The following is a 52,303-nucleotide window of genomic DNA, read 5'->3' on the forward strand; positions in this document are numbered from 1 at the left end:
AGCTCCTGGAGCGTGGCCTTCTCCAGCGTGAGGCCCGTTTCCTCGGCGACCACCTGGCCGCCCGTGAGGATCGCGATGTCTTCGAGCAGCGCCTTGCGGCGGTCGCCGAAACCCGGCGCCTTCACGGCCACCGTCTTCAGCACGCCGCGAATGTTGTTGACGACGAGCGTGGCGAGCGCCTCGCCCTCGATATCCTCGGCGATCAGCAGCAGCGGGCGCCCGGCCTTCGCCACCTGTTCGAGCAGCGGCAGCAGGTCGCGAATGTTCGAGATCTTCTTGTCGTGCAGGAGGATGAACGGATTGTCGAGTTCGGCGACCTGCTTGTCCGGGTTGTTGATGAAGTACGGCGAGAGATAGCCGCGATCGAACTGCAAGCCCTCCACGACGTCGAGTTCGTCGGCGAGCGACTTGCCGTCTTCCACCGTGATCACGCCTTCCTTGCCCACGCGATCGATCGCCTCGGCAATGCGCTGGCCAATCGACTCCTCGCCGTTGGCCGAAATCGTCGCGACCTGCGCAATCTCCTTGCTCGTCGTGGTGGGCTTGCTGATCTTCCTGAGTTCTTCAACGGCGGCCACCACCGCCTTGTCGATGCCGCGCTTCAGGTCGAGCGGGTTGAGCCCCGCCGCCACGTACTTCTGCCCTTCGCGCACGATCGCCTGCGCAAGCACGGTGGCGGTCGTGGTGCCGTCGCCCGCTGCGTCGCTCGTTTTCGAGGCGACTTCCTTGACGACCTGCGCGCCGATGTTCTGGAGCTTGTCGGCCAGTTCGATTTCCCTGGCGACCGAAACGCCGTCCTTGGTCACGACGGGCGCACCGAAGCTGCGTTCGAGCACGACGTTGCGGCCCTTCGGGCCGAGCGTGACCTTGACGGCGTCGGCGAGCAGGTTCACGCCTTCGATGAGTTTGGTGCGGGCGATGTCGCCGAATACGATGTCTTTGGCTGCCATGATGACGTGCTCTCTCAGGTTCTCGCTTATTGATTGACGACTGCGACGATGTCTTCTTCGCGCAGCACGAGGAGTTCGTTGCCGTCGACCTTCACGGTCTGGCCCGCGTATTTGCCGAACAGCACGCGGTCTCCCGCGTTCAGGTCCGGCGCAATGCGGCGGCCGTCGTTGTCGCGGCGGCCCGGTCCCACGGCCAGCACTTCGCCCTGGTCGGGCTTTTCGGCGGCGCTATCGGGAATGACGATGCCCGAAGCGGTGCGGGTTTCCTGGTCGAGTCGTTTGACGATCACGCGATCGTGCAGTGGGCGCAGGCTCATGGGTGGCTTCCTTGCGGTTATCTCTCGGTTATTCGCGGTGAAAATGGCACTCGCCTCGTGCGAGTGCTGATGGAAAACCGAGTATAGAAAGCCGGCGCGCGCCGCTCCAATAACGGATTGGCAGATCGATATCTCACGAACGGGCTTATCGATATCGCGCGGAAGTGGAAAACGGAAAGGAGAGAGGAAAAGAGGAAGCGGAGCGGCGTCAGGCAACGCCGCTCCGGAGTCGTGTTACTGCCGCGGCGCCAGACCGCGAACGACCGACACGAGCGCATCGACCTCTTCGCACGTGTTGTAGAACGCGAGCGAGGGCCGCACGGTGGCTTCCAGACCGAAACGGCGCAGAATGGGCTGGGCGCAATGATGCCCCGCGCGCACTGCAATGCCTTCGCGGCTCAGCGCCTGCCCCACCTCTTCGGTGCTGTAGCCCTTCAGCACGAACGACAGCACGCTGGCCTTGTCGCGAGCCGTGCCCACGAGGCGCACGCCCGGCACCGGCGCGAGCACGCTCGTTGCGTAGGCAAGCAGATCGTGCTCGTAACGCGCGATGTTTTCGATGCCGACGCGGCTCACATAGTCCAGCGCGGCGCCCAGCCCCACCGCATCGGCGATATTGCCGGTGCCCGCTTCGAAGCGCGACGGCGGCGGCTGGAACACCGTCCGCTCGAACGTCACGTCCTGAATCATGTTGCCGCCGCCCTGCCATGGCGGCATGTTTTCCAGCACCTCGCGCTTGCCGTACACCACGCCGATGCCGGTCGGCCCATAGATCTTGTGGCCCGAGAACACGAAGAAGTCCGCATCGAGCGCCTGCACGTCCACCCGCATGTGCGAAATCGACTGCGCGCCGTCGACCAGCGCCTTCGCGCCCGCACGATGCGCAAGCTCCACGATCTCGTCCACCGGCACGACCGTGCCCAGCGCGTTCGACACCTGCGTGACCGAGACGATCTTCGTGCGGTCGTTGAGCAGTTTGCGGTACTCGTCCAGCAGCACCTGGCCCGAATCGTCGACCGGAATGACGCGCAGCCTGGCGCCCTTGAGCGCGGCGAGCTGCTGCCACGGGACGATGTTCGCGTGGTGCTCGAGATGCGAGACGATGATCTCGTCGCCCTCGCCCACGTTCTGCACGCCCCAGGTCTTCGCGATCAGGTTGATCGCCTCGGTCGTGCCGCGCACGAACACGATCTCTTCGGGCGACGATGCATTGATGAAGCGCTGCACCGTCTTGCGCGCATGCTCGTACGCGTCGGTCGCTCTCGCCGCGAGCGTGTGCGCCGCGCGGTGAATGTTCGAGTTCTCGTGCGCGTAGAAGTACGCGAGGCGATCGATCACGGCCTGCGGCTTGTGCGTCGTCGCGGCGTTGTCGAACCACACCAACGGCTTACCGTTCACGCGCTCCTGGAGGATCGGGAAGTCGCGGCGCACCGCATTGACATCGAAAGGCGGATGCGCGCCGCGCAACGGCACCCCCTGGCTCACGCCTGGCGCCGCTGCCCGTTCGTCGAGAAAGTATCGCGCGGGGCCGCCGCTTGAATCGTAGTCCCGATGATCGAGGGTCAGCAGGCCACGCAGTGCATCGTCGCCCGGCAAGCCGAACGCCTCCGGCGTAGGGAGCCCGTGCACCGGCACCTCGATATCGCGCGCCGTATCGCGCCAGCCGTTGCCCGCCGTTTCCGTGAAGTAGAACGGCGAACGCTCGCTCGTCGTGGCTCGCACGGGCTCGGGCGGCTCGGACACGGCGTACGCTTGCGGCACGCCAAGCAGCGCACCGCCCGCGCGCGGCTCCAGCGCCGGTGCGACCGTCACCGCGTTGTCGGGCAGTCCGTTCGCCGCCGCCGCGTGCGGCGCGAGCGCGGGTACGCGATTGCCGAGCGAAAGCACGTGCGTGGGCGCGGAAGGCGCGAGATTCAACCCCGGTGCCTTGCCTTGCGGCGGCGCGAAGCCCGGCACGCCCGTGCCGGTGCCGCCCGGACCCGCGAGCGGTGAGCCCGCCGGCGCCGGATTGCTGACCGAGGCAAGTATCGGCGCGGCCGCGGGCAAGGCGGACGGCACGCCGCCTACCGCGCCGCTACCTGCCGCGACGCCGGGCGCGCCTGCGCCGCCCGGCAACGTGCTGAAGAACTCGTTGGCGAGCCGCGCGAGCGTGGCGGGATCCGGCAGTCCGCCCGGCAACGGCGGATGCGCGATCTCCGTTGGGTTAGCGGTAGGTGTCAGGGTAGTCATGGTACTTGCCGATTTCCACGTCATCGAGCACAGCCAGCGCATCCGGCGAATGAACCGCCAGCGAGCAGTACAGCGAGATCAGATACGACGCGATCGCCTGGTTGTTGATGCCCATGAAGCGCACCGAGAGCCCCGGCCCCTGCTCGCCCGCCACGCCCGGTTGATACAGGCCCACCACGCCCTGGCGCTTGTCGCCCACGCGCAGCAACAGGATCTTGGTCTTGCCGTCGGCAACCGGCACCTTGTCCGAAGGAATCAGCGGAACGCCGCGCCACGTGAGGAACTGCGAACCGAACAGGCTGACCGTAGGCGGCGGCACGCCTCGCCGCGTGCACTCGCGGCCGAATGCGGCAATCGCGAGCGGATGGGTAAGGAAGAACGCGGGTTCTTTCCAGACCTTCGCGAGCAGTTCGTCGAGGTCGTCGGGCGTGGGCGCGCCGGTCAGCGGGAAAATGCGCTGGTCTTCCTCGACGTTCGCCAGCAGGCCGTAGTCGGGATTGTTGATGAGCTGGCTTTCCTGCAACTCCTTGATCGTTTCGATCGTGAGGCGCAGTTGCTCCTTGATCTGGTCGTGCGGGCTGCTGTAGAGGTCGGAAATCCGCGTGTGTACGTCGAGCACCGTGCTCACCGCGTTGAGGAAGTACTCGCGCGGCTGCTCTTCGTAAGGCACGAATGTCGTGGGCAGCGTGCCTTCGTCCTCGCGCGCCGTGCAGGCGGCACGCACTGCTTCGGGATCCTTAACGCGGTTCAGACGATAAATACCGGCTTCGACCGGCACCCATTGCAGCAGGTGCGTAAGCCAGCGCGGCGTGATCGTGGAAAGCTGCGGGACGGTTTTGGTGGCATTCGCCAGTTGCCGCGCGGCGTTATCGCCAAGCGCGGTCTGGCCGCTCTGAATCGAGGACATGAACGAGGGCTCCGGTGACTTATAACGAAAACTGCTTTGCTTATGAAGACGGCTGATTATGAGGAGCCAATGGAGCCGGATCAACCGGCTATAGACGGCAGCGTGCGGGAAGCCTCAGGGCGACAACGGGCTGCCGGGAAGCGAGATCGCGGTCGGCGCGCCCGCGGCCCCACCCGCAAGCAGCTCCGCGATACCCAAGCCGAAAGCCAATGCAAGCTTTTCGACGGTGACGATCGAAGCGATGGCCGTGCCGCGCTCGATTTCGCCGACGTAGGTGCGGTTGAGTCCCGCATGTTCGGCGAGCCGCTCCTGCGACCAGGCCTGCGCCTCGCGCAGGCGGCGCACTGTGGCGCCGAAGTCATGGACAATGGCGCTCATCATGCCGCGCCCGTTGCGATGGCATCCGGCGCGGCGGTGCCGGGGCGTTCATGCGCCGGCGCGCGCACTTCGTGCCGGGAAATCGCCTGGGTGATATGCGCCCCCGCCGGCACGCTTTCGGTCAGCCAGACATTGCCGCCAATCACCGCGCCGCGCCCGAGCGTGACACGCCCGAGTATCGTCGCGCCCGCATAAATGACGACCTCGTCCTCGACAATGGGATGACGTGGCAGCCCTTTCTCGAGATTGCCGGCCGCGTCGCGGGGAAAGCGTTTTGCGCCGAGCGTCACGGCCTGGTACACACGCACGCGCTCGCCAATGATCGCGGTTTCGCCGATCACGACGCCCGTGCCGTGATCGATGAAGAACGCACTGCCGATCTGCGCGCCCGGATGAATGTCGATGCCGGTGGCCGCATGCGCCAGTTCTGAAATGATGCGCGCGAGCAGCGGCAAACCGAGCCGGTAGAGTTCGTGCGCGAGCCGGTGGTGAATCATCGCCAGCACGCCCGGATAGCAGAGCAGCACCTCGTCGACGCTGCCCGCGGCCGGATCGCCGTTGAACGCCGCGAGCACATCGCTGTCGAGCAATCCACGGATGACTGGCAGGCGCTGCGAGAACGCACGCACGGCGGCCAATGCGCGTGCATCGATTTCGCCGTGATCGGTTTCGGCGTGGCGCGCCTTGTAGCGCAGTTCGAGCCTCGCCTGCGCCAGCAGTGCGTGCAGCGCGGCGTCGAGCGCATGGCCGACGTAGAAGTTCTCGCTTTCCTGGCGCAGGTCGGGCGGCCCGAGCCGCATCGGGAACAGCACGCCCTTGAGCGTTTCGACGACCTCGGCCAGCGCTTCGCGCGCGGGCAGGTCGCGCCCGCCCGGCTCCAGGGCGCGGCGCTGCAATTCCCGCCATTGCTGACGCACGCCCTGCAGCGCATCGACGATTTCCGACACATGAAATACGGTCACGCCAGTTCTCTCTTCGTTATTCGTTGGGGGCGTCGGGAACAGGCTCTAATCCTGCACCCACGGTAAGTCATGAAAACGCCAGCCATTACGGCGCCCGCGCCGGCCGGCTTCGTCCAGGTCGCCTTCAAAGCCTTCGGCGACGTTGAACACATGGGTAAAACCCGCCTTGGCCGCCGCTTCGGCGGCCTGTGCCGACCGGTTGCCGCTGCGGCACAGCAGGACAATCGCCGCGCTCTTGCCTGTCTTTGCCTCGAGCTCGCGCACGAAGCGCGGATTGCGTGTGAAGCTCGTGCCCGTGGCCCACGCCACATGCAACGTGTCGGGCACGTGGCCAACGAACTTGCGCTCTTCGGCCGTGCGCACGTCCACGAGCACCGTTTCGCCCGCCTGATGGAGCGCCCAGGCTTGCCGCGGCGTCACGCTGCCCGCGTAGGGCAGGCCGGCCGCCTGCGCGGCGCCGCGCGCCGCTTCCAGATCCGCGTGCAGCGGCGTTTCATGCAGTTCCACTGTCATCAGTGTCTCCTTAATGTGGACGGCAGCGCCCCGACCCTCGGAGCGCTGCCGCCTATAGCCATCAGGATTCCACTATGCGAGTGCGCCGCCGCCGTTCCAACCAATAAAAACTGATATGCAAATGGGCACACGTATGAGATGCAATCGTGCGAATTGGATCGCGTGCGCCCTCGTCAACATGACGCCGGCCTGCCGCGCTGGTCGATCCACAGTCGCGCCCAGCGCGAGGCGTACGCAATGGCGTGATCGGCCTCGAAGAAGTAATCGAGTGCGTCGAAAGTGAACGACGAACCGGGCGGCGACGACCAGTTTTCGATGGTCAGGTTCGCCGCGTAGAGTCCGCTCGGCAATGCGTGTGCGGACGCTTCGACTTCGTAGCCCTTATATCGCATGAAGGCTCCCGTAATGACAAACGCGGACACAAGCGCCCGCGGCACTTCATCCTGGTGCAAGAAGCGCACGACGGCAAAGAAGGCTTTGGCGTTAGCAAATCAGCACGGGCATCACTTCGTCATCACGATGCACTTTGCCTGCATGGGCGGGAATATTCACGCTGGAACGTCCGATGACAAACGACAGCATATGGTTTGCGCAATTCATTATTTCGCGGCAAACCAGATTCGGCATTACGCTGACATTCGACGTCGCTTTCCAATACTTACGCCATTTAATTAGGTTTACATACGATTCGATTCATGGCGACGCGCGCGCACGTATGCAGACCGCACTCACCTCAAGCGCCTCTTCACTTCGATCCGCACGGAGACCGATTCATGGCCGCATTGCACGGTTCCAGCCTCACCCCGCCCGCCCCGAACGGGCAACGCCGCAAATGGCTGCGCGCCGCCGGCGCGACCGCGCTGAGCGCGCCGGTTCTGACACTCGGCCGCAAGGCATGGTCGGCGCCGGCGCTCAAGCCGTTCACCTTCGCGTGGGCGCCGAACGGCTTTTGCCTCACGCCCGTCGCCGTCGCGCAGGAGCAGGGGTTCTTCGAAAAGAACGGACTGAAGGTCAATCTGGTGAGCTACGCCGGCTCGAACGACCAGTTGCTGCAAACGCTTTCCACCGGCAAGGCCGACGCTGCGGTCGGCATGATCCACCGCTGGCTCAAACCGTTGGAGGCAGGGTTCGATGTGAAGATCATCAGCAGCGTGCACGGCGGATGCGTGCGCCTGATCGGCTCGAGCGCGGCCGGCGTGACGTCGCTCGCCGCGCTCAAAGGCAAAACCGTGGGGGTGAGCGACCTCGCCTCTCCGGGCAAGAACTTCTTCGCCATCATGCTGCTCAAGCACGGCATCGACCCGGACCGCGACGTGAGCTGGCGCCAGTATCCCGCGGACCTGCTCGATGTCGCCGTGCAAAAGGGCGAGATCCAGGCCATCGCCGACGGCGACCCGAATCTCTATCTGCTGGAACGGCAACGTCCGGGCGCATACACGCATCTCGCCAGCAATCTTTCCGACGAATACGCGCACAAGGTCTGCTGCGTGATCGCCGCACGGGGCTCGCTGCTGCGCAGCGATCGCCCGACCGCTGCGGCGCTTGCGCGTGCGCTGATCCAGGCCACCGACTTCTCGCGCGAGAACCCGCGGGAAGCGGCGAAATCGTTCGCGAAGTACACGCCGAAATTCGCCGAGGATGACCTTGTAAAGCTCTATTCGTCGCTCACCTACGATCACCATCCGACCAACGTCGATCTCCAGCAGGAGATCGCGTACTTCGCCGAGGACTTCAAGCGCGCCGGCGTGCTCAAGCCCACCACCGACCCGCAGCGCTTCGCCGCGGCCGTCTACACCAACGTACTGGGGTGACGCGATGACGACGCTCGAACAGCCTGCGCTGGCGCGCGCCGGCGCCAGCGACGCACTGGAGGCCAGCGAAGGCGCAGGCCAGCCTTTCGCGAATGTCGACCTGCGGGGCCGGCGTTCTTCCGGGCAGCCAACCGCGTGGTACACCGGGCTCGGGGTCGCGGCGGCATGGGCCGTGTTTGGCGGCGTCACGCGCCTGTGGCCGAACCGCATCACCGGTTTTTCCGACTGGGCCTATACCGCCGAACTGGGCGCGGCCGCCTGGGCGATCGCGGCATGGCTCGCGCTGTTCGCGCTCGTACTGCCCGCTCTCGAACGCGGCAGCGAGCGGTTGCGGCCCGCGCTGCGCGGCTTGAGAAAAGCGGGACCATGGCTGATCGCGTTGCCCGTTGCGTTCGCGCTCTGGGAGATCCTCACGGCGAAGACCGCGCTCCTGCCTACGCCGTTCTTCGCGCCGCCGCAGGCGCTCGTCGAGGTCTATCGCGACGACTGGGCGCGGCTCGCCGATTGCGTGGCCCATTCGATCGGCCTGCTCGCCGTAGGCTTTCTCTACGGCGGCGTGGCCGGATTCCTCATCGGCGTGTCGATCGGCTGGTCGCGCGCCGTGGGCTACTGGGTGCACCCCGTCATGCGCGTGCTCGGCCCCGTGCCCGCCACGGCGCTGCTCCCGCTCGCGTTCTATATCTTCCCGTCGAGCCGTTCCGCCGCGATCTTCCTGATCGCGCTCGCCACCGCGTTCCCCGTGACCGTGCTCACGTGGTCGGGAGTCGCGAGCGTGAACAAGGCGTACTACGACGTGGCCCGCACGCTCGGGGCAAGCCAGCGGTTCCTCGTGCTGCGCGTCGCCATTCCGGCTGCGCTGCCCCAGGTCTTCGTCGGCCTCTTCATGGGCCTGAGCGCCTCGTTCACGGTGCTCGTGACAGCCGAGATGATGGGCGTGAAATCCGGCCTTGGCTGGTACCTCACATGGGCGCAGGGGTGGGCGTCGTACTCGAACATGTACGCCGCGCTGCTCGTGATGGCTGTCCTGTTCTCGGGCCTCATCACCCTGCTCTTCCTCGTGCGCGATCGCACGCTCGTCTGGCAGAAAGGAACCGTCAAATGGTAAATGCCGCCGTGGCGCACGCCACGCCCTCGATTTCGCCCGAGCCAGCGATCCGGGGCGCACATATCACTGTCGAGCAGGTGAGCCACCGCTTCGACACGCCCAAGGGCCCGCTCGCGGTGCTCGACGACGTGACGCTCTCGGTCGCGCCGGGCGAATTCGTCGCGCTGCTGGGCCCAAGCGGCTGTGGAAAGTCCACGCTGCTGCGTCTCGTCGCGGGGCTCGAACCGGCGACGCACGGCAGGGTCCTGCAAGACGGCGCGCCGATCGAGCGGCCCGATCCCTCGCGCGTCGTGGTGTTTCAGGACCCGACGCTCTATCCATGGCGGCGCGTGCGCGCGAACGTCGCGCTCGGGCTGCAGGCGCGCGGCGTGATCAAGCAGGAGCGCAAGCGTGTGGATGTCGAGCTCGAACGCGTTGGCCTCACCGAATTCGCGGATGCCTTTCCGCACCAGCTTTCGGGCGGTATGTCGCAGCGCGTGGCGCTGGCCCGCGCGCTCGTCAACGATCCGCGCCTGCTCGTGCTCGACGAGCCGCTCGGCAAGCTCGACTCGCTCACGCGTCTGGCAATGCAGAGCGAACTCGTGGATCTCTGGCAGCGCGACCGTTTCTCTGCGCTGCTCGTCACCCATGATGTGGAAGAAGCGCTCTTTCTTGCCCAGCGCGTGATCGTGTTCAGCCCGCGGCCCGCGCGCGTCGCGGCCGAACTGCATGTCGACCTGCCCTATCCGCGCCATCGCGGCGACCCGGCGTTTGCCGCGCTGCGCCGCGAAGCCTTGCAGCATCTCGGCCTCGACGCGAGCTGGTAAGGAATACGAATGATGCGGCACGCTTCATCCCACGCGCGGCGATGAGCGCGCTGCTTTCCGGCAACGCCTGGCTCAACCCGTTTCTCGGCGCGCTGCAGGCGGCGCAGGTCGAACTCGGCAGTGTGGCGCACGCGCTCGGCATCGCCGGCGACAGCCACGGCCAGCCCGCGTGGCCGTGGCCGAAACGCCTCGCCGTAGAGGTTCTGCTGATCGATGCGGGCGTCGCGCGCCAGCTCGCACTGGCGCTCGCCGCCACCGGCGGCGCACTGCTGCTCGCGGTCGCGGGTCTGGTCTGGCGCGGGCGGCGCATCGCGCTGTTCGCCGCGGCCGCACTCGCCGCCTGGTTCGCGCCGTGGCCCGACACTTCGCTGTGGCTGACCGACGCCGTGCCCACGAGCTTCCAGACCACGCCCTTCTCGGTCGAGACGATCGCGCTCGGCGCGGCACACTATGCGCGCGAGTGCGCGGCCTGCCACGGCGACACGGGCCGCGGCGACGGCCCGCGCGCCGGCACGCTCGTGCACTGGCCGCCGACCGTCGTGGGCCCGCTGCTCGGTCATCGTCTGGACGGGGAAGTGTTCTGGCGCGTGCTGCATGGCATGCACGCACGCGACGGCGCGCAAACGATGCCCGGATTCGAAGGACGCCTGTCCGATGCGCAGACGTGGGCCATTCTCGATTACCTGAAGGTGCTGGCCGCGGGCGGCGGCGCGCAGGACGGCGAAGGCTGGCCGGTGCCTGTGGCGCTGCCTGCACTAGACGTGCGCTGCGGCGACGCGCCGGCCGTGCCGCTGGCCAGTTGGCGCGCAGGGCAGCGAGTGCGGGCCGTGGCCGTCGACGGGCGCGCGCCGCCGCTCGAAGATCCGCGCTGGCAAACGCTGCTGCTGTTCCGCGACGGCGCGTTGCCCGCGCCGTCCGAAGCCGCGCGTTGGGCAGCGAATGGCGACGCCTCGTGCGTGGCCGTCTCGCCCGGAGCGTGGACTGCGTTCGCGGGCATAGCGGGCGTGAATGCGCAAGCCTTCGCGGGCTCGCAACTGATCGCTGACCGCGACGGCTGGCTGCGCGCCGAGGCGAAACCGGGCGACCCCGCATGGGCCAACGCGGCGCTGCTCTGCACAGCCGCCGGCGCGGGCGGCGAACGCGGCGGGCGCGGCGGGCGCGTGAGCCGCGGGCGGTCCGATCCGCTCACTTCGCTACTGCTGCGCATTGACGCGGAGCCAGTGCGTTACGTGAAGGGTGGCTACGTGCATTGATCGCGGCACGGAAAAACGCACCTTCATCGCACACCTTCATCGCGCACCTTCCGCCGCATCGAACGAATCGGAAAAGTAACGCATATGATTCGGCATCCCTATTATCTGCCTTCGATATGTAAATCTCGATTTGATATTGGCCACGGTTTGCATCCCAAACCATAATGGGCAACGAGCGGATTGCACCGCCCGCGCGCTCCCGCAGTCTTGAAGCGCGACCTCTCAACCGTATCTGGATCGCTGCGGGCGCGGCCACTTCCGCCACACGGTGACGTGACCCGCGCTCGCGCCCATGCAGGAGGTAACGTCTTGAGTACCGTACTGGAACATCGAGCGCCGCAATCATCACTTACCCCTCAAGCGGGGTCGCCACTGCTCACCGAATCACTGCTGGAGCGCATCGGTGGCCGCGCAGCGCAGTACGACCGCGAGAACGCGTTCTTCGCAGAGGATCTGGCTGACCTCCACGCATCAGGCTTCCTGCGTGCAAGCGTGCCGCGCCAGTTCGGCGGCCTTGGTTTCACGCTGCCGGCGCTATTGCGCGAGCAGATCAGGCTCGCCTCCCGGGCGCCCGCCACGGCGCTCGCACTCAATATGCATCTCTACTGGGCAGGCGCCGCCTTGCATCTGTGGCGGCGCGGCGATCCTTCGGCCGACTGGATTCTGCGCGAGATCGGCGCGGGCAAGGTGTTCGCCGCAGGCCATGGCGAGCCTGGCAACGATGCGGGCCTCGCGGACTCGACAGTGCGCGCGACGCCGCTACCCGGCGGCGCCTGGCGCTTCGAGGGCCACAAGATCTTCACGTCGCTCGCCCCCGCATGGGACTGGCTCGGCGTGCATGGACGCGACGACAGCGATCCGGCCAATCCGCGCATCGTGCACGCCTTCATTCGCCGGGACGCGGCGGGCCATCGCACCGAGCCCACGTGGGACGCGCTCGGATTGCGTGCGACGAGCAGTCACGACACGTGGCTCGAAGGCGTCGTTGCGCAGCCCGAGCACGTCACCCGCGTGTTGCCCGCGGGGCCGCCCGACGATCCATTCGTCGACGGCATTCTTGGCGCAGTCCTGCCCGGGCTGGGCGCGGTGTATTACGGCATCGCGAAGCGCGCTTTCGACCTGGCGCTGGATGCGGCGCGATCGCGGCGCTCTCTCGCGCTGGGCGGCCAGACGTATGCGTTCAAGCCGCTCACGCAGGCCCACGTCGCGCAAGCCGCGATCGAACTGGAGAGCATCGAGGCGCTGCTCGAGCGCACCGCACAGCGCTGGTGGGACGGCTACGCACCTGGCGAACTGTGGCTCGCGCAACTCCTTGCGGCCAAACAGCACGCCGTCGATGGCGCGCTGCGTGTGGTCAATCTCGCCTTGCAGGTGAGCGGCGCGGGTTCGCTCTCGCGCCGGCAGGAACTCGAAAGGCTTTTTCGCGACGTGCGCGCCGGCGCGTTCCATCCGCCCAACGCCGATGCAACACACGAGTTGATCGGCCAGCTATGGCTGGGCGTCCTCGGCCAGACCGTATAGCGCACGCATCTCAGCAATTCTTCGAAGATTTCCGGTTCGCACGCAAAACATAAGGAGTCCGTTTATGTCTTCTGCCGCATCCACTATCGATATCGCGTCGCGTCGGGCGGATTTCGTTGCCGGTCACGACATCGCACACGAGCCCGTCTCCCGGCTTGGCCTGCCCGAAGAATCGGGGCTGCCGCCGCATGCTGCCGAGCTCTTCGAGCGATTTCGGCGCCAATACGGCTTCGTGCCAAACTGGCTGGCCGCACTGGCCGTCAACCCCGACACGGCGTCGCGGCTCGTGGCGTTCTACGAACATCTGTTCGACCCGCATCGCAGCCGCCTGACGGCCGCCGAGCGAGAACTGATCGCAGTCGTCACTTCCGCGGCGAACACCTGCAGCTATTGCGTGTTCAACCACACCCAGTCGCTCGCGACTGCGCTCGGCGACACCGTGCGCGCACAGCGCATCGCGCAGGGATGGCATCACGTGCGGCTGGATCCGAAGGAGGCGGCGCTCGCCGGGATTGCGGAGCAGCTCACGCGCGAACCCGGCCTTGTCGACGACAGCGCTCTGCAGCGGCTCCACGACCTCGGCTTCACGCGTGAGGCGGTCGTCGAGATCCTCGAAATATCCGCTTTCTTCAATTACGCGAACCGTCTGACGATCGCGCTCAATGTCGTGCCCGACGATCAGTTTTTCTCGGGAAGAGACCGCGAGACCTCATAAGATTCGCGCCGTCGACGGGACCGTATAGCCGCTGCCGCCCGCCGCAAGCGCTACCGCCGCTCACGCCGCGCGTGCAAGCTTCGCCGACTTGAAGCTTTGCGCAACGCTTTGCGCCAGCACCGCGATAGCGGATTCCATCTTGCCAATGGCGCGTGAGCGGACGATACGCACCGCGATTTCGGGCTTGAAGTCGCTCACCTGCACGATGTCCAGCAAATCGGCGTGCGCGCTCGCCACGACGAGCGGATACGGCACGACACCGAGGCCCACGCCGTCCGCGACGAGCCCGAGTTGCAACTCGGTGCCGAGCGTTTCGAAATTCAGTTTGAGTGCGTGGCCTTGCGCAGCGAGCGCATGCTGCAGGCCGGCGCGAAAGCCGCAACCGTCCGGATTGAGCACCCAGCCGTGCGACTGGCATTCGGCGAGCGTCCAGGCGCGGCGCTTCAGCAGCCCCTTTTGCGCGACCACGGCGAGCTTGAGCGAGCTGAGCGACTCCGCCACCAGCGTTTCGGACAACGCGCGGTTCGCGGGCAACAGCACGACGGCCGCGTCGAGTTCGCCGTCCTCCACTTTTTGCAGCAGCGGTGCGCCCCACCCCGTGGATACGCGCGCCTGCAACCCGGGATGCGCGTGACGCAGCGATTGCAGCGCGTCGAGCATCGCGATGTCGGCAACGGTTTGCGCTACTCCCACACGCAGCACGCCCGCAAGCGGCGCCCCGTCGTTCACGAGTTGCCGCAGCGCGTCGATCTCTCGCACGATGGCGCGGCACTGGTCGTACACGGCGCGGCCCATCGGCGTCGTGCGCATGGGCTTGGTGTTGCGATCGAGCAGCGCCACGCCCAATGCTTCCTCGAAATTCTGGATGCGGCGAGTCACGGCGGGCTGCGTCAGTTCGAGCCGTTCGGCCGCGTGGCTCAGCGACTCGCTGCGCACCACGGCGACGAAGGCTTCGATCTCGTCGAGTGTCATGATGATCCCGGTGTATTGATCGCGTAGCTTAACGTCGTTGCAACGCTTCGTTCAAGCGCCGGCGCATTTGCGATCTGCATATTTCCTTAGAAGAACAATGCGCTTGCCTTATATGGGAGCGCTCCGTATCGTGCTCTCTTCGCTATCCGCATTACCCAGGGAATCTTCATGCGCCGCGCTTATGTCCGCTTTCTTGTCGCGATTGCTGCAACATTGCCGCTGGCTGTATCCGCCGCCACGCTCAAGGTCGGCGACCAGCAGCTCCAGACGCGCGGCATACTCGAAGCGTCGGGCCAGCTAAAGGACGTGCCCTACCAGATCGAATGGTTCAATTTTCCCGCCGCGCAGCCGCTGGGCGAAGCGCTCAACGCGGGCGCGATCGACGTGGGCGGCCTGGGCGACGCCCCGCTCATCTTCGCGTACTCGGCAGGTGCGAAAATCCGCGCCGTTTCGGCCACGCGCTCGACGCCTGTCGATCTCGCGATCGTCGTGCCCGACGCTTCGCCGATCCGCAACGCTGCCGACCTCAAGGGCAAGCGCATCGCCACCACGCGCGGCTCGATTGGCCACTATCTCGCCGTGGCCACGCTCGAACATGCGAACCTCAAGCTCACCGACGTGACCTTGTCGTACATGCAGCCCGTCGACGCCCAGGCCGCACTCGCCACCGGCAGCGTGGACGCCTGGTCCACATGGGACCCTTACGTGGCACTCACCGAAGCGCGCCAGCATACGCGCAGCATCGCGAACGGCGTGGGCGTTTCATCGGGCTTGAGCTTCGAGGCCGCCACCGATACGGCGATCCGCGACAAGCACGCCGAACTCGCCGACTTCCTGCGTCGCGTGGCGGCCGGCCAGCGTTGGGCGCTCTCGCATCCTGACGAAGTCGCGGCGATCCAGTCGCGCGTGACGGGTCTGCCCGCCGATGTGCTCAAAACCGTCTATCAGCGCGCGCAACTGCATCCCGTGCCGATCGACAACGGCGTGATCGCCGAGCAGCAGCGCACCGCCGATCTCTACCTGCGCGCGGACGTCATCAAAACACGCCTCGACGTTGCGCCGAGCTTCGACAAACAGTTCTCGTCGACCGCGCCCTGAACGGACGTCCATCGCCCGGACTTCACCGCAATTACGGAACCGCCATGGCAGACGTCACCTCCTCTTCAAACCGCTATGGACCGCCTTCGCGCGCCGGCGGCTCGCGGCTTTCGACGGGTCGCTTTTATTTCTGGCTCTCGTGGGCGATCCCCGCGCTGATCGTCGTGGTCTGGGAACTCGCGGCGCGCGTGGGCTGGATCGCGCCGCAAGTGCTGCCGGCGCCGAGCAGCGTCGCCGCGACGGCGTGGGATCTTGCACGCAACGGCGACCTGTTCGTGCACCTCGGCGTCTCGCTGCTGCGTGCCGTAACAGGACTTCTGATCGGCGGCACGATCGGCCTCGTGCTTGGCGTACTGGTGGGTTTTTCCCGGCTCGCGCAGGCGCTCATCGACCGGTCGATCCAGATGGTCCGCGCGATTCCCTTTCTCGCGATGCTGCCGCTCGTCATCGTGTGGTTCGGCGTGGGCGAAGTCGCGAAGATTTTTCTGGTCGCGCTCGCCGTGCTGTTTCCCGTCTACATCAACACGATGCTCGGCATTCGTCAGATCGATCCCAAGCTGATGGAACTGGCCAAGGTGATCGGGTTGAACTGGCCGGCCGTGGTGCGCCGGATCATCCTGCCTGGCGCCATGCCTTCGATCCTCACCGGCGTGCGTTACGCGCTGGCGCACGCGTGGCTCGCCCTCGTGATCGCCGAAACGCTCGCGACGACCAAGGGCATCGGCTTTCTCGCCATGGACGCCCGCGAATTCCTGCAAACCAACGTCATCCTGTTGACCATGATTATTTACGCGATCATCGGCGTTGCCGCGGACGCGCTGGTTCGCTCGCTCGAAGCGCGCTTCCTCTCCTGGCACGCTAACTACGCGAAGGGGGCGAAATAATGGGCTCCACCGTCGCGTTGTCCCTTCCTGCGAATGGCGCGCCTCGCGCCGCAAACGAAGCCGCCGCGGCACCGTCCGCTGTATCGGTGCGCGGCCTGCAACGCCGTTATGGCGAGCGCGTCGTCATCGACGCACTCGACCTCGATATCCGCAAGGGCGAATTCGTCGCGCTGCTCGGCGAAAGCGGTTGCGGCAAGACCACACTGCTGCGTGCGCTCGCGGGCCTCGACAAACCGGATGCCGGGCAAATTCGCGCGCCAGAGCGGCCCTCCGTGGTGTTTCAGGAGCATCGTCTGCTGCCCTGGGCCACTTTGTGGGAGAACGTCGCGCTCGGCCACGAGTCGAGCGTCGGGCGCACCGGCGCCACCCGGGCACTGGCCGAAGTCGGTTTGTCAGGCCGCGAGGACGACTGGCCGCGCAATCTGTCCGGCGGTCAGGCGCAGCGCGTGGCGCTCGCGCGGGCGCTCGTGCGCGACCCCGCGCTGCTGTTGCTCGATGAACCGTTCGCCGCGCTCGACGCGCTCACGCGCATCAAGATGCATGGACTCGTGAAGCAGCTGGTCGCGCGCCACGCGCCGGGCGTGCTGCTCGTGACCCACGACGTCGACGAGGCGCTCGCGCTCGCGGACCGGATACTCGTCATGCGCGCCGGGCGCATCGCGGCTTCGTTTCACACCAAAGACCACACGCCGCAGGCATTGCGGCTCACGCTGCTCGAGGGACTGGGCGTTCGGTCGCACTGATGCGCTCCGCTCTCTACAGAAGGAACCACCACGAATGAACGATGTTTCACTGACTCGCCGCCAGCTTCTGCTCGCGGCGGGAGGTTTGCTTGCCGGCGCCGCAGCCGCGCCTCTTCTTTCCGCGCATGCGGCCGAGCCGCCCCGCAAGCTCACGCGCAACACCGACACGGTCCGCATTGGCTGGGGTTACGGCGCCCTGCCCGACATCGCCAGGCAGCGCGGCGCGTTCGAGAAGACGCTCGCCGCGAAGAACATCAAGGTCGAATGGATCGGTCCGTTCCCGAACCATGCGCCCTCGATCCAGGCCGTGGTCGGCGGTAGCGCGGACTTCGGCTTCTGGGGCTCCACCACACCCGCGCTCGCCGCCATGCTGGCCGGCTCGCCCATCGTCTTCACCGGATTCGACGTGTATTCGCCGCGGTCCACGGCCATCATCGTGAAGAAGTCGAGCGGCATCAACTCGGTTGCCGACCTCGCCGGGCGCAAGGTCGCGGTGAACCGCTCGGGGCTCGGCGAGTTCCTGCTCATCGCGGCGCTGGAGAAGCATCATATCGACCGCGACAAGGTCGAGTTCGTCTATCTGAATCCGCCCGATGCGGCGCCTGCATTTGCGCAAGGCAGAGTCGATGCATGGTCGATGTGGTCGCCCGCCGTGGATATCGCGCGCTATTCGCATGACGCGAAGGACATTTTCAACGAGGGGCGCGATCTCGATTTCCTCATCGACTACAGCTCGCTCGTGACACGTCGTAAGTTCACCGAAGAAAATTCGGAGCTGGTGCGCGCCGTGCTCGACGCGTATTACGTGGAAGGCGCCTGGCAGTCGGCGCATGCCGCCGATTCGGAACAGCTCGTGCAGAAGGAAGCGAAGTATCCGGACCAGGTGCGCGACTATCTGACGAGCCTGAAGCGCGTGAACCAGTTTCACGAGCCGGACGACGCGGCCTTCATGGCGCAGTTCCAGCGCGCGGCGGATTGGCTCGCGCAACGCAGAATCATCAACGGGCCCATCAAGGTCGCCGATTACAGCGTCAAGGTGTGACGCGTCATGAACGGGAATGCGCATGACTGAAACCTCCGCCCTCCAGCCCGGCGGCATCGCGCTCGTCTCGCCGTTGTCCGCCGCGCTCGGCTTCTGCGCGTTGCGCGAAGGCGAATCACGCCGCCGATATGGCGCGCTCACCCGGCCAAAGCGCTCCCGGGCGAATCCTTAGCAGAATCGCTTCGTTGCCTTGTGCGCGAAGGTCATCCAGCATTTTCGATTCGTCAACTGAATCCGCTGGGTCCGCCATGTTCTCTCCCTCCCGCCGACGCCTGCTCATTCATGGATCGATTCTCGGCGTCGCGGCGACCACGGGTCTCGCTTTTGCCGCACCGGCTTCCACGCTGCGAATCGGCTATCAGAAGTCGTCTACGCTGATCACCGTGCTCAAGACGCAAGGCAAGCTCGAATCCGCGCTCGCGCCGCTCGGCGTGAGCGTGAGCTGGAGCGAGTTCGCGAGCGGGCTGCCGCTCACCGAAGCGCTCAATGCGCAAGCCGTGGATTTCAGCGCCGATGTTGCCGACACCGTGCCGATCTTCGCGCAGGCTGCACATGCGCGCTTCGTCTACGTCGCCCAGGAAGCGCCCTCGCCCGGTGCGCAGGCCATCATCGTCAAGCGCGCGGGTGCGCTGCGCACGCTCGCCGACCTGCGCGACAAGGACATCGCCGTGACGAAGGCGGCCGGCAGCCACTATCTGCTACTGGCTGCACTCGCGCAGGCGAACGTGCCCGCCGAAGCGGTGCGCATCCACTACCTCACGCCTGCAGACGGGCGCGCCGCTTTCGAGAACGGCAGCGTCGACGCGTGGGTGACGTGGGACCCCTATGTGGCCTCGGTCGACCAGCAGCCCGACGTGCGCGTGCTCGCCGACGGCAAGGGGCTCGCCACCTACCAGCGCTACTATCTCGCCTCCACGCGTTTCGCGCAGGCGCGGCCCGACGTGATCGCCGTGGTCTATGCGCAGTTGCGCGACGCCGGCCAATGGGTGCGCAGCGCGCCGCAGGACGCCGCGCGGCTGCTCGCGCCGGTCTGGGGGCTCGATGCGCCCACCATCGAGCGCGCCAACGCACGCCGAAGCTATCTCGTGCGCGAGGTCAGCGCCCCGGTTTTCGGCGAGCAGCAGAAAATCGCCGATACGTTCTTCAACGCGCATCTGCTGCCGGCCCCGGTGGAGACGGCGCACGCCGAGCGCTGGGACTTCGCGCAAAAGCGTGCGATTGCGATCGGCGTGTAAGCCGCTCCGTTATCGCGACGGTGCCGACTCGACGCGCTCTTCACTGTACACGCTGTCCACATACAGCGACGGCTCGAAATCGGCGGCCACCACGGCGCTCATCCGCGCCTCATGCGCCTCGATATCGTCGAGAAACAGATCCTCGCTGATGCGCCGGATCACGGCGGGAATATCGCGCTTCATGCTCGGCACGTCGCCAACGGGCAGCCCGCGGCTCACGAACGCGGCCGGATTGAAGACGTGAACATTGCGCAGGAACGGTGCCGTGCCCGGCGTCTTCTCCAGGTATTCGAGCGCCGCGCCGAGGTAAGGATGCGCGCCGAGCGCCTCGTCCTGCTCGTGCGGCGCCGGCGTGTAATGATCGCGCCAGAGCAGCACGTGATCGGCCAGGTCGGCAAGCTCGGGCCGCGCGTGCAGGTCGACGGCGTAACCGGTTCCGGCAATCGCGAAATCGAATGCGAACGTCGCGTCGTTCACCCGCGCCGCTACGCGCGTGCCCTCCACCGTCGCGCGCTGCCACACGGCGTCCAGATGCAGATGGAAGTTCGGGAAGCGCGTGGCGCGTGAGACGGCGTCGGCGGGCGGCGTCGATCCCGCGCGACGAAAGCGCAGTGCCAGGCGCCAGCGCAGCGCGTCGGGCAGCGCGGGATAGTTGTCGTAAGCGCCTGGATACGCACGGGCGCGCGTCACAGGAAGGCTTGGCAACAGCGCGCGACGCACGAAGAGATGCACATCGGCAGCGCCCGCTTCGAGCGCCGTCGCCGCCGCGTCGAACGCCGAGGCCGCGCCCCCGACCACCGCGACGGACTTGCCGCGCAATGCGGCGAAATCGATCGCATCGGACGTATGCGCGAGGTGCGTGCGCGGCAGCACGGCCAGCGCCACGGCGACGTTGGGCTTGCCATTGCCCGCCACGCCGTTTGCGAGTATCACCTTGCGCGCCGTTTCCACACGCCGCACGACATCGTCACCGTGACGAACGTCGAGATGTAGCCTGAAGTGCGTTCCAACCGGTTCGATGCGCGTGAGCGTCGTGCCGTAACGAACCGCGATGCCGAGGAATTCCCGATACCACGCGAGATACTCGGCCCAATCCTCGCGGCCAATGCGTTCGAATTCGGCGTACGCGGCCTCGCCGTGACGCGCTTCGTACCACGCCTGGAAGCTCAGCGCGGGCAACCCTGCTTCCGGCCCCGCCAGTGTCTTGGGCGTGCGCAAGCGCTGCATGCGAGCGCGTGTGGTCCAGACACCCGCGTGCGGCGCGCCAGGCGCGCCGTCGATCACGCTGACCTTGCCGATCCCCGCGCGCCGCAAGCCGAACGCGAAGGCCGTGCCGCTCTGGCCGCCGCCCACGACGACCACGTTGTGATCGATGCCGTCACGGTTGACGACCCAATCTTCCGGATCGGGGCCGATGAGGCGCAGTGTGGTGTGCGCATGACGGTCGTGCAGTATGGGATCGCTCATGGGAATGTCCTGCGAAGGGGCACGTGGGGCGCAACCGCGCGCCGGAAGTCCGAGTATCGGTGAGCGCTCGGCCGCCGGCAAAGAACGATTCGGACTTTCCTTTTTCGGCGCGCGGCATGTCGCTGCATGTCATGTGCAAATGGAATGTTTATCAGCATTCAATATTTAAACCTCGCATGCCCGGGTGGTAGCCTCTTTGGATCGTTCGTCCACCCAGGGAGCCCGCATGAGCATCGAATTCATCGGCATGATCCAGCAGCGCAAGGTGTCGGAGACGCATCTCGCCGAAGGTCCGGCCATCGACGTCGACTACGTTCGCGACTTTGCGCAGGCGCACGAGCACGCAGGCTTCGACCGCATTCTCGTGCCGCACAGCTCGGTCAGCCCCGACGCCACGCTGACGATCGCCTATGCGGCAAGCGTGACATCGCGCGTGCATTTCATGCTGGCGCACCGCCCCGGCTTTGTCTCGCCGACGCTCGCCGCACGCCAGCTCGCAACGCTCGATCACTTTTCCGGCGGCCGGCTCGCCGTGCACTTCATCTCGGGCGGCAGCGACGCCGACCAGCGTCGCGACGGCGACTACCTGAGCCACGACGAGCGCTACGCGCGCACCGACGAGTACCTGCAGGTGCTCAAACGTGTATGGACCGAAAGCAAACCGTTCGACCACAAAGGCCGCTTCTATCGCTTCGAACAGGCGTGGTCGGAGGTCAAGCCGCGTCAGCAGCCGCACGTGCCGATCTACTTCGGCGGCGCTTCCGAAGCCGCGCTCGCGGTGGCCGGCAAGCACGCGGATGTGTACGCGCTGTGGGGCGAATCGAAGCAAGGCGTGGCCGACCTCATTGCTCGCGTGCGTGCCGAAGCCGCGAAACACGGACGCCAGGTGCGCTTCTCCGTGTCGTTCCGGCCGATCCTCGCCGACACCGAGAAGGCGGCGTGGGAGCGCGCCGAACATATCCTCAACGAGACGCGCCGCCTGCGCGCCGAACAGGGTCTCGACACGGGCGCCCCGCTTCAGAGCGAAGGCGCGCGTCGCCTGCTCGGCGCAGCGGGCGACGGCGTGCGCGCCGACGACCGCCTGTGGACCGCCGTCGCGAAGGAAATTGGCGGGCGCTCGAACTCGACGGCGCTCGTGGGCACGCCTGGCCAGGTGGCGCAGACGCTCGCCGAATATCACGCGCTGGGCGTGACGACGTTCCTGATTCGCGGCTTCGACCCGCTCGAGGACGCCATCGATTACGGCCGCGCGCTGATTCCGGCCACGCGCGAACTGGCCTCGCGCGTACGCGCCGCCGCCTGATACGGCTGGAGAGACCGCCATGAGCCATCCCGACGCCGCAGATATCGGCACCGCTGCACCGCGCGCCGTCCTCCGGCATGCGCCCATCCGCAAGTTCTGATGGGCATTCACAAGCTTCGCCGCTTCGTCGGCACGATTGCGGAACTCGTGGACCACGCGCCGCGCGAGTCCAGATTGATCGATCGCGGCCTCGATGCGCTGCGCGAACTCGTACGCGACGACGACTGGTTGCCCGACGCCTACGCCGCGCCCTCGCCTGAGCGCTATCAGCAATACCTGCTCTACGCCGACGCGCGCCAGCGCTTTTCGGTGGTCAGCTTTGTCTGGGGACCGGGCCAGCAAACGCCCGTTCACGACCACACGGTGTGGGGCCTGATAGGTGTGCTGCGCGGCGCCGAATATGCGCAGCCCTACGCGCACGACGCGGCGGGTGCGTTGCATCCGCTGGGCCGCGAGGTGTTGCTTCAGCGCGGCGAGGTCGAGGCCGTCTCGCCGACGCTCGGCGACATCCACCGCGTGCGCAATGCCTACGACGATCGCGTTTCGGTCAGCATTCACGTGTATGGGGCGAACATCGGCGCGGTGCGCCGGTTTACCTATCCGGCCGACGCCTCGCCCAAGCCCTTCATCTCCGGTTACTCGAACGACGTCCTCCCGAACTTCTGGGATCTCAGCAAGGAACCCAACGCCTCATGAAGTCATTTCCCGTACGCACGCATCAGGACGTGCGCGACGCCCTGCTCGCCCGCCGCGAGATCGCGCTGCTCGACGTGCGCGAGGAAGATCCGCATGCGCAATGCCATCCGCTTTTTGCCGCCAACCTGCCGCTCTCGAAGCTCGAACTCGACGCCTGGACGAAGCTGCCGCGCCGCAGCGTGCCGATCGTGCTGCTCGATAGCGGCGAAGGCTTCGCACAGCGCGCGGCCACGAAGCTCGACGCGCTTGGCTACACCGATATCGCGCTGCTGGAAGGCGGACTCGCGGGCTGGATCGATGCGGGCGGCGAGGTGTTCCGCGACGTGAACGTGCCGAGCAAGGCGTTCGGTGAATTCGTCGAAGCGGAGCGCCATACGCCTTCGCTGACGGCCGAGGCCGTGAATGCGCTGCTCTCGGGCGGCGAAGACGTGGTCGTGCTCGACGCGCGCCGCTTCGACGAGTACCAGACGATGAACATTCCCGGCAGCATCAGCGTGCCAGGTGCGGAACTCGCGCTGCGCGCCCGCGCGCTGGCGCCCAATCCCGCTACGCGCGTCATCGTGAACTGCGCGGGGCGCACGCGCAGCATCATCGGCACGCAATCGCTCGTGAATGCGGGGCTGCCGAACCCGGTGGCGGCGCTGCGCAACGGCACGATCGGCTGGACGCTGGCCGGGCAGACGCTCGAGCATGGCAGCGCACGCCAGTTCGAACCGCAGGCGGGACGCGACGCGGCCACGCTCGCGCAATCGCGCGCAGCGGCCGCCGCGCTCGCCAGCCGCGCGGGCGTGCGGCGCACGACGCTCGCGCAAGCCGAACAGTGGGCCGCCGACACGTCGCGTACGACGTATCGCTTCGACGTGCGCACGCCTGCCGAGTATGAACACGCGCATGCTCCAGGGTTTCAGGGTGCGCCGGGCGGGCAGCTCGTTTAGGAAACCGAAATGTTCGCGCCGGTGCGTGGCGCGCGCGTGGTCCTGTTCGACGACGACGGCGTGCGTGCCAACATGACCGCTTCCTGGCTCGCACAGATGAACGTCGACGTGCATGTGATCGACGAAGCCCGCAGCGGGCACCTCACCGAAGCGGGCGCATGGCGCGCGCCGAAGCCCGCCGCCGCCAGCGTCTCGACGATCACGCCCGAAGCGCTCGCCACGCGTCTTGCCGCGAGCGATCATGGCACTGTCGTGCTCGATTTCACTTTCGAGCGCCAATCACGTGAAGGCACATATTCCCGGCGCGTGGTGGGCGCTGCGGTCGCATCTCGCGCCAGGCTTCGACGATCTGCGCGCGCTGCCCGATGCGCGCCGCTATGTGGCCGTGTGCATTACCAACGCGCTCGCACCGTTCGCCGCGTCCGAGATTGCCTCGCTCACGGGCAAGCCCGTCGAAGTGCTGGAAGGCGGCACGGCGGCATGGATAGGCGCCGGCCTGCCGGTGCAAAGCGGCGATGCGCATCTGGCGTCGCCGCGTATCGACCGCTACCGGCGCCCTTACGAAGGTACCGACAACGCCCGCGAGGCGATGAACGCGTACCTCGAATGGGAGTACGGGCTCGTGGCGCAGCTAGAGCGCGACGGCACACATGGATTCTTCGTGATCTGAAGGCGACGCCGAGAGCGCGGGTCGCGTAAAACAGGATGCGTTCAGCCCGGCAATCTGCAGACAGTCGAAAGTAACGTGATGCAGCGCGATGACGATTGCCGCGGCCTGATAGCCTAACCGGGCTAGGCCGGAATCGCCTGACGAAATCGATGTGAGCGCGAGGAACTCGACAAGCCTCTCGAGCAACAGTTCGTAGCACTTGAGAGCCCCGCCTCCGGGTTATTACGTGAAAGCGACTCGGCTAGCTTCCCGCCAGAAGCCTTGCGGCCAATGCGCAAATCAGGGCCGGCGGCATCACGACGGCGCCCACGCTCAGAAAGCGGCCAAAGGTAATGGACTCACCTTCGCGGCGAAGCGCGGCGAGCCACAGGATCGTCGCGAGCGATCCAGTCACCGAGAGGTTAGGCCCGAGATCGACGCCGATCAATAACGCGTCGATTACTGGCTGGGGACTCTGCGCCTTGATCGTTGCTGCGCTAGCAACCAGTCCCGCAGGCAGGTTGTTGACGACGTTGCTGACGAACGCCGCCGCCGCGCCCGCGCCCAATCCTGTCAGTGTCTCGTTCGCCGAAGTCGCGTGCTTCAGCAGACCGGCCAGCGCGTCGATCACGCCGGTATGATCGAGCGACGCAACCATCACGAACAGCCCGGCGACAAGTGGCAGCACGCTCCAGGAGATGCGCTTGAGCAACGGCCACGGCGACGCGCGCGCGCGCCATAGCACGACGCCGGTCGTGAGCGAACCCATTACTGCGGTCGGCGCACCGAGCTGCAGGCCACGCAACGACGCGGCCAGAAGCGCAACTGACGTCAGTGCGAGGCCGCAAAGCGTCAGGCGACCACCGGCGCCAAGACCGGACTCAGGCTCATCGTTGGCCAAGGTGCCTTGCAACGCGCGACGCTGCGTCCACCATAGGAGCGCAAAGGTCGCGAACAATGACAGCACCGACGCCAGCGCGAATCTCGAGAGCCAGGCTCCGAGCGGCGGCGTGTGATTTCCATATAGAACCAGGTTGGCCGGGTTCGAGATCGGCAGCACGAAACTGGCCGCATTGGCGACGAACGCACACGAGAGCAGGAGGGGCAACGGCTCAGCCTTGGCCTCTTTGGCGGCGGCGTAGACGGCCGGCGTCATGACGACCGCGGTCGCATCGTTCGAGAGAAAAGTGGTCGTGACGACTCCTGCCACGTAGACGAGCACCAGCAGCCGCAGTGGAGAACCACGCGCATGTTGCACGGCGAGCGCGGCGATCCAGTCGAATAGTCCTTCCTGTCTGGCGACTTCCGAAAGCAGCATCATGCCGCCGAGAAAGAGATAGACGTCCGTCCCCTTGCCGATAGCCTGCAATGCCGCGCTCAACGGCAGCAATCCGGACAGCATTAGCAACAGCGCCCCTCCGACCGCCCAGATGGCTTCCGGCCATCCAAGCGGCCGCAGGATGACACCCGCAGTCGCGACCGCTGCGATGGTCCAGGAAAAGACTGCTGGATTCAAGGGTGCTTGCACTGTACCAAGCCTGACAGATCGGGACAGCAGCCCCTCGAGCACCCGTCGTACCCGCCCTGACCGGTCGGCGCTCGCGCAGCCGACGGCAATTTGATCAACGATCCCGGGGACGAAGACCGTCCGGCGCTCGAATCCGACGTGGCGAGCAGGCTTTCGGCTGCCTCCTGTGGTCAACCAGTCACTACCGGCCGCGATGCCGGCTCGCCATTGCCTGTATCGAGGCGCTCGTACTCGGCAATGAGTTGCGCACCGAACAGCATCAGGGTCGCAAGGGTTTCGAGGCTGAATAGCACGACGATCGCCGTCGTCAGCGTCCCGTAGACGACGCTCACCTCGGAGAGCGTCGCGAAATACCACACCAGCACGCGTCGCGTGATCTCCCACAACACGCCGGCGGTGACCGCGCCGACGAACGCATGGCGCAGCGTCGTGCGCCCCGCCGGTATCACCAGATAAATCGCCGTCAATACCAGAATCTCACCCGCGAAACCGCACAGATACAGCACGACCCGGGTCGCGCCTGTTAGCGGCACCGCATGACCGAACAGCACAATGCTGTCGCTCGCTACGGCATGCAGGCCGCTGGAGACGAGCGTCACCACCAGCACGCCGATACCCAAAGACAGGCTGAACAGATACGGCACGATTGCCGACAGCAGGAAGTGTCTGCGCCGGATCGCGACCCGGTGCACGAAAATAATTGAAAGCGCGTTCTCGAGCACGGTGAAGGCAAGCGAGCTGAAAAAGATCATCGTGAGAACGAGAAACCAGCCAATCACGGAGCGATGGGCGAGAAAGCTGGCAAGCTCCGCCACAATCGCTTTCGACTGCCCCGGTACGAGCCATTCGAGCAAATGGGCGAGCGTATCGAGCAGAAGCTGCTCCCCAACGAAATGACTAAACGCGATCGCGACGAGTATCAGGAGCGGCACGATAGACAGCAACGCGTAGTAAGCGATCGCACCTGCGAGCAGCAACCCCTGGTTCCTGCGAAACGCCGTGCACACCTGGAAGACGAACCGGAGGGGATGCCGGGTAACGAAGCGCAGAGCCTGTCCGTGTGGATGATCGGCGTTGCTCACGTGAAGCTGTCCTGTTTCGTCCGCTCCGGGCAGCGTTCGCCTGCACCCGGCGCGAGGCGTTGCGCCCAAGGCCGCACCGCCTGGGCTCATTGTGCAGGTGACGTCCTGAAGCACAGCGAAGTGCGACGTCACCGGTCAGCGAACATTGGCGCGGAGAAATCGCTACCTGGCGGTGCGCAGTCTGACGCCTTCCTGGCAGCAAGCAGCGGACCTGCTTGCGCAATACCTGGCACGTCGCCCATGTTCCCATCCTCTTCCGCGGTCCGCTGCGTTCGCGCGCGCGGCACGTTTCGTGCTGTTGCGCTCTTGACCCGCCTGCCGCTGCGTGGCTTCGCATGCAGGCTCACGACCGAAAAGAGGGTTAGCCATGGATGAGATCGATCGACTTGGGAATGACGTCGCAGCAGCGCGGGTCGCGGAGTCCCGCAATGGACGCCCACGCTCCGCCGTTTCCTGGAGCGCTGTCGTGGCGGGAGCCGTGGGCATGGCGGCCTTCGCCCTCATTCTTCTCATGCTCGGCACGGGCCTCGGGCTTTCGTCGCTTTCGCCCTGGTCCGGAAGCGGCGCGCACGCAGAGACTTTCGGCGTGGCGGCCGTCATCTGGATCTGCGTGACGCAGGTGATGTCTGCCGGTCTCGGCGGCTATCTGGCGGGGCGGTTGCGTCGGCACTGGCCCGGTATCGGTACAGACGAGACCCACTTCCGCGACACCGCACATGGCTTTCTCGCCTGGGCGCTCGCCACGCTCCTTTCCGCCATCCTGTTCACCGCGGCCATGTCCGGGCTGGCCCGAGAGGGCGTGAGCGCAGGCGCACGGAGCGCAGCGCACGTCGCGAGCGGCGTTGCCGCCCTCAATCGCGGCAACGCCCAGGCCGCATACAGCACCTGGCCCATGGGCTATCTGATCGACGGCATGCTGCGTCCGGTTGCGGGCGCCGACGCATCCGGTGCGTTGGCTACCTCGGGTGCTCCGAGTTCACCGAATGCCTTGCATGCCGAACAGGTCTTCGAGACCGCACAGCAGAAGCAGGAGATCGCGCGAATTTTCCTCAACAGTCTGCCCGCGGGCGGGGCGCTTTCGGCCGAGGACACCGCGTACGTAGCGCGCATCGTAGCCGAGAGAACCGGGCTCGCACCGGCAGATGCCCGCGCGCGCGTCACGACCACCTGGTCGCGCTTGCAGGAAAACGTCGATGCCGAGGAACGCGCTGCGCGCGCAGCCGCAGAAGCGGTCCGCAGGGCCACCGTTCGCGTCACGTTGTGGCTCTTCATTTCGCTGCTCATAGGGGCCTTCTCCGCCAGTCTCATGGCGACGATCGGCGGCAGGATGCGTGAATGGTGACGGCTCGGCAATCGCACTACTTTCTCTGAGAGGAGGCAAACATGCGCTCAATTCTTCTTTTTCTGCTTGGCGTTCCGATTCCGATCATCATTCTTATCGCGCTCCTTTGGCATTGACCCGAACAATCACGCCTGCACCCGGACATGGCGGCTGCCGGTGCCTCCCGGCCCATAGCGCGGTCGCGCTCAGATGCACGAGACGAATGGCTTCGCGCGCCGGGAAGTACACGCGTCCGCCGCGTGGCTGGCCGCGGCTTTGCCAGCAGGATGGCAAGCATCCCGAGCCAGGCACCGATCTTCTGACGGTGGCGGTCAAGCATGGCGAATCGACGAGACGTAAAAAATTTGCAGAGGAACGGCTGAACCGACGCTGCTCGTAAGCGTCATCGCGCGGCCAGTTTGCAGCAGGCAGCGCGATGACCAGGTGGCCGACCGTACCAAAGCTCTCGCCTGGCGGGAGATTCCCCGTCGTATAGCGGCAATTTTGCGCTACCGGTCAGTTGAGGTATGGCGAGACGCCGCTCGCCGCACCTCAACAAGTGCGGCGTCTCATGCACCGTCACGATCAAGTCACTTCCGCGTGTTTCCATCTATTTCGGTTTCCTACCGGTCGCCTCAAAAACGATGGCGCCCCGACTTTTCTGCCCGCGTACCTGCTTCAGGAGATGAACATGCGAAGCATTCAAACTCTTCACGCAGCAAGCCGCATTTTTAGCCGCACCGCGCTCGCGTTCACCGTACTCTGCTTCGCGGCCGGTGCCGCCGACGCCCAGACCGCGGCAAAACCGATAGTCACTCCGGGATTCAGCCTGTCCGTCTTCGCGACGGGTTCAGGCGGGCTGATGAGCGCACCGGACTCACTTGCCGTGCTTGATGATCACGTTTGGGTCGGCTATGCAAACACCGGCGCACCGGATGGCACGAATGGCGCGATGAGCGTGATTGTCGAATACACGCTGGACGGCAGCATCGTGAAGTCGTATCAAGTCGCGGGACACAACGATGGCCTGAAGGTCAATCCGTACACGCGCGAGATCTGGGCGATGCAGAACGAGGATGCGAATCCGAACCTCGTCATCATCAATCCCGCGACCGGCCAGGCGTCCAAGCCGTATTCCTTCGCCAAAACGCTGCACGGTGGCGGCTATGACGACATCGTGTTCAAGGACGGCCAGGCCTACTTCAGTGCGTCCAATCCCACCCTTAACGCTAGCGGCAAGAATACGGGGCCCGCGATCGTCCGCGTCGTGCACCTTGATGCAAACAGCTACAGGATCGACGTTACGCCTGTCATGAGCGGCTCGCTCGACGCCAGCAACATTCCGTTTGGCACCGTGGCAACCCTCAACCTGACCGATCCGGATTCGATGACGCTAACGCCGTCGGGGGATGTACTGCTCGATGATCAGGGAGACGGTCAGCTTGTCCTGTTGCGCACGTCGGGCGATGAGCCGCGCGTGCAATATCTGCCACTTCTCGGCAACGTGCAGGTTGATGACACGGTATTCGCCGCGGCGCGACAGGGGTACTTGCTGGTATCCGATACGAAAGCCAACATGGTGTACAAGATCAGCGCCAATGTCTGGCAGCGTGACGCGGCTTTCTCCGCCTCGACGGGTGTGGCCGCTTCCGGTAGCACGCCGGCAGTGCCGGCTTACGTTGGCCAACTTGACTTGCGCAGCGGAGCACTTCTGCCGCTGGTAACCAATTTGGCCAGTCCGCATGGCATGGCCTTTGTATCGACAGGCGCCCAGCAATAACGGCCGCGTATCGATTGCCGGATGACGTGATCGCAGCAAGCCGGTTCGCGGCGATTGCGTCATCTGGCAAGTGCGCCCCAACGTCGCGACGGTCCCAGGGCGCCCCCTCGGCTCGAAGACGCCGCGCCCCTGAAGCCTTCCCCTCTCCTTCCAAGACCCGGTCGAGCGATTTTCGAAAGCGAGCGCCACGGGAAATCAATCAAGCGTGAGCATGCCCGTTCCTGGCGCCCTGGATCGGCGCGATGCGGGGGATTGCGAATTCTTTATGTTACGTTATAACATTACCAATCCTGCGCGCCAACGCTCGATTGATCGATGGCGCGTCGTTGCCTGACAAAAGGCGCGTCCACCCCGAAATCACAACAAAACAATGAACCGCTCGCTGAAATCGCAGGCCGGTATGGTGCTGCTCGCCTGTACGTTTTGCACCCGTTCGATCGCCGCCAGTGGCGAAGCCGCGCTTGCCGGCACGGTGGCCGACGCTCAGGGCCACGCGCCCGCCCATGTCCAGATCTCGCTCCAGGACGCCGGCGGCAAAAAAGTCGCCCAGACGACGGCCGACGCCAACGGGCGCTTCCGGCTCGAGGACATCGCGCCCGGCACCTACGCCGTCAACGTGGAAGCGACGGGCTACGGCACCGTCACACGCGTCGCGACGGTGACACAGGGACAGGCGCCCGAGCCGGTCGCTGTCGTGCTCCAGAAAGACTCCACGCTCGACATCACCGTCAACGCCCAGCGCCTTGACCGCGCTCGCAACGGTCTCCAGCCCGAAGTGGGTGCGAGCGTCTACCGCATCACGCAGGCCGACATCGACTCGTCGCCGCAAGGCGCGAACACGCCGCTCAACCAGGTTCTGCTGCAGGCGCCCGGCGTCGCCAACGATTCCTACGGTCAGCTCCACGTGCGCGGTGACCACGCCAACCTGCAGTACCGCCTCAACGGCATCATCATTCCGGAGCCGATCAGCGGCTTCGGGCAATCGCTCGATACGCGGATCATCGACCAGGTGAATCTCGTGACGGGTGCGCTGCCGGCTCAGTACGGCTATCGCACGGCGGGCATCGTCGACATCCGCACCAAGTCCGGCGACACCGGCAACGGCGGCACGATTGACGTTTACGGCGGCAGTCACCAGACAATCCAGACGAGCGCCGATGTGTTCGGCTCCAGCGGCCCGTTCAGCTATTACTTCGCCGGTTCGCTCGGCCAGAACAATCTCGGCATCGAGGCGCCCACCTCGGACGGCAGCCCCCTGCACGACCACACGCGCCAGGGCAACGGTTTCGGCTACATGTCGTACCTGCTCAACCCGCTCACGCGCGTGAGTGTGATGTTCGGCACCGCAAGCAACCAGTTCCAGATTCCGAATACGCCGGGGCTCGCCCCCGTCTACACGCTGAACGGCCAGTCCACGTTCGACTCGGCGAACCTCAACGAGACCCAGTCGGAGCTGAACAACTTCGCGGTGGTGGCATTGCAGGGCACCAACGGTGGCGCACTCGACTACCAGGTGGCGCTCTTCACGCGCTACACGCGCACCAAGTTCAATCCGGACCCGGTCGGCGACCTCATTTTCAATGGCGTCGCATCGGAGGACTTCCACAGCAACCAGGCGAATGGCGTTCAGGCCGATTTCACTTACCGGCTCAATGATCAACACACGCTGCGCGCGGGTCTCATGTTCCAGCAGGAGCATGCCGTGTTCGACAACAGCGTGGCCGTGTTTCCCGTCGACGCGAACGGCAATCAGACCTCCGACCAGCCACTCACGATTCAGGATGCCAACAGCAAAACAGGCTATCTGTACAGCCTCTACCTGCAGGATGAGTGGAAGATCACGCCGAAGCTGACACTCAACTATGGTCTGCGTTACGACCGCATGGACGAGTATGTGCAGGCCGGACAACTGAGCCCGCGCGTCGGACTCGTCTGGCAGCCGACCAACGCGACGACGCTGCACGCCGGCTACGCGCGCTACTTCACGCCGCCGGCTTTCGAACTCGTTTCCGACTCCACGGTCAGCAAGTTCAACGGCACGACCAACCAGAGCCCGAACGCGCAGAACGATCCCGTGAAGCCCGAACGCGCCGATTACTTCGACATCGGCATTACGCAGCGCCTCACCTCCAGCGTGACCGTTGGACTCGACGCGTACTACAAGCGCGCCAGCAATCTGCTCGACGAGGGGCAATTCGGTACCGCGCTCATCTTCACGCCATTCAATTACCAGTATGGGCGCGTCTACGGCGTGGAGTTCACGTCGAGCTACCACCAGGACAATGTGACGGCCTATCTAAATGTCGCATTCAGCCGCGCGCAGGGCAAGAACATCGAATCGGCGCAGTTCAATTTCGGCGCCGACGAACTGGCCTACATTGCAAACCATTGGGTCTACCTCGATCACGATCAGCGCATTACCGCGTCGTTCGGCGGCACCTACTCCCTCGGCCAGACGACTCTCACCACAGATGCGATCGTAGGTAGCGGCCTGCGCAGCGGCTTTGCGAATACCGGGCGTCTGCCCTGGTATGCGCAGGTCAACGTCGGTGTGATCCAGCATTTCAGCGAACCGCTGATCGGCCGCTTCGACGCGCGGCTCGTGCTGGTCAATGCCTTCGGCCGCGTCTACCAACTGCGTGATGGATCCGGCATCGGCGTGGGTGCGCCACAGTACGGCCCGCAGCGAGCGATCTATGCCGGTATTACCAAGCACTTCTGATCATTTCACGCGTAAAGGAGTCCAATCATGAACGAATGGAACGGTATTGCCGAAGCGTTGCGGCTCGGCGGCTGGGTCATTTACCCGTTGAGCCTGCTGGCGATCTTCGCACTCGCCATCACGTTCGACCGGATGTACGTCTGGTGGCGCTACGCCCGAATGCCGCGTGATGGCGCCGTACGCGCACTGCCGGACGAACATGTGCTGCGACGCGTGGACATGCTGTTCGATGACAGCAGCATGCCCATCTGGCGCATCGAGGGGCAGGTCGAAACGGCCGCTTCGCAGATCGAGCGCGAGATGGGCCGCGGTCTGTGGCTGCTCGAAACGATCGTGACCGCTGCGCCGCTGCTGGGATTGCTTGGCACGATCGTCGGCATGATGCATTCGTTCCGACTGATCGGCGGCGATGGCCTCGTCAGCCCTTCGGGCGTGTCGGGGGGTGTGGCCCAGGCCCTGGTTGCCACCGCCATCGGTCTCGTGATCGCACTGATCGCACTCTTTGCGTTCAACTATTTTTCGCGTCGCGTCGACCGGCTCATGGATGACGTCGAGACCTTCGCGAACGGCCGCATCGGCGACCTGCGCCTCGCGCGCGAACGCTCCGGTGCGGCGTCATGAAGCTCAGACGTGCACGCACGTCGAGACGTGGCCGCATCGAGATCATCCCGATGATTGATGTGATGTTCTTTCTGCTCGCCACGTTCATGCTGACGACACTGGCGATGCAGCGGCTCGACGCGGTCCATATCGATCTGCCCCGAGGAGAGGCACAGCCGATGCAGATGGACCGGCCGCTCACCATCTCCGTGAATCGCGCCAACCACATCTTCGTGAACCAGCAGCCCGTTCGCCTCGATGAAGTGCGCGCGGTGGTGGCGAACCTGCTCCGAAAGGACGGGCGTATTGTCGTAGCCGCAGACGACGGCGCTTCGCATGGCGTGGTCGTGGAAGCAATACTCGAAGCGCGCAAGGCGGGCGCCGAACATTTTCTCGTTGCCGTGCATCGTGAATAGCGAATCGCTGTCACGCCGCAACCACAATGTGCGTCGCTTTATCGTTGCCGCGTCGGTGGCAGCGATAGCGTGGTGGTTCTTCCTTGCGCATCTGCGCTGGCTCATGGGCTCCGGGCGACCCGCGGCGCCCCCGCAGGCGATCGAGCTGCAGGTCGTGGAACTACCGCGCGCGCAACGCGCAAGCGAAACGCCACACGACAACGTCCGGCTCGCTGCGCCTGCCGCCCCTCACAGCGCGCCCCGCGTGCAACGGCAGCAGCTGCAGGTGGCGCGCAGCAGCGCGTCGCACCATGCCCCTCGCGAGCTTACGCCGCCCCGCCCGGCACCCGACGCTGCTCGAGGCGCGACAGCCACACAGCAAGACGCATCCGCAACGCCCGCGTCAAAAACTGCATCTGCCCCGGGCGCTGACACGCCGCAGTCCGGCCCCCCATCGAACGCCGACGGTTCAACCGGGCCCGTCAGCCAGCAGGCCCGGCTGCTCTCGCAACCCATGCCGGAAGTCCCCGACGATCTTCGAGAGCAGGCATTTCAGGCCGTCGCCGTTGTACGCTTCGCCGTCCATGCGGACGGTACGTTCGATATCGAACTGGTGAAGCCCACGCAAAGTCCGCGGCTGAACCAGATTCTGCTTGTCACGCTGCGGCAGTGGCGCTTCTTCCCGGCAATTGAGAACGGTCGGCCCGTCGAGAGCCATCAGGACGTTCGCGTCCACTTCAATGTCAATTGACACACTGAACGATGAGCCAGGCGTGCACGCGCGGCCGCTCCTTATCATTGGGGCGGCCGCGCGTGGCCGTCACGTCGTCGGTGAGGTTGAGCGTGAGGAACGTCTCGGGCAGCCCGACCATCGTCATCAAAGCGGCGTAGGGCAGGACGATCCTGAGCGTCGTGAGGTCGAACGGCAGGAGGCGAGACGCACGCCTGCCGTTCGCGTGTTTGATACGATTCGCTTCACCCGCCCCCACAGCGAACCCCATCATGGCGCGCGAAAACTTCAGCGATCTCATTGCGTTTCTCGCCGTCGCGCGCGAGCGCAGCTTTACGCGTGCGGCCGCGCAGCTCGGCGTCTCACAGTCGGCGCTGAGCCACACCATCCGCAGCCTCGAAACGCGTCTCGGCCTGCGTCTGCTCACGCGCACCACGCGTAGCGTCGCCACCACGGAAGCCGGCGAGCGGCTCTTTCAGGCGCTCTCGCCGCGCTTCGAGCAGATCGACGCCGAGCTTGCCGCGCTCACCGAACTGCGCGACAAGCCCGCGGGCACCATCCGCATCACCGCGATCGATCATCCCATCGACACCGTGATCTGGCCGAAGCTGCGCCCGCTCCTCGCAGACTACCCCGACATCAAGGTCGAGATCACTGTGGACTACGGCCTGCGCGACATCGTCGCCGATCGTTACGACATCGGCGTGCGCCTGGGCGATCAGGTCGAGAAGGACATGATCGCGGTGCGCATCGGGCCGGACGTCAAGATGGCAATCGTCGGTTCTCCCGATTATTTCGCGGCGCACAAGGCGCCGCGCGCGCCGCAGGATCTGCTCAAGCACAATTGCATTACGCTGCGGCTCACGTCGTCGGGCGGCCTGTACGCGTGGGAACTCAAGAAGGACGAGCATGCGCTGCAAGTGCGCGTGGACGGCCAGCTCACGTTCAACGCCATGCCGCAAATGCTCAACGCGGCGCTGGACGGTCGCGGCCTCGCGTTCGTTCCCGAGAACGCCGCGTTGTCGTTCATCCGCGCAGGCCGCCTGAAAAGCGTGCTCAAGGACTGGTGCCCGGTATTTCCGGGCTATCACGCGTTTTATCCAAGCCGGCGACAGTCGTCGCGCGCGCTCGCGCTAGTGATCGACGCGCTGCGCTATCGCGCTTAGCGTAGCGCAGCGCCTGCCGGTGCGGATTACGTACGCGTCTTGCGCCCTTCGACCGGATAGCCCGGGTCCGTATATCCCGGCGTAGAGGCATGCCCCGGCGCCACGAGGCTGTCGACGAACGTTTCGTCGTCGGGGCCGAGCTGAAGGTTCAGCGCGTCGATATAGCTGTCCCAATGCGCTTCGGTGCGCGGGCCCGCGATCGTCGAACTGACGTGACGATTCTTGAGCACCCATGCGAGCGCGAACGCAACAGGCGTCGTGCCGCGCTCTACGGCGTAATTCGCGATCTCGGTCGCAATCCGCAACGACTCGGCGCGCCACTCCGTCTGGTGGATGCGCCGGTCGCCGCGGCCCGCTCGGCTGTCGCCGGGCGGTGGCGCATCGACGGCGTATTTGCCGGTCAGCACGCCACGCGCGAGCGGACTGTAGGGCACTACGCCCAGCCCGTAATGCGCGGCCGCGGGCAACTGCTCGACCTCGGCCGTACGATCGACGATGTTATAGAGCGGCTCGCTCGCCACGGGCCGGTCCATGCCCATCTGGTCCGCGAGGCGCACGATCTCGGCGATGCGCCAGCCACGGAAATTCGACACGCCGAAATAGCGCACCTTGCCCTGGCGGATCAGATCGCCGACGGCGCGCACGGCTTCGTCGAGTGGCACGTCGGGCAGAGCGCGGTGAAAGTAGAGGATGTCGATATAGTCGGTTCCGAGGCGCTTCAGGCTCGCCTCCACCGACTGGTAGATCCACTTGCGCGACTGCCCCTGCTCATTCGGCCCCTGTGCGAACGGGAAACCGAATTTTGTCGCCACGACCCAGTTGTCGCGCTGCGCCGCGATGGCGCGGCCCACGATTTCTTCCGAGCGGCCTCCGTGATAGACGTCCGCCGTATCGATGAAGTTGATTCCCTGTTCGAAGGCCTTGTCGATGATGCGTTTCGACGCGGCTTCGTCGGTCTCGCCGCCAAACATCATCGCGCCGAGGCACAGCGGCGAAACTTTGAGTGCACTGCGGCCCAGATTGCTATAGTCCATATCCTCTCACTTCGAGCTCGTTGCCAAAGTGGAGATTTAAATACGGAGTGGCTTTTCGATAAAGGCCTGGATCGCGCATGCTTTCATGAATGCGATTCATGAAACGCTATTGACAAAAAAGCTACCGCGCAAAATACATATCGTGAAGCACCTCCACGTTCACCTCCCTGGCACGCGCAGCAAACGTAACCTTCCCGCCCTGCATGAGATAAACCTGATCCGCAAGCCGCAGCGCCATATTGGTATTCTGCTCCACCAGCACGATAGTACGCCCCGCCCCCTTAAGCCGCTCCAGGATCGCAAAAACTTCCTGCACCATCACAGGCGCAAGCCCAAGCGAAGGCTCATCGATCAGCATCAGTTGCGGCGAAGACATGAGCCCGCGCCCCAGCGCCAGCATCTGCGCCTGCCCGCCTGATAGCGTGCCCGCAGGCAGCGCGCGCCGCTCCTTGAGCAGCGGAAACAGCGCATAGACTTCCTCGAGCTGCGTTTTCGCCCCTGCGCGCCGCGTTTTCGCAAACGCGCCCAGCATCAGATTCTCCTCGATCGACATGTCGCGGAAAATCATGCGCCCCTCGGGCACCATCGCGACACCGCGCTGCGCCATGTCCCATGTAGGCACGCCCGCGAGCGACGCGCCGTCGAAGGTGATCTGGCCGCGCTCCAGCGGCACGAGCCCCATGATCGCCCGTAGCAGCGTGGTCTTGCCCGCCCCGTTCGGGCCCACGATCGTCGTGACCTCGCCGCTCGCGATATTGAGCGTAACGTCCCACAACACATTGATCGCGCCATAGCCGGCGCGGGCGCTGCTGACCTCAAGCATGGGCGGCCTCCCCCGTATAGCTGCGCACGACCTCGGGATCGCGGAACACTTCGGCGGGCGGCCCATCGGCGATCAGCTTGCCGAAGTTGAGCACGCACACGCGCCGGCACAGGCTCATCACGGTTTCTATATCGTGCTCGATGATGAGGATGCCTACGTTGTATCGCTCATGCGCCGCCAGCAGCGTTTGCATGAAGCGGCGCTTGGTGGCCGTCTCGAGACCGCCCAGCACTTCGTCGAGCAACAGCAGCTTCGGCCCCGTCGCGAGCGCCTTCGCGACCTCCAGCGCCTTCAGTTCGGTGAGCGCAAGTTCCGTGGCCGCGTCGCGCTGCGCCTTGCCTTCGAGTCCCAGGAACGCGAGGATCTCGTCGATGCGCGCCTCGTCCACTCGCCCCGTGCCGAAGCGTTGCGCGACGATCAGGTTCTCGCGCACCGTCAGTTCGTGCATGGGCTGCGGCACCTGGAACGTGCGGCCGATGCCCAGGCGCGCGCGTCGATAGAGCGGCGCTTTCAACAAATCCACATCGCCGAAACGGATCGAGCCGCTCGTGGGCCGAACGAGCCCCGAAATCGCGTTGAAAAGCGTCGTCTTACCCGCGCCGTTCGGGCCGACCAGCCCCACCACATCGCGCGTGCCGAGCGAGAGCTTTACACCGTTGACCGCCGTGATGCCGCCAAAGCGGATCGACACATCCTGCAGGCGCAGTTCCGCCGCCTGTTCAGCTTGCTGCATAGACACCTCGCCGGGTACGTTTGAAGCGCAGCGCGGTCAGACCCGCGGGGCTCACGATGATCATCGCCACGAGCAGCATGCCCAGCACGATCTGGTGCCCCGTCGGCAGCAGGCTCTTGAGCACGAGCTGGTCGACCAGATAGACCGTCACCGCGCCCACGAGCGGTCCGAGGATGGTGCGATAGCCGCCGCAGATCGCGGCGATGATCGGCACGACGGCCCAGCTCGCGTTGAACGCGTAGTCGGGTTCGAGAAAGTTGATGTAGTGCGCGTTGAATGCGCCGACGAGCCCTGTCATCAGCGCGGAAAGCATCAGCATGGCGAGCTTGAGCATCACGCTGTTCACGCCCACCACGCGCGTGGCGTCCTCCGACTCGTGCATCGCCCGCAGCGCGAGTCCCACATGGCTGCCGCGCAGCCGCGCATAGATCGCGGCGAACACCAGTACGAGCGTGAGCACGACGAGGTAGCCGCCGCTCTTGCTGCCGAAGTCGAAGCCCGCGACCTTCGGCAGCCCCGGGATGCTCGAAAGGCCGCTCGCGCCGCCCGTGAGATCGGACCATTCGGTCGCGATGATGCGGAAGATCTGCGCATAGGCGAGGATGGCAAGCGCGAAGTACGGCCCCTTCAGACGCAGCGCGGGCGCCATCGCAAGCGAGGCAACTGCCGCCCCCACGCCGCCCGCGAGCATCGCGGGAAACACGGGCCAGCCGGCCTTGAGCGTGAGGAGCGCGGAAATATACGAGCCCACGCCAAAAAATGCCGCGTGGCCAAAGCTCACCATGCCGCCGAGGTTGCCGAGCAGCGCCCACGCGAGCGCCACGCCCGCGATCGTGAGCGAGGCCACCGCCAGGCTCATCAGATACAGGTTTTGCCCGAACACGAGCGGCACGCCCGCATACAGCACGGCCAGCGCCACCGCGAGCCCGGCCAGGCGCGGGCCGGACCAGGCCGGTGTGATTTTCAAAGTCGACATCGATCTCATCCCCTTCGTTTCGCCACACCGAACAAGCCGTTCGGCAGCACGTAGAGCACGAGCAGAAACAGCAGCATGCCCGCGAGTTCCTGCAACGCCGAACTGGCGAGCGTGACGGTGAGCGCCTCGGTAATGCCGAGCAGCATCGCGCCCGCCAGCACGCCCGGAATCGAGCCCACGCCCGCGAGCACCGTGATGATGAACGCCTTGACGGTCAGCGCTTCGCCGATGGATGGCTGGATCGCGCTCGACGCGTAGATCGACACGCCCGCGCACGAAGCGAGCAGCCCCGCTACGACGAACGAGATCAGTTCGGTCTTGCGCGGGTCGATGCCCATCAGGCGCGCCGCATCGCGGTTGCTGGAAATCGCGCGCACGGCGCGCCCATACCACGAACGCGAGAGCCACCACCAGAGCGAGAGCATCAGCACGACGCTGATACCGAACGAGAGCACTTCGCTGCGCATGGAAAGCAGGTTGCCGAGCATCACGCTGTCCTGCAGCCATGCGCTGCCGGTCGAGCGCACGTCGGCGCCCCAGCCCAGCAGCACGGCATTGGTCAACACGATGCCGATTCCGTAGGTCAGAATCAGCGAGTTCAGCTCGCGGTCGCGCTTGATGCGGCTAACCAGATACCACGCAGCGGCCGCCGCGGCGCAAACCACCGGAATCGCCACCGGAATTGCGAACACGGGGTTCAGGCCCAGCTTCGTCTCGAACGTATAGGCGATATAGGCGGCAAGCAGCACCAGTTCGCCGTGGGCGAGATTGATGATGCGCATCGAGCCGAATACCAGCGCGAGCCCCAGCGCGACGAGCGCGTAGGCGCCGCCCACCAGCACGCCCGAATACAGCGATTGCAGCAACAGGTCCGTCATCGCGGCTCCTCCTTCGTTGCGCGCGCAATTACCACGGCAGCGCGGGGTAGTTCAGCTTGCCCGTGGCGCGCTCCTTCGGCCACACGAGCACGATGCGATTGCCCTGGATCTGCGCCATGTTGTTCAGGAACACGGGGTTGTCGCCGTTCGGCGCGAAGCTCACCTTTCCGATCAGCGTGTCGTGCGGCTTCGCGCGCAGTTCGGCGGCAATGCCGTCCTGCTTGAGCGTGCCCGCGTCGGCAGCGCGCGCCATGGCCTCGAACAGCAGCCGCGACTGCACGTAGGCGAATTCGGCCAGATAGTCGGGCTCCTTGTGATATGCAGCCTGATATGCCTGCACGAAGGCCTTGCCGTCGGCCGTGCCGAAGTCCGCGGGATATGGCAGCATCGCGCAGCCGATCACGTTGTTCACGAGATCGGGATAGTCGGTGGTCATTTTCGGCGTCACGATGGACCACGCGCCCATCACGGCCTTTAGTTGCGGGCGCAGCACCTTGGCCGCGCGCAGAATGCCGATATAGTCGTTCTCGTAAGCGATCATCAGCAGAACTTCGGGTTTGTCCTGCAAGCGCACCTTGTTCACGAGCGGCTTGAAGTCCGTCATCGCCGGGTCGAACGCATGCACCGTCACCGCCACGCCCTGCGCGCGCAGTTGCGTCGAGACTTCGTTGCTGAGGTCGGTGGTGGCCTGCTTCGTCGAGGCGAGAATCGAAACCGACTTCACGCCCATGGCGTTCAACTGCCCCACCACGGCCTTCGAATAGCCCGATGCGGGGCCGATGCGGAAAAAGTGCTTGAGGCCGCGCGAGGTCATCGCGCTGTCCACGGCCCCCGAGGTGATATAGACGATGCCCGCCTTGTCGGCCGCTTCGGAAGCCGGGCTCACCGAATTGGAGCCGTAGCCGCCGGTAATGGCGAGCACGCCTTGCGACGCGAGCTTCTCCACCGCCGATACGGCCTTGGCGGGCTGCGCCTCGTCATCGACCACGGTGAGCGCGACCTTGTGTTTGCCGCTACCGTTGTTGAAGAGATCGGCGGCGAGCCGGATGCCCTCGAGCTGCGCGTTGCCTGCACGCGCCATCGAACCGGTAAGCGGCAACTCCACCCCCACGGGCAGGGTGTCGGCAAATGCGGCGGGCGTGTGGGCGAGCAGCGCGCAGGCGCTTGCGGCGCCCGCGCCGATGCGAAAGAGTGCGCGCACGAGGGCGCGCGGCTTGCTGCGAGTCGCGAAGCGGTCCATCGAACCTCCAAACCTGAGTCTCGGTAATAGGAAGCGGCACCGTTCAATTGCAGTGCTCGCCCTGTTTCGTTTTTCTATGTTTTCGTTACCACGGCACGCCGGGATACACCGGCTTCGCCGTCGCGTAGGTCGCGGGCCAGACGAGCGAGAGCTTGCCGTCGTGCGCGAACTGGCCCATATGCGCCACGTAGTTCGTGTTGTCGCCGCGTGCGTCGAACGCCACCTTGCCGAGGAACGTGTCGTCGCGCTGGGTCGCGCGCAGCGTGTCGGCGAGACCGCCCTTGTCGAGCGTGCCCGCTTTCTGCGCGTTCGCGATCGCGTCGAACAACAGTTGCGCGTAGACGAACGACGTCTGCGACTGATAGTTCGAGGTGGTCTTGAAGAGCCGCTGGTACGTGTCGGAGAAGTCGCGCTGGTCCGCCGAGCGGTAGTCGGCCGGCGAAGAGAGCACGGTCGCGCCATACACGTTCGGCACGAGGTCTGGGAACGACTGCGCCATCTTCGGGCTCGCGAACGCCCATGGCGCCGCGATCGCCTTCAGGTCGGGCTTGAGCACGCGCGAGGCGCGCAGAATGCCCACGTAGTCGTTCTCGTAGCCGAGCATCGCCATGGCGTCGGGCTTGTCCTGCAGCTTGACCTTGTTGACGAGTGGCTTGAAGTCGCCGATCGAGGGATCGTAGGCATGCAGGAAGGTCTTCATGCCTTGCGCCTTGAGCGCCGTGTCGAGCTGCTTCGCGAGGTCGCTCGTCGCGTCCTTCGTCGAGTAGACGATCGCCACCGACTTCACGCCCAGCGTGTTGAAGAGGCCCACCATGCCCTTCGTGTAGCCAGGCGTGTTGCTCACGCGAAAGAAGTTCTTCAGGCCGCGCGTGACCATGTCATCGCTCGTGCCGCCCGACGTCACGTAGACGAGCCCGGCCTTGTTCGCAGCTTCCGACGCCGGGCCGGCGCAGTTCGAATTGGCTGCGCCCGCGATCGCGACCACGTGCTGCGAGGCGAGTTGCTCGACAGCAGCGACGGCCTTGGCCGGGTTCGATTCGTCGTCGACGGCCACCAGCGTGAACTTGTCCTGCGGATGGCGCCGGTTGTAGATGTCGGCCGCCACCTGAATGCCGCGGTACATTTCGGTGCCCGCCTGCGCGAGCGCGCCGGTGAGCGGCAGTTCGACGCCCACGCGCCATTCCGTGGCGTGCGCGAACGACGGCGCGAGTGCGATGGCGAGCGCCGCCGCCAGCGCGCCGCGCAGGTTCGTCTGTGCGGGCCGTTCGCGTCCCGGTTTGCCGATGCTCCCGTGCTGCGTCTTGGGTCGCGTCATGTCTCCTCCTTTGCCCTTCGGGGCTTTTGTCTGCTTTGGAGTCTGCTGCGCGGCGGCCGCCTGATTCGTTTGTGCGCGCCACTGGACAGGTGCCAGTGTGGTTCAGGCGCGCGAGGCCAACAATTCGTTTTCGGGAAAGCGGGCGTTCGGCTGGCTGGAAGTCGGCATTTGCCCCGATGCCTGCGTGCGTGCAGTCAGCGGATCCATCGAGGCGGCGCAAAAAAAACCGCTGCACTCAGGCAGCGGTCATTGGGAACCAGGTCGGCGCACGCACTCGCGATGCGCCGTCAAACGGACGGTCTACGGTGCGCTCAGGCCGGCGCGTTTTCGGTGCTCAGCTTCGACACCATGCCGGTCTTGGCGTCGTAGGCATAGCCCTGCTGCTCGAGATGGGCGCTGACCGCTTCGACGACCACTTGCTGCTGGGACTCCTTGCGCAGCAGTTCATGCTCCGGCGCGACCTGGCCCAGCTCGGTGGCAAGGCGACGGCTCAACGAGGCTTCGCCGGCGCTGCGGGCAAGACCCACGATCGCCTTTTCGTTGGCCTGGGCCAGTTGCTGCTTCAGTCCGTTCGCGTACTCGGACCAGCGCTTGATGTTCTCGCGCGCATCGGCAATCGCGGCGGCGTGCCTGGCCGTCTCGCTGGCAAGCTGGGCCTTCAGCGCTTCGACTTCTTCCGGATCGGCGGCCGCGGGCTGTGCCTCGGCTGCGCCCTCGGCGGCTTCGCTCGATTCCGCGGCCTTGGCGAATTCGCCCATCTCGGCGAGTTCGATCGCCTGCTGCTGCGCGGCGTCGGCGCGCTCCTGCGCCTCGGTCAGGCTCGCCGTGAGACGCGCGATTTCGGAGGCGTCGGCCGTGCGCTCGTCGCTCAGGCTGGCGAGCTGCTGCTGGGCATTCTGCAGTTCGGTGGCGGCGGCATCGCGCTCGGCCTGGGCACCGGCGACCTGTTCGCGCTGGGCCGCGTGCGCTTCCTGCTCGGCTTGCAGCGCCGCGCGAATCGCTTCCAGTTCGCCCTCGAGCTTCGCCACAGCTTCCGTGTGAGCCGCTTCCAGCGCTGCGCGCTCCGCTTCGTCATTCCCGGTCGAGGCTGCCGGCTCGGCCTGGCCGTTTTCCTCCGCGGCTGCCTCAGCGGCTTCGGCTTGGGCGGCCTGGGCCGCGTGCGCTTCGCGCTCAGCGGCCAATTCGGCGACCGCGCGCTCCAGTTCCGCCTCGAGGGCCGAAACGCGCCCGGCCAGTTCCTCGGCGCGCTTCTCGGCTGCGTCGGCGCGCCCAATCGCGCTCGCGATGTCTTCCTCGAGAGCCGGGCCGGCATTGGGCCTGGTCTCGTAGGCGCGCGTCATGTTATCCAGTTGGACTTGCAGGGCGTCGAGTTCCTGGACCGTGCTCTGCAGCTCTTCGAGCGCATTGTCGCGCTCGTTGCACGCGTCCTCGACGCGCTCGCGCATCGACAGCAGGCGGCGCGCCACGGCGCGCTCGGCTTCGTCCTGCGCCGACGTCCACAGACGGTCGAGCGCGTCGCGCATCGTGTCCGTCACGGTTTCCGGCAGCCCGGGGCGCTCCACGACCTGCTGCACGCGCGGCGCACGCTCTTCGCGCCACTTGCGCAGCGAGGCAGCCACTGCGACCACCGAACCGGTATGAACTTCGGACCAGATGGCCATGGGAGAAACCTTCTGACCCTCGTCGGCCATCCGCTCCGCGATTTCAGCAACCAGTTCGTCCGTGATCGTAATGCTGCTTGACATATCTGCCTCGAGAAAGTGCGAGCCCACCCCGCGTTTCTAGAGATTGTCAGGCAACCACCTCCCGGTTAATCGCTCGAAAAGCCGGGTTTAAGGGGAGGTGTTCACAGGATTGCGCAGCCGGGCGTGGTCCGCGTCACGCCGCTGCCGTAGCCCAAAGTCAGCTCCTCCACGCTGGCCACCGGGGTTTTGCGGCTCGCGTCAGGCGGCCAGCGCCCTGCGAATCGCCGCCGAAAGCTCCGCAGGTGCGAACTTGGAGACGTAGCCGTTCGCGCCCGCGTTGCGCGCGTGCGCCTCGTTGGCGCTGCCTGAAAGCGACGAATGAATGAGCACCGGAAGGTGCTTCAAGCGCTGGTCGGCCTTGATCTTGCGCGTGAGCATGAAGCCATCCATCTCAGGCATTTCCAGGTCGGTGATCACGAGCGAAACCTTGTCGCGAATTGCGATGCCTTCGCTCTGCGCATCAGTCGCCATCTGCTGGAGGATCTCCCACGCGGCCTGGCCGTTGTGGGCAATCACGTGCGGCACTTCGAGCGCGGTGAGCGCCTGTCCGATCAGCGCGCGGGCGAAGCCCGAGTCGTCGGCAGCGAGGATGCGGCCGCCGGCAAGACGCACGGCTTCGCCCACGGCGTCGGCGCCCACTTCGGTATGCTGCTCGGGGAAGGCGTCGCGCATGATCTGCTCGACGTCGAGCAGTTGCGCGAGGCGCGCGTTCGCGGTGCCCGGATTGATGCGCGCCACGCCCGTCACATAGCCCGTGGTGCCGCTCGATTCCGCACTCAGCACCTCGCTCCACTCGAGCCGGACGATGTCCTCCACTTCCTCCACGGCGAACGCCTGCGTGCCGCGAGAAAACTCGGTCACGAGCAGAATGCCGGGCGGCTTTTCCGAAACGGAGCCGATCATCGAGCCGACATCGATCACCGGAATGATCTGGCCGCGAATATCCACCGCGCCGGCGAGATGCTCGGGCGAGCCTGCAATCGGCGTGAGCTCGGGCATGGTCGCGATTTCGCGAATCTTGAAGACGTTGATGCCGTAAAGGCCGCGGACCGTCCCCTTGCGCGCCGAACCCAGGCGAAAGAGGAGCAGTTCGAGCCGGTTATTGCTCGTCAGAGTGGTACGCTCGTCCACGCCATGCTGCTGTACTGATTTCAATTTGCACTCCGTAATGATCTGTCGCGAATAGGCTTGGGGAACCGGTCATCCGGCTTACCGTTGTGCTTGTTTCAGGGGGCTTCCGGTGGTATCAGGCGAATGCAGGAGACATGACCGGATCGTACCGCTCGCCGAGCACGCCGCAGCGCTCCACGAGTGCGGCGAGCACGTCGCCGGCGAGCGGCAAGCCCTGCCAGAACGCGCGGGCGCTGGCGCCATGGGCCAAATGCAGCAACGAGAGCGAACCGGTGAGCACGGCACGCAACGCCAAGGGCCGCTGTTCATCAGCAACTCCATCACCGCCAGCACCGCGTTGAAGGGCGGCGGCGTAGCGCGCACCGCGAACACCTCCGGCCGCGCGAAATATCCGTAATCGGCTGGCGCGCCACCCGTGCGGCGCGCGGCAACGCCTCTTCCATCAGCAATCCGCCCAATTCTTTCTCCTGTGCGGCTGCTTTCCGCGTGACATCTGAGCTTTCCCCTACTAACGGCTCGGACACGTCCCACCTTGAGTCGATTTACACGTTTACCTCGTCTTTGTTCTGATTAGCCCGCAGGTTAATTCTGGCCCTTACGGGTTACGCTCATCGATGTCGGGCCGCAGAAAGATACGCCGTGAATAGTTGTAAGCGACAGATCGAACGAAAAGGCACGGCCATTATTTCGCTATCCAGATTAACCTTTTTGGTTAGAAAAATGGCTGCCCAATCGTGCGCACCTCGGGCGCGCCCGAGGACCGGCATCGCGGGCTCTCGCAAGTGATTGTCGATCTGTCACTGCCGGGCGTGCATGTCGCGCAGATCCGGGACCTCACCGGCGATGCGCACTTCTCCGAAGTCACCTTCGACGATGTCGAATTGCCGGAGGACGCGCTGATCGGCACCGAAAGCGCTGGCTGGGAACAGGTCACCGCGGAACTGGCGTTCGAGCGCAGCGGCCCCGAGCGCATTTATTCGAGCATCGTGCGGCGGCCATTGCGAAGGCGCGTGCGAGCCGCGCCGCGCCGCTGGTGGCGAACGGCGCACATGCGCTGGTGGGCGCGTTGGGCATCACCGCCGAGTTCGATCTGCAGCTCTATACGAGACGGTTGCACGCGCAACGTCTTCAATATGGATCGGAGTCGTTCTGGGACGACGTGGTCGGCACGCACGCCATCGATCATTGGAACAATGTCGCCGCGGGAGTCATCGGCATTTACGATGCGCTCGACGAGGCCGCGGCGGTGGGGACGTAATCGCGCAACACGCGGGCCTCACGCCGTGCCACCGCGCGCGAGGACCACATCGAGCAGCACCTTCGCGCCGTCGATGAACTGATCGTCGTCCGTGTGCTCGCGCGGATTGTGGCTAATGCCCCCGCGGCTCGGCACGAAGATCATTGCGGACGGCGCGATCCGCGTGATCATCTGCGCGTCATGGCCCGCACCTGGCGTCCTGCATACGTGTTTTATCGGCGTCGCGCAGTTGCCGAAGCAGCACTTCGCCATTCAGTTTCAGCATATTCACGATTGGTTGGTTCCGACCGGCAAGGCGAGGCGCGCGATTTCCGCGAAGTAGCGGGCGCCGGTCATCAGGATGTCGTCGTTGAAATCGTAGCCGGCGTTGTGCAGCGGAATCCCGCCGCGCTCCGGCACGTCGCCGTTGCCGATGAAGATGAAATTCCCGGGCACGACCTGCAGGAACGCACCGAAATCCTCGGAGATCATCATCGGTTGCACGTTGGCGTCCACGGCGGCGTCTCCCGCCACGCTGCGCGCGGCGTTCACTGCCAGTTCGACGAACTGCTCCGAATTGACCGTTGGCGCGAACTCGTGCGTGTACTCGAAGCTGCATTCGGCGCCGTGCGTCTGGCAAATGCCGACGCTGACTTCCCGCATGCGGGTTTCTAGCAGCGCTTGCACCTCCTTCGAATAGCTGCGCGTATCGCCCTTGATGATCACGTTCGACGGAATGACATTGCGAATGCCGTCGGTGATGACTTCCGTGCAGGAGATCACGGCTTGCAGGCTCGGGTCGAGATTGCGCGACACGATGGTTTGCAGCGCGAGCACGATTTGCGCCGCGATGACGATGGGATCGGCCCCCATGTGCGGGCGCGCCGCGTGCGTGCCACGCCCCTTGATATGGATGACGAAGTTATCCTCGCTCGCCATGATGCCGCCCGCGCGCGTGGCGAACGTGCCGGCGGGCATGCCCGGCATGTTGTGCGCGCCGAAGATCGCATCGACGGGAAACCGTTCGAACAGCCCGTCCGCCATCATCGCCTTGGCGCCGCGGCCATGCTCTTCGGCCGGCTGGAAGATGAAACGCACCGTGCCGTCGAAATCGCGCCGCTCGGCGAGCAGCCGCGCCGCGCCGAGGACCATCGACATATGGCCGTCGTGTCCGCATGCATGCATTTTTCCCGCGTTCAACGAGGCATGTGCGCGGCCCGGCGCCTGCTCCGCGATATTGAGCGCGTCCATATCGGCGCGCAGGCCGATCACGCGCTTGCCGTTGCCGACCGTGAGGTTTGCCACGAGCCCCGTGCCGCCAATGCCGCGGTGCACTTCGAGACCCAGTGTCTCGAGGATGTTGGCCACGTAGTGGGCGGTATGGATCTCCTCGAAGCCGGTTTCGGGACGTTGGTGCAGATACTTTCGCCAGCTTTTGAGTTGCCCTTGCAGTGTGCTTTCCATGTGGGGGTGTCCTCTTTTTGGTTACTGCGCGACCTGACTCAGCCAGGCGTCGCGACGGGCCGCCACGGTCTCCGCGGACGCGCCGACCAGTTGCGCGTACACGCCGGGCGCCGTGGCGCCCTCGGTACTGATCAACAGGACGCGTGAGGCAGCGTCGAGCCCTGCTGCGCGCGCGAGATCGGGTTCGCGCATTAGCATCGCGAGGCCCGCAAGCCCTGCCGCGCCCGATTCGCCCGCTACGATCGGCACGTCGCCTGCCGCGCCGGTGGCGAGGCTACGCATCGCCTCCACGGCATCCTCGTCGTCGATCAGCATGAAGTTGTCGACACACGGCTCGAGTATCTGCCACGCGAGCGGCGACGTCTCCCCGCACGCAAGGCCCGCCATCACGGAATCGACCGACCCGGTGGCTTTCGCTGCGCGGCCGGCGATGGCGCTTTGATACAGGCAGTCGGCCTGGCGCGGTTCGACCACGATGAAACGCGGACGCGCCGCGCCATGATGCTCCCACAGGTAGCTGGCTACGCCGGCCGCGAGCCCGCCCACGCCGCCCTGCAGAAACACGTGCGTCCACGCATCGCCGGACTGTTCGATGACTTCCGCCGCAATGGTGCCGTAGCCTTGCATGACGTCGCGCGGGATCGCCTCGTAGCCGCCATAGGAGGTATCGGAAACGACTTGCCAGCCGTTCGTTTTCGCCAGTTGCGCCGCGTGCTCGACCGATTCGTCATAGTTGCCGACGATGCGAACGATACGCGCGCCGTACGCGGCGATCGCCGCTTCGCGCTCGACGCTGACGTTCGCATGCAGCACGATCACGCAGTTACAGCCAATCGATTGCGCTGCTGCGGCGAGCGCCTTGCCGTGGTTGCCATCGGTCGCGCTGATGACCGTGAGGTTCGTGACCATCTCGCCGTAGCGGCCTTCGATCAGCTTGCGAGGATCGATCTCCTGCAGGGGCCACAGGCGCATGACGAGGCGCATCAGCGCGATGGGTGCGCCCAGCGCCTTGAAGCTGCCAAGAGGAGAACGAAACGATTCGTCCTTGAGTCCAATGCGAGCAACGCCCAGACGCGCCGCTGCGCCGTCCAGATCCCAGAGCGGCGTGGACTCCGGGCTGATCAGCGACCAACCGGCGAGCCATGCCCGGCTCTCGTCGCCCGACTTCACGTTCAGGATGGCCCCGAGCGTTTCGGGGTAGGCATGGCGCGTGGCGCGCGAGTTGGCGAACAGCATGGGTAGGCTCCGGTGGACTTGCGATGTCGAAATGATATTGCGCAGCCCCCGCGAAAAAGTCTCATAATGCGGCCACGTCACGCAAAAAAATATCGACTTTCAGGCTCCCGCGTAAATGGCGACACATCTCGACTCCTTCGACCGCAAACTCCTGATGGAAGTCCAGCGCGACGCCCAGATTCCCCAAAACGAACTCGGCGCGCGCGTGAACCTCTCTACGGCTGCGGTGAACCGGCGTTTGCGCCGTCTCGCCGACGAAGGCGTGATCGACCATTACGCGGCGATCGTCTCACCCGAGAAGGTCGATCATCCCATCACAATCGTCGCGACCGTCGAGGTGGAGAGCGAGCAGATCGACTTGCTGGACGCCATGAAGCGCACCTTCGAGCGCTGCCCGCAGATTCAGCAGTGCTACTACGTCGCGGGCGAGTGGGATTTCGTGCTCATTTTCGCGGTGCGTAACATGGACCAGTACACGGAACTCACGCGCGAGCTATTCTTCTCGAACAACAACGTGAAGCGGTTCAAGACGCTGGTGAGCATGAGCCGCGTGAAGGTGGGGCTCGAAGTGCCGCTCGCGCTCGACGGCGAATGACGAATGCGGGCTGCGACGCAGACGCCACGCGGTCATCTGAACAACAGGAGCCACGACCCATGAGCAACGCCGTGCATCATGCTGGATCCATTGAAAGCGAAGACTTGTTCCACCACCCGGAAATCGCGACGCTGCGCGCGGACCTCGCGCTCGCGCTGCGTGCCGCCGCGCATTTCGGGTTGGGTGAGGGCGTCTGCAATCACTTCAGTGTCGCGCTTCCCGGCGAAGACGGCCTCTTTCTGCTGAACCCGCGCGGCCTGATGTGGAGCGAGGTAATGGCCGACGATATCGTCATCGTCGACGCACAGGGGGACGTGATGGCGGGCCGCCATGCCGTGGAGCCGACGGCGATGTTCATTCATGCCGCCATCCACGGCATCGCGAAGAAGGCCTGCGTGCTACATACGCACATGCCGTACGCGACCGCCCTCACGCTCACGGAGGACTGTGGGCTCGATACGACCTTGTCGCAGAACGCGATGCGCTATCACGGCCGCGTCGCCCTCGACCGCGAGTACAACGGCCTCGCGCTCGGCCCCGAAGAAGGCGAGCGCATTGCGCATGCGCTCGACGGCAAGGACATCGGCTTCCTCGGCAATCACGGCGTGGTAGTGTGCGGCGAGCGCGTCGACTACGCATTCGACGACCTCTATTACCTGGAGCGCGCCTGCGCCGCGCAGGTGCTCGCGGGCTCTACCGGGCGCGCGTTGCGGCCCGTGGCGCCCGAACTCGCGCAGCGCGTGGCCGACCAGATTCAGGGCGAGCGATTGCAGTCGGAGTTGTTCTTCGCGGCGCTGCGAAGAACCCTCACGCATGCCTGACAAAAGGCCGCCCTACCTCCCCTGCCACACTGCCTTGCGCTTCTCCGCGAACGCCGCCGCGCCCTCTCGCGCGTCGGCGGAAGCGAACACCGGGTCCGTGATCTCGCGCTGACGCGCGAACATCGCCGTACTGGGCCAGTCGCGCGACTCGCGCATCACGCGCTTGCTCGCGGCCACCGCGAGCGGGCCGTTTGCCACGATCTTCTGCGCGAGTTCGAGTGCGCCCGCCAGCGCTTCGCCCGGCGCGGTGAGACGGTTGACGAGGCCGAACTCGAAGGCCCGCTGGGCGCCGAACATGTCGCCGGTAAGCACGAGCTCCATCGCGATACGCTCCGGCACCTGCTGTTGCAGACGCAACAATCCGCCAGCCGCGGCGCATAGCCCGCGCTTCACTTCGGGCAAACCGAACTGCGCGTTGTTCGCGGCCACGACGAGATCGCTCGCCAGCACGACTTCGAAGCCGCCCGCGAGCGCATAGCCTTCGACCGCCGCAATCAGCGGCTTGCGCGGCGGCGCTTCAGTGAGCCCGGCAAAGCCGCGGCCCGTCAGGCTCGGCCGTTCGCCTTCGAGAAAGCCCTTCAGGTCCATGCCCGCGCAAAACGTGCCGCCCGCGCCGGTGATGATGGCAAGCCGCAGATCGTCGCGCTGTTCCAGTTCGTCCAGCGCGGCGGCTATCGCTTCGGCCACCGCCTTCGTGCAGGCGTTGCGTGCCTCGGGACGGTTGATCGTGAGGATCTGGATGCCGTCACAGAATTCGATCAGCAATTCGTCGCTCATGGTCGGCCTCGCTCATGGTCGGCCTCGCTCAGCGCGGCTGCATGCGAATCGCGCCGTCAAGGCGGATGGTCTCGCCGTTGAGCATCGGATTCTCGAGAATGTGCAGCGCGAGCGCGGCGAATTCGTCGGCTTCACCGAGTCGCGGCGGGAACGGCACCATGCGACCGAGCGATTCGCGAATTTCTTCGGGCAGGCGCGCGAGCAGCGGCGTGTCGAAGAGACCAGGTGCGATCGTGCACACACGGATACCCTTGCTTGCCAGGTCGCGCGCGGCCACGAGCGTCATGCCCACCACGCCCGCCTTCGACGACGCATACGGCACCTGCCCGATCTGCCCTTCGTACGCCGCCACCGAAGCCGTGAGCACGCAAGCGCCGCGCTCGCCTCCGGCATCGGGCTCGTTGCGCGCCATCGCCGCCGCCGCGAGGCGCAGCGCATTGAAAGTGCCGAAGAGATTCACGCGCACCACGTTCTCATAGGCTT

The 52,303-nt window shown here is 65.5% G+C and carries 50 protein-coding genes and 4 pseudogenes; 26 read left to right on the forward strand and 28 right to left on the reverse strand.

The genetic code is table 11. The features are described 5' to 3' along the window. The 8 genes from groEL to AB4Y43_RS33970 all read right to left on the reverse strand — a co-directional run. A partial coding sequence (groEL, locus tag AB4Y43_RS33935; RefSeq protein ID WP_368729787.1) for a chaperonin GroEL occupies nucleotides 1-950 on the reverse strand: 950 nt, incomplete at its 3' end. A 26-nt stretch (nucleotides 951-976) separates the two neighbouring features. Continuing rightward, nucleotides 977-1,267 carry a co-chaperone GroES gene (locus AB4Y43_RS33940; protein ID WP_069266822.1) on the reverse strand — a complete coding sequence of 97 codons (291 nt, stop codon included), beginning with the start codon at nucleotides 1,265-1,267 and terminating at the stop codon, nucleotides 977-979. A gap of 234 nt (nucleotides 1,268-1,501) precedes the next feature. Further along, nucleotides 1,502-3,496 carry a family 2A encapsulin nanocompartment cargo protein cysteine desulfurase gene (locus tag AB4Y43_RS33945; RefSeq protein WP_342950079.1) on the reverse strand — a complete coding sequence of 665 codons (1,995 nt, stop codon included), beginning with the start codon at nucleotides 3,494-3,496 and terminating at the stop codon, nucleotides 1,502-1,504. Continuing rightward, nucleotides 3,471-4,403, reverse strand: coding sequence for a family 2A encapsulin nanocompartment shell protein (locus AB4Y43_RS33950; RefSeq protein WP_342950080.1), 933 nt, complete (start codon nucleotides 4,401-4,403; stop codon nucleotides 3,471-3,473). The genes AB4Y43_RS33945 and AB4Y43_RS33950 overlap by 26 nt, the downstream gene beginning before the upstream one ends. A gap of 114 nt (nucleotides 4,404-4,517) precedes the next feature. Further along, nucleotides 4,518-4,781: a helix-turn-helix domain-containing protein gene (locus tag AB4Y43_RS33955; RefSeq protein ID WP_069266894.1), complete on the reverse strand. Its 264-nt coding sequence runs from the start codon at nucleotides 4,779-4,781 to the stop codon at nucleotides 4,518-4,520. Next, entirely contained in the window at nucleotides 4,781-5,743 is a 963-nt protein-coding gene (gene epsC / locus AB4Y43_RS33960; protein ID WP_342950081.1) for a serine O-acetyltransferase EpsC, read from the reverse strand. Before epsC ends, AB4Y43_RS33955 begins: the two co-directional genes overlap by 1 nt. A gap of 45 nt (nucleotides 5,744-5,788) precedes the next feature. Then, nucleotides 5,789-6,256, reverse strand: a complete 468-nt coding sequence (locus tag AB4Y43_RS33965) for a rhodanese-like domain-containing protein (RefSeq protein WP_342950082.1) — start codon at nucleotides 6,254-6,256, stop codon at nucleotides 5,789-5,791. A 173-nt stretch (nucleotides 6,257-6,429) separates the two neighbouring features. Continuing rightward, entirely contained in the window at nucleotides 6,430-6,648 is a 219-nt protein-coding gene (locus tag AB4Y43_RS33970; protein WP_069266827.1) for a hypothetical protein, read from the reverse strand. 381 nt (nucleotides 6,649-7,029) lie between these two features. Here AB4Y43_RS33970 and AB4Y43_RS33975 point away from each other — a divergent pair, with 381 nt between their 5' ends. From AB4Y43_RS33975 to AB4Y43_RS34000, 6 genes are all read left to right on the forward strand, one after another. Further along, nucleotides 7,030-8,067, forward strand: a complete 1,038-nt coding sequence (locus tag AB4Y43_RS33975; protein ID WP_342950083.1) for an ABC transporter substrate-binding protein — start codon at nucleotides 7,030-7,032, stop codon at nucleotides 8,065-8,067. A gap of 4 nt (nucleotides 8,068-8,071) precedes the next feature. Next, nucleotides 8,072-9,172: an ABC transporter permease gene (locus AB4Y43_RS33980; protein ID WP_368729788.1), complete on the forward strand. Its 1,101-nt coding sequence runs from the start codon at nucleotides 8,072-8,074 to the stop codon at nucleotides 9,170-9,172. Then, entirely contained in the window at nucleotides 9,166-9,978 is an 813-nt protein-coding gene (locus AB4Y43_RS33985) for an ABC transporter ATP-binding protein (RefSeq protein WP_368729789.1), read from the forward strand. The genes AB4Y43_RS33980 and AB4Y43_RS33985 overlap by 7 nt, the downstream gene beginning before the upstream one ends. A 41-nt stretch (nucleotides 9,979-10,019) precedes the next feature. Further along, the gene (locus AB4Y43_RS33990) at nucleotides 10,020-11,231 is read left to right on the forward strand and encodes a cytochrome c (protein WP_368729790.1); all 1,212 of its coding nucleotides are present in this window, start codon (nucleotides 10,020-10,022) and stop codon (nucleotides 11,229-11,231) included. A 309-nt stretch (nucleotides 11,232-11,540) separates the two neighbouring features. Next, nucleotides 11,541-12,752, forward strand: a complete 1,212-nt coding sequence (locus AB4Y43_RS33995; RefSeq protein ID WP_368619487.1) for an acyl-CoA dehydrogenase family protein — start codon at nucleotides 11,541-11,543, stop codon at nucleotides 12,750-12,752. Between the two features lie 64 nt (nucleotides 12,753-12,816). Continuing rightward, on the forward strand, nucleotides 12,817-13,467 hold the full coding sequence (locus tag AB4Y43_RS34000) for a peroxidase-related enzyme (protein ID WP_083245434.1): 651 nt from the start codon (nucleotides 12,817-12,819) through the stop codon (nucleotides 13,465-13,467). A 60-nt stretch (nucleotides 13,468-13,527) separates the two neighbouring features. Here the strand turns inward: AB4Y43_RS34000 and AB4Y43_RS34005 are convergent, their stop codons facing one another. Then, a complete protein-coding gene (locus AB4Y43_RS34005) occupies nucleotides 13,528-14,439 on the reverse strand; it encodes a LysR family transcriptional regulator (RefSeq protein ID WP_069266832.1) in 912 nt (303 codons plus the stop codon). Nucleotides 14,440-14,607: 168 nt separating this feature from the next. Here AB4Y43_RS34005 and AB4Y43_RS34010 point away from each other — a divergent pair, with 168 nt between their 5' ends. From AB4Y43_RS34010 to AB4Y43_RS34035, 6 genes are all read left to right on the forward strand, one after another. Further along, nucleotides 14,608-15,537 carry an ABC transporter substrate-binding protein gene (locus AB4Y43_RS34010; RefSeq protein ID WP_069266833.1) on the forward strand — a complete coding sequence of 310 codons (930 nt, stop codon included), beginning with the start codon at nucleotides 14,608-14,610 and terminating at the stop codon, nucleotides 15,535-15,537. A 44-nt stretch (nucleotides 15,538-15,581) separates the two neighbouring features. After that, nucleotides 15,582-16,421: an ABC transporter permease subunit gene (locus AB4Y43_RS34015; RefSeq protein WP_342950090.1), complete on the forward strand. Its 840-nt coding sequence runs from the start codon at nucleotides 15,582-15,584 to the stop codon at nucleotides 16,419-16,421. Further along, nucleotides 16,421-17,164 (forward strand): ABC transporter ATP-binding protein, encoded by a 744-nt coding sequence (locus AB4Y43_RS34020; RefSeq protein ID WP_368729791.1) that lies wholly within the window; start codon nucleotides 16,421-16,423, stop codon nucleotides 17,162-17,164. Before AB4Y43_RS34015 ends, AB4Y43_RS34020 begins: the two co-directional genes overlap by 1 nt. Before the next feature lie 34 nt (nucleotides 17,165-17,198). Continuing rightward, on the forward strand, nucleotides 17,199-18,206 hold the full coding sequence (locus tag AB4Y43_RS34025; RefSeq protein ID WP_368729792.1) for an NrtA/SsuA/CpmA family ABC transporter substrate-binding protein: 1,008 nt from the start codon (nucleotides 17,199-17,201) through the stop codon (nucleotides 18,204-18,206). Between the two features lie 22 nt (nucleotides 18,207-18,228). Next, the gene (locus AB4Y43_RS34030; protein WP_368729793.1) at nucleotides 18,229-18,378 is read left to right on the forward strand and encodes a hypothetical protein; all 150 of its coding nucleotides are present in this window, start codon (nucleotides 18,229-18,231) and stop codon (nucleotides 18,376-18,378) included. A 76-nt stretch (nucleotides 18,379-18,454) separates the two neighbouring features. After that, nucleotides 18,455-19,441, forward strand: coding sequence for an aliphatic sulfonate ABC transporter substrate-binding protein (locus tag AB4Y43_RS34035; protein WP_368684430.1), 987 nt, complete (start codon nucleotides 18,455-18,457; stop codon nucleotides 19,439-19,441). 9 nt (nucleotides 19,442-19,450) lie between these two features. Here AB4Y43_RS34035 and AB4Y43_RS34040 read toward each other — a convergent pair whose 3' ends face one another. Beyond that, nucleotides 19,451-20,908 (reverse strand): NAD(P)-binding domain-containing protein, encoded by a 1,458-nt coding sequence (locus AB4Y43_RS34040; protein ID WP_368729794.1) that lies wholly within the window; start codon nucleotides 20,906-20,908, stop codon nucleotides 19,451-19,453. A 226-nt stretch (nucleotides 20,909-21,134) separates the two neighbouring features. Between AB4Y43_RS34040 and AB4Y43_RS34045 the strand changes: the two genes are divergently transcribed. The 3 genes and pseudogenes from AB4Y43_RS34045 to AB4Y43_RS34055 all read left to right on the forward strand — a co-directional run bounded on the left by AB4Y43_RS34045 (nucleotide 21,135) and on the right by AB4Y43_RS34055 (nucleotide 24,512). Further along, nucleotides 21,135-22,211 carry an LLM class flavin-dependent oxidoreductase gene (locus AB4Y43_RS34045; protein ID WP_368729795.1) on the forward strand — a complete coding sequence of 359 codons (1,077 nt, stop codon included), beginning with the start codon at nucleotides 21,135-21,137 and terminating at the stop codon, nucleotides 22,209-22,211. A 99-nt stretch (nucleotides 22,212-22,310) separates the two neighbouring features. Further along, nucleotides 22,311-22,907 carry a cysteine dioxygenase gene (locus tag AB4Y43_RS34050; protein ID WP_069266841.1) on the forward strand — a complete coding sequence of 199 codons (597 nt, stop codon included), beginning with the start codon at nucleotides 22,311-22,313 and terminating at the stop codon, nucleotides 22,905-22,907. Continuing rightward, nucleotides 22,904-24,512: pseudogene (locus tag AB4Y43_RS34055) on the forward strand (rhodanese-related sulfurtransferase). The gene AB4Y43_RS34050 and the pseudogene AB4Y43_RS34055 overlap by 4 nt, the downstream one beginning before the upstream one ends. A gap of 241 nt (nucleotides 24,513-24,753) precedes the next feature. On the opposite strand, the gene AB4Y43_RS34060 reads toward AB4Y43_RS34055, so the two are convergent. Together AB4Y43_RS34060 and AB4Y43_RS34065 are read right to left on the reverse strand one after the other, a co-directional pair. Next, a complete protein-coding gene (locus AB4Y43_RS34060) occupies nucleotides 24,754-26,007 on the reverse strand; it encodes an arsenic transporter (RefSeq protein ID WP_368729810.1) in 1,254 nt (417 codons plus the stop codon). Between the two features lie 182 nt (nucleotides 26,008-26,189). After that, nucleotides 26,190-27,101 carry a YihY/virulence factor BrkB family protein gene (locus AB4Y43_RS34065; RefSeq protein ID WP_368729796.1) on the reverse strand — a complete coding sequence of 304 codons (912 nt, stop codon included), beginning with the start codon at nucleotides 27,099-27,101 and terminating at the stop codon, nucleotides 26,190-26,192. Nucleotides 27,102-27,468: 367 nt separating this feature from the next. Here AB4Y43_RS34065 and AB4Y43_RS34070 point away from each other — a divergent pair, with 367 nt between their 5' ends. The 6 genes from AB4Y43_RS34070 to AB4Y43_RS34095 all read left to right on the forward strand — a co-directional run bounded on the left by AB4Y43_RS34070 (nucleotide 27,469) and on the right by AB4Y43_RS34095 (nucleotide 34,670). After that, entirely contained in the window at nucleotides 27,469-28,443 is a 975-nt protein-coding gene (locus AB4Y43_RS34070) for a hypothetical protein (protein ID WP_368729797.1), read from the forward strand. 670 nt (nucleotides 28,444-29,113) lie between these two features. Next, entirely contained in the window at nucleotides 29,114-30,202 is a 1,089-nt protein-coding gene (locus tag AB4Y43_RS34075) for a hypothetical protein (RefSeq protein ID WP_368729798.1), read from the forward strand. Between the two features lie 370 nt (nucleotides 30,203-30,572). Then, nucleotides 30,573-32,924: a TonB-dependent receptor gene (locus AB4Y43_RS34080; protein ID WP_368729799.1), complete on the forward strand. Its 2,352-nt coding sequence runs from the start codon at nucleotides 30,573-30,575 to the stop codon at nucleotides 32,922-32,924. A gap of 27 nt (nucleotides 32,925-32,951) precedes the next feature. After that, the gene (locus AB4Y43_RS34085) at nucleotides 32,952-33,545 is read left to right on the forward strand and encodes a MotA/TolQ/ExbB proton channel family protein (RefSeq protein WP_069266847.1); all 594 of its coding nucleotides are present in this window, start codon (nucleotides 32,952-32,954) and stop codon (nucleotides 33,543-33,545) included. Then, nucleotides 33,542-33,940 (forward strand): biopolymer transporter ExbD, encoded by a 399-nt coding sequence (locus tag AB4Y43_RS34090; RefSeq protein ID WP_069266848.1) that lies wholly within the window; start codon nucleotides 33,542-33,544, stop codon nucleotides 33,938-33,940. The genes AB4Y43_RS34085 and AB4Y43_RS34090 overlap by 4 nt, the downstream gene beginning before the upstream one ends. Continuing rightward, the gene (locus AB4Y43_RS34095) at nucleotides 33,933-34,670 is read left to right on the forward strand and encodes a TonB family protein (RefSeq protein WP_368729800.1); all 738 of its coding nucleotides are present in this window, start codon (nucleotides 33,933-33,935) and stop codon (nucleotides 34,668-34,670) included. The genes AB4Y43_RS34090 and AB4Y43_RS34095 overlap by 8 nt, the downstream gene beginning before the upstream one ends. Here the strand turns inward: AB4Y43_RS34095 and AB4Y43_RS34100 are convergent. Further along, on the reverse strand, nucleotides 34,663-34,950 hold the full coding sequence (locus AB4Y43_RS34100) for a hypothetical protein (RefSeq protein WP_342950140.1): 288 nt from the start codon (nucleotides 34,948-34,950) through the stop codon (nucleotides 34,663-34,665). The genes AB4Y43_RS34095 and AB4Y43_RS34100 overlap by 8 nt on opposite strands. Here AB4Y43_RS34100 and AB4Y43_RS34105 point away from each other — a divergent pair. Beyond that, nucleotides 34,922-35,815, forward strand: a complete 894-nt coding sequence (locus AB4Y43_RS34105; protein WP_069266851.1) for a LysR family transcriptional regulator — start codon at nucleotides 34,922-34,924, stop codon at nucleotides 35,813-35,815. The genes AB4Y43_RS34100 and AB4Y43_RS34105 overlap by 29 nt on opposite strands. Nucleotides 35,816-35,841: 26 nt before the next feature. Here the strand turns inward: AB4Y43_RS34105 and AB4Y43_RS34110 are convergent, their stop codons facing one another. The 10 genes from AB4Y43_RS34110 to AB4Y43_RS34155 form a co-directional block, all read right to left on the reverse strand. Beyond that, a complete protein-coding gene (locus AB4Y43_RS34110) occupies nucleotides 35,842-36,849 on the reverse strand; it encodes an aldo/keto reductase (RefSeq protein ID WP_368619502.1) in 1,008 nt (335 codons plus the stop codon). Nucleotides 36,850-36,970: 121 nt separating this feature from the next. Beyond that, nucleotides 36,971-37,672, reverse strand: a complete 702-nt coding sequence (locus AB4Y43_RS34115) for an ABC transporter ATP-binding protein (protein WP_368602050.1) — start codon at nucleotides 37,670-37,672, stop codon at nucleotides 36,971-36,973. Then, nucleotides 37,665-38,405 carry an ABC transporter ATP-binding protein gene (locus tag AB4Y43_RS34120; RefSeq protein WP_368729801.1) on the reverse strand — a complete coding sequence of 247 codons (741 nt, stop codon included), beginning with the start codon at nucleotides 38,403-38,405 and terminating at the stop codon, nucleotides 37,665-37,667. Before AB4Y43_RS34120 ends, AB4Y43_RS34115 begins: the two co-directional genes overlap by 8 nt. Continuing rightward, nucleotides 38,392-39,381 (reverse strand): branched-chain amino acid ABC transporter permease, encoded by a 990-nt coding sequence (locus AB4Y43_RS34125; RefSeq protein WP_342950102.1) that lies wholly within the window; start codon nucleotides 39,379-39,381, stop codon nucleotides 38,392-38,394. The genes AB4Y43_RS34120 and AB4Y43_RS34125 overlap by 14 nt, the downstream gene beginning before the upstream one ends. A 5-nt stretch (nucleotides 39,382-39,386) precedes the next feature. Next, nucleotides 39,387-40,259 (reverse strand): branched-chain amino acid ABC transporter permease, encoded by an 873-nt coding sequence (locus AB4Y43_RS34130; protein WP_368602047.1) that lies wholly within the window; start codon nucleotides 40,257-40,259, stop codon nucleotides 39,387-39,389. Between the two features lie 28 nt (nucleotides 40,260-40,287). After that, on the reverse strand, nucleotides 40,288-41,499 hold the full coding sequence (locus AB4Y43_RS34135) for an ABC transporter substrate-binding protein (RefSeq protein ID WP_368602046.1): 1,212 nt from the start codon (nucleotides 41,497-41,499) through the stop codon (nucleotides 40,288-40,290). A gap of 85 nt (nucleotides 41,500-41,584) precedes the next feature. Then, nucleotides 41,585-42,814, reverse strand: a complete 1,230-nt coding sequence (locus AB4Y43_RS34140; RefSeq protein ID WP_342950104.1) for an ABC transporter substrate-binding protein — start codon at nucleotides 42,812-42,814, stop codon at nucleotides 41,585-41,587. A 311-nt stretch (nucleotides 42,815-43,125) separates the two neighbouring features. Further along, entirely contained in the window at nucleotides 43,126-44,559 is a 1,434-nt protein-coding gene (locus AB4Y43_RS34145; RefSeq protein ID WP_368729802.1) for a DNA-binding protein, read from the reverse strand. 198 nt (nucleotides 44,560-44,757) lie between these two features. After that, on the reverse strand, nucleotides 44,758-45,714 hold the full coding sequence (locus AB4Y43_RS34150) for a chemotaxis protein CheV (protein ID WP_368729803.1): 957 nt from the start codon (nucleotides 45,712-45,714) through the stop codon (nucleotides 44,758-44,760). A gap of 91 nt (nucleotides 45,715-45,805) precedes the next feature. Then, a complete protein-coding gene (locus AB4Y43_RS34155; RefSeq protein WP_368729804.1) occupies nucleotides 45,806-45,985 on the reverse strand; it encodes a hypothetical protein in 180 nt (59 codons plus the stop codon). Nucleotides 45,986-46,421: 436 nt separating this feature from the next. Between AB4Y43_RS34155 and AB4Y43_RS34160 the strand changes: the two are divergent. Both AB4Y43_RS34160 and AB4Y43_RS34165 read left to right on the forward strand, forming a co-directional pair. Next, nucleotides 46,422-46,679: pseudogene (locus tag AB4Y43_RS34160) on the forward strand (acyl-CoA dehydrogenase); the annotation flags it as partial. 2 nt (nucleotides 46,680-46,681) lie between these two features. After that, nucleotides 46,682-46,948, forward strand: a pseudogene (locus tag AB4Y43_RS34165) (hypothetical protein); the annotation flags it as partial. A gap of 18 nt (nucleotides 46,949-46,966) precedes the next feature. On the opposite strand, the pseudogene AB4Y43_RS34170 reads toward AB4Y43_RS34165, so the two are convergent. The 3 genes and pseudogenes from AB4Y43_RS34170 to AB4Y43_RS34180 all read right to left on the reverse strand — a co-directional run. After that, nucleotides 46,967-47,140: pseudogene (locus AB4Y43_RS34170) on the reverse strand (M20/M25/M40 family metallo-hydrolase); the annotation flags it as partial. A gap of 75 nt (nucleotides 47,141-47,215) precedes the next feature. Next, complete coding sequence (locus tag AB4Y43_RS34175; RefSeq protein WP_368729805.1) at nucleotides 47,216-48,391, reverse strand: M20 aminoacylase family protein; 1,176 nt, start codon at nucleotides 48,389-48,391, stop codon at nucleotides 47,216-47,218. Between the two features lie 21 nt (nucleotides 48,392-48,412). Then, nucleotides 48,413-49,627 (reverse strand): diaminopropionate ammonia-lyase, encoded by a 1,215-nt coding sequence (locus tag AB4Y43_RS34180; protein WP_368729806.1) that lies wholly within the window; start codon nucleotides 49,625-49,627, stop codon nucleotides 48,413-48,415. 115 nt (nucleotides 49,628-49,742) lie between these two features. On the opposite strand from AB4Y43_RS34180, the gene AB4Y43_RS34185 reads away from it, so the two are divergent. Then, the gene (locus AB4Y43_RS34185) at nucleotides 49,743-50,222 is read left to right on the forward strand and encodes an Lrp/AsnC family transcriptional regulator (protein WP_028208368.1); all 480 of its coding nucleotides are present in this window, start codon (nucleotides 49,743-49,745) and stop codon (nucleotides 50,220-50,222) included. A 59-nt stretch (nucleotides 50,223-50,281) separates the two neighbouring features. After that, nucleotides 50,282-51,043 carry an aldolase gene (locus AB4Y43_RS34190; RefSeq protein ID WP_368729807.1) on the forward strand — a complete coding sequence of 254 codons (762 nt, stop codon included), beginning with the start codon at nucleotides 50,282-50,284 and terminating at the stop codon, nucleotides 51,041-51,043. Nucleotides 51,044-51,055: 12 nt separating this feature from the next. Here AB4Y43_RS34190 and AB4Y43_RS34195 read toward each other — a convergent pair whose 3' ends face one another. Beyond that, nucleotides 51,056-51,820, reverse strand: a complete 765-nt coding sequence (locus AB4Y43_RS34195) for a crotonase/enoyl-CoA hydratase family protein (RefSeq protein ID WP_368729808.1) — start codon at nucleotides 51,818-51,820, stop codon at nucleotides 51,056-51,058. A gap of 28 nt (nucleotides 51,821-51,848) precedes the next feature. Beyond that, nucleotides 51,849-52,303, reverse strand: a 455-nt coding sequence (locus AB4Y43_RS34200) for an SDR family NAD(P)-dependent oxidoreductase (RefSeq protein ID WP_368729809.1), incomplete at its 5' end; no start/stop codon positions are given.

Source organism: Paraburkholderia sp. BR10872, from assembly GCF_040965835.1.
Classification (GTDB): Bacteria; Pseudomonadota; Gammaproteobacteria; order Burkholderiales; family Burkholderiaceae; genus Paraburkholderia; species Paraburkholderia nodosa_A.

Coding starts and splice junctions, on each gene's coding strand:
- AB4Y43_RS34075 (WP_368729798.1), top strand. CDS start 29,114: ATGCGAAGCATTCAAACTCTTCACGCAGCAAGCCGCATTTTTAGCCGC.
- AB4Y43_RS34085 (WP_069266847.1), top strand. CDS start 32,952: ATGAACGAATGGAACGGTATTGCCGAAGCGTTGCGGCTCGGCGGCTGG.
- AB4Y43_RS34005 (WP_069266832.1), bottom strand. CDS start 14,439: ATGACACTCGACGAGATCGAAGCCTTCGTCGCCGTGGTGCGCAGCGAG.
- AB4Y43_RS34025 (WP_368729792.1), top strand. CDS start 17,199: ATGAACGATGTTTCACTGACTCGCCGCCAGCTTCTGCTCGCGGCGGGA.
- AB4Y43_RS34195 (WP_368729808.1), bottom strand. CDS start 51,820: ATGAGCGACGAATTGCTGATCGAATTCTGTGACGGCATCCAGATCCTC.
- AB4Y43_RS34035 (WP_368684430.1), top strand. CDS start 18,455: ATGTTCTCTCCCTCCCGCCGACGCCTGCTCATTCATGGATCGATTCTC.
- AB4Y43_RS34105 (WP_069266851.1), top strand. CDS start 34,922: ATGGCGCGCGAAAACTTCAGCGATCTCATTGCGTTTCTCGCCGTCGCG.
- AB4Y43_RS33940 (WP_069266822.1), bottom strand. CDS start 1,267: ATGAGCCTGCGCCCACTGCACGATCGCGTGATCGTCAAACGACTCGAC.
- AB4Y43_RS34045 (WP_368729795.1), top strand. CDS start 21,135: ATGAGCATCGAATTCATCGGCATGATCCAGCAGCGCAAGGTGTCGGAG.
- AB4Y43_RS34010 (WP_069266833.1), top strand. CDS start 14,608: ATGCGCCGCGCTTATGTCCGCTTTCTTGTCGCGATTGCTGCAACATTG.
- AB4Y43_RS34020 (WP_368729791.1), top strand. CDS start 16,421: ATGGGCTCCACCGTCGCGTTGTCCCTTCCTGCGAATGGCGCGCCTCGC.
- AB4Y43_RS34175 (WP_368729805.1), bottom strand. CDS start 48,391: ATGGAAAGCACACTGCAAGGGCAACTCAAAAGCTGGCGAAAGTATCTG.
- AB4Y43_RS34125 (WP_342950102.1), bottom strand. CDS start 39,381: ATGTCGACTTTGAAAATCACACCGGCCTGGTCCGGCCCGCGCCTGGCC.
- AB4Y43_RS33985 (WP_368729789.1), top strand. CDS start 9,166: ATGGTAAATGCCGCCGTGGCGCACGCCACGCCCTCGATTTCGCCCGAG.
- AB4Y43_RS34015 (WP_342950090.1), top strand. CDS start 15,582: ATGGCAGACGTCACCTCCTCTTCAAACCGCTATGGACCGCCTTCGCGC.
- AB4Y43_RS33965 (WP_342950082.1), bottom strand. CDS start 6,256: ATGACAGTGGAACTGCATGAAACGCCGCTGCACGCGGATCTGGAAGCG.
- AB4Y43_RS34040 (WP_368729794.1), bottom strand. CDS start 20,908: ATGAGCGATCCCATACTGCACGACCGTCATGCGCACACCACACTGCGC.
- AB4Y43_RS33975 (WP_342950083.1), top strand. CDS start 7,030: ATGGCCGCATTGCACGGTTCCAGCCTCACCCCGCCCGCCCCGAACGGG.
- AB4Y43_RS34000 (WP_083245434.1), top strand. CDS start 12,817: ATGTCTTCTGCCGCATCCACTATCGATATCGCGTCGCGTCGGGCGGAT.
- AB4Y43_RS34100 (WP_342950140.1), bottom strand. CDS start 34,950: ATGAGATCGCTGAAGTTTTCGCGCGCCATGATGGGGTTCGCTGTGGGG.
- AB4Y43_RS33950 (WP_342950080.1), bottom strand. CDS start 4,403: ATGTCCTCGATTCAGAGCGGCCAGACCGCGCTTGGCGATAACGCCGCG.
- AB4Y43_RS33980 (WP_368729788.1), top strand. CDS start 8,072: ATGACGACGCTCGAACAGCCTGCGCTGGCGCGCGCCGGCGCCAGCGAC.
- AB4Y43_RS34130 (WP_368602047.1), bottom strand. CDS start 40,259: ATGACGGACCTGTTGCTGCAATCGCTGTATTCGGGCGTGCTGGTGGGC.
- AB4Y43_RS34030 (WP_368729793.1), top strand. CDS start 18,229: ATGACTGAAACCTCCGCCCTCCAGCCCGGCGGCATCGCGCTCGTCTCG.
- AB4Y43_RS33945 (WP_342950079.1), bottom strand. CDS start 3,496: ATGACTACCCTGACACCTACCGCTAACCCAACGGAGATCGCGCATCCG.
- AB4Y43_RS34080 (WP_368729799.1), top strand. CDS start 30,573: ATGAACCGCTCGCTGAAATCGCAGGCCGGTATGGTGCTGCTCGCCTGT.
- AB4Y43_RS34070 (WP_368729797.1), top strand. CDS start 27,469: ATGGATGAGATCGATCGACTTGGGAATGACGTCGCAGCAGCGCGGGTC.
- AB4Y43_RS34050 (WP_069266841.1), top strand. CDS start 22,311: ATGGGCATTCACAAGCTTCGCCGCTTCGTCGGCACGATTGCGGAACTC.
- AB4Y43_RS34180 (WP_368729806.1), bottom strand. CDS start 49,627: ATGCTGTTCGCCAACTCGCGCGCCACGCGCCATGCCTACCCCGAAACG.
- AB4Y43_RS34120 (WP_368729801.1), bottom strand. CDS start 38,405: ATGCAGCAAGCTGAACAGGCGGCGGAACTGCGCCTGCAGGATGTGTCG.
- AB4Y43_RS34110 (WP_368619502.1), bottom strand. CDS start 36,849: ATGGACTATAGCAATCTGGGCCGCAGTGCACTCAAAGTTTCGCCGCTG.
- AB4Y43_RS34135 (WP_368602046.1), bottom strand. CDS start 41,499: ATGGACCGCTTCGCGACTCGCAGCAAGCCGCGCGCCCTCGTGCGCGCA.
- AB4Y43_RS33970 (WP_069266827.1), bottom strand. CDS start 6,648: ATGCGATATAAGGGCTACGAAGTCGAAGCGTCCGCACACGCATTGCCG.
- AB4Y43_RS33990 (WP_368729790.1), top strand. CDS start 10,020: ATGAGCGCGCTGCTTTCCGGCAACGCCTGGCTCAACCCGTTTCTCGGC.
- AB4Y43_RS33955 (WP_069266894.1), bottom strand. CDS start 4,781: ATGAGCGCCATTGTCCATGACTTCGGCGCCACAGTGCGCCGCCTGCGC.
- AB4Y43_RS34090 (WP_069266848.1), top strand. CDS start 33,542: ATGAAGCTCAGACGTGCACGCACGTCGAGACGTGGCCGCATCGAGATC.
- AB4Y43_RS34140 (WP_342950104.1), bottom strand. CDS start 42,814: ATGACGCGACCCAAGACGCAGCACGGGAGCATCGGCAAACCGGGACGC.
- AB4Y43_RS34190 (WP_368729807.1), top strand. CDS start 50,282: ATGAGCAACGCCGTGCATCATGCTGGATCCATTGAAAGCGAAGACTTG.
- AB4Y43_RS34115 (WP_368602050.1), bottom strand. CDS start 37,672: ATGCTTGAGGTCAGCAGCGCCCGCGCCGGCTATGGCGCGATCAATGTG.
- AB4Y43_RS34145 (WP_368729802.1), bottom strand. CDS start 44,559: ATGTCAAGCAGCATTACGATCACGGACGAACTGGTTGCTGAAATCGCG.
- AB4Y43_RS34185 (WP_028208368.1), top strand. CDS start 49,743: ATGGCGACACATCTCGACTCCTTCGACCGCAAACTCCTGATGGAAGTC.